This window comes from Microbulbifer regidiadema (SeqCode) (genome assembly GCF_052466995.1).
This window is the reverse complement of sequence record NZ_CP174297.1, coordinates 922,742-980,412: the sequence shown is the minus strand read 5'-3', so window position 1 is coordinate 980,412 and position 57,671 is coordinate 922,742. Positions and strand designations below refer to the sequence as shown.

Here is a 57,671-nt window from a genome sequence, read left to right as displayed (position 1 = left end):
ATAATCCAGAGAGTTCAAAATGTTCTCGGCCGGGTAATCTGGACGATGTCAGGGCTTCGAGATAAATACGACCAAAACCTGTCCCTGCAACGACAACCCGCTTGCGGTTATCAACTCCCATTTGACTCTCCTCGGTTTTCAGCCATGGACACGGCCCATTTCTCTAATTGGTCCTTATCTATTTGCGCCTCAAGAGTCAAAGGCAATTTGTCCAAAACTTCGATATAGATTTCTGACTTAAAGTGATCGAGATATTCGGCCAGGCAATCTGCTGACAGTCGCATTTGATGTTGCTTGGCTCTACAGGCAAAGAAGCGGTGCCCCTGTCTGGACAAAGGGTGTTCGGAGGCAGGCAAATCCATGACCAGCTGTAAGCCGGCGGCATCCATGGCGTTGTGCCACTGGGAAAGTGACAGGAAGGTTGCACCGGTATCTGTGCGCTCATCGACGGCATCCACCAACATAAACGCCTGTGATGCCATCACCCAAAACTCCTCACTGGTTGGCTCCGTCATAATGAACCAGCCACCAGGGCGCAATAACTCGGCTGCCCTGCGCAATGATGCATCTGTGTCGCGGGCGGCGTTAAAAACACCGCCGGCAATAATTACATCGAAGCTATTGGGGGAAAATCCCTGGCTGCGCGGTGAACGATCAATATCAAACAATCCACGGTGCAACCAGGGGCGCTGCTCCTGATCCCCATGTTTTGCGAAAAAGCTATCGAGAAAAGCCGCAGAGATATCCGTAAACTGGTATTCAAAGTTGATATGGCCACTGACACCATCCAACACTGGCAGTAGAGCCTGGGTAGTCGACCCAGTGCCAGCACCAACTTCCAATATTTTCAGAGTCTGTTGCTGCCCTTCCCAGTTATTTAAGATGGACTTCAATAAAGCTCTTACTGAATGCTGCTGGTACCTGGCCGCTATACCCTCCCGATAAAGTGCACTAGCCAGCTCAGTGCTTCCACGAGGAAACAACAGATGCACAGCCTGAACCTTACCCCGAATCAGATCCGGTAATTGTTCCGCGTTAGCGCGGGCGTAATCAATCGTTTTACTGGCTCCAGACAGCATCCGCCATTCCTGTTCCAGCCGAGTCCATGCCATAGCCAGGGCAGCATCACTGTAGCTGTCTGGATCTACCTCAAGCAACCAATACTCGCCATCAGTACTTAGTAACTGCTGCTCCTGCAAAACCCTGATCCAGCGCTTGATCAAAGCTCGGTGCTGCTGAGCCACCGGAGGGGCTTCAAGTATTTCCGCTAAGCTGTGTACTGAATGTCGATCGCAAAACAATCCCAGGTGGCTGAAAGCATTCAGCATGGATAGCAAAGCAGTAGCGTTAAGTTGTTCCGTAACCTTTACCGCATGTTCCAAATCAATATGGGCAAATTCCGCATCCAGCTCGGTATTAATTCGCTCGAACAACCCCGCCATATCAAGGTTACTGGCCTCTGCCTGCATTTTGGGCTGCGCAAAGACCGCCCAGCGATTCTCTCCAGCAAGGGGGATTGTCACGGAGCTGGCAACCGCAGGGTGTTTCGCCACACTTTCGACAAGAGTCGCAAGCTTTTGGGTCTGGGCTTGCTGGACCTTTGCAACGGGTTCTATACCTTTATCGGTACGGACCCAACCGGAAATATCGTTTGCCAATAAGCGTTGAATATCCCGCAACAACGATTGTGATAGCAAGACATCGGTTTCATACAATAGGCATTGCAGGCTTTTGAGATTGGTCAGGGCCAATGCCGGGTGTGCGACCAAGCCTTTTAGCAAAGTTGCCGTCAATACCACGCCGGAAAACCCTGAGCGCTCCAGAGCAACCAGCGCTTTAGCTGGGTTGATAGCGGGGTCCTGCAATCGCACAGGCAGCCCACAACTCCATGCTGCGAAAATACCAAAGCGAGCAAATTCATTGAGCGGAGAAAATACGGCGACCTTTCCCTGAATAGGCCCCAGAGCTTCTTGCTGCGCTTTGATTAAGGTAAGGTTTGTCTCCACGGGGATGTTTTCTGCCAGCAATACCGAAAACTCACCTCGATAGCCTTCTAGCCCATTCGGGATTTGTACCTCTAAGGTCAAGCAATCCTTCTCTGGGTTCGCCTCAGACACAAGTTCAAACCCGATGCCCAGCCTTAGTGCCACCAGGTGCATCAGCAGAGGCAATCCATTCCCAGAATTTTCAGCTTGCCAGAGTAGTGTTTGGCCTCGCTGTGAGCCCTGTTCTGCAAGCTGCTCACTGAGCTTTGCAACCACGGAACCAGTCCAAGACAGCACCTGACTGCCACTCCAGTCATTGCCATCAAGTGATAATGCCGGATCTTCACCCAACTGTTCCAAACCACTTAAAATATTTGCTGCTATTGCTTCTATTTTCATCACAGTCCCTTAAACAGCCCTTGCAACAAATAAGGTTTGGCCCGCTACTGATAGCGGCGATGTCGAGGGTGCCAGGAAATACTTAATCTCAAAGCCAGCGCTAACCAGCTCTTCCTGCCAGGCTGCGCTATCAATAAATACCTGATCCGAGCCCCCTCGCCGATCTTCACTGCCCAAAAGAGTCCCGGATTCAGCAGGGGAAAGCAGAAACTGCATTGCCGTTAACATGGCGTGGTTATCCCGAGTGGATTCGCTAAACAATAGCCAGCCACCAGGGACAAGCGACCTGCGAATACGCTGTAGCGTTTGGCCAATATGAGCAGCATTGTGCAAAACATTGCCAGCCACAACGACATCGGTACTTGCCGGCGCAATTGACTGTGCAGAAAAATCGACATTGATATCGAGCAGGCTGCAACGCAAACCGATGTGATTGCGAAATTTTTTCTGTGCCGCAGTGGTAAATACCGGTGATACGTCGGTAAAGCGATAATTAACCGGCCTGCCGGCTAAAGTATCTAAAATTGCCGATGTGGTTAGGCCAGCACCTCCCCCCAATTCAAGCACCCTGAGCATAGGCCCTGGCTTGACGGCCTGTTTTACGATGTACGCTGCGGCATAATTGAGATATGTCGTAAACCAGTTGTTCTGGTAAGCGGCCAGTGCCGTTAGTATTTCTCCATTCCCGAACAGCAGTTGATTAATGGAAACTTGATCCCGCACCAGTTCAGACAAATGCCTCAGGAGCTTTTGGTGTGACTCGGCCATTTCCGGTGGAAATCCCAACGCACCGTAGGCCTCCGGTAATTTATCTGCTCCGACTGCACTCTCAGGAATTTGCTCCCAGGAGTAGTTGCCATTACTGAGCTTCAAAAACTCTCGTTCAACCAAGGCCACCAGCCAGCGGCGAACCAGCCAATGGTGTCGGCAGGCGGTACCTAGTGTATTAATAATTTCCTCACTGCCGCGCCCAACACTCTCTGGAGTCAGCGCTCCGCTGGAGGAAAATAACTCCATAATCGCCCGCAGGCTGATAAACTCAAGCCTCTGCATTGCAGCCGGCAGTTTTGCCAAACCACTGTCTGTAGCAAGCTCAGCGGGTAAAGCTGCCAGCCCAGCCTTATGGGCGGCATCGGCGGGTGGAGGTGTTAGGTTTTTCAAATGGCTCCCTCCTCAAGGCACACCATATCTTCAATACTTGTTTCCAGGGTGGTTAAAAAACTCAATGCCCCAATCTTCGACATACGCTCCATCGCTAATGCCGGCGGCAATACTTGGGCGCAGTAGTGACAACCCGCTGGGATTTCATCGCGAAGTACAGCCATAGTGGTGACTGCGGCTACCGCTGCTGTTAGATCTGCATTGCCAGTGCCCCGCAACGCGGCTGTGCGAGTGCGCTCTTGCTCGTTGTATTTACCGGTAAGTTGCAAAAGCATCAGCACATAGGGATCGCGCCCCGCCAGATCCAATTCGCTGGCCCGACACAGGGCTGCACGCGCTTCGGTGCGGCTCAAACCATGGGCAGTATTAAAGGCGGATAAAATATAAGAGCCGCTAACCGCGTTATACCAATCGCCTTCAGAGAGGGATAAGTCCCGGGCCAAACGCTCGCTTTCACTGTTTAAATAGGGGAGAACAGTGGCTGTGTCTGGAAAAAACGGCAGTTCCACATCGGAGCGGCGCTTCAGCACACCATTCACCCTGCAACCTTTACGCCAAGCCGCTAAAGGCTTGCTGTGCTGTTCGTTGGCGCCTTGTAAATAATCATCGGCAGCGACATCGGTAAACCGATCGCGCAGACCGAAATAACTGGTCAGGCTCTCTACCTGCGAAAACTCCTGCTCTGCCAGCCAGCGTGGTAACAAGCTACTAAGCCCCGGCTGTAATCCAGCAGATAAGACTGCGATCAATCCACTGCTCTGGTAATAGGATGAATCGAGTTGCTTATAGAGAGCTTCATCGCCAGCAACATCGATATAGGTTGCCCCCACTTGTGCCGCAGCCTTGGCAACCCTGTCGCCAATTAAATGTGAAGGTCCTGCGCAATTAATCAGAACTTTACAACCGGACACAAACTTATCCAGTGAGCCTGTATCCAGGTAGTCCACCGCCTGATAGGAAATAACTGAATTACTGGATAGCGGCTGTTTATGTGCATTGCGACCACCGATACGCAAAGGGCCCACTTCCAGGGAATGTAAATAACCGGTAACGGCTGCGCCCACATCGCCGTAGCCACCTAAAATCGCAATTGTCACAAGCTCACCTCCGTATCGGTCTCAACCAGTTGCCAGCCAGTTGCACGGCTGCGCTGGTGCCAAAAATGTGCGTAACGGCGCTGCTGGGATAACAACTCCCGGTGATTTCCAATCTCGGCCACAGTACCTGCATCAAGTACGATAATTTGGTCTGCATTCATCACGGTGGACAATTGATGGGCGATCACAATAAGAGTGGAACCCTGTTGTAACTGCCTCAGGGAGCTGTTCAGGTATTTTTCATTGCGCGGGTCCAGTGCCGCTGTCGCTTCATCCAGCACAACGATCGGTGCGGCTTTTAATAGGGCGCGGGCAATGGAAACCCGCTGGCGTTCGCCGCCGGAAAGTGCAGCACCTCCCTCACCCACCTGGGTCTGCCACCCCTGCGGCAAGCGCTCGATAATCTCATCCACTCCAGCCAGTTTCGCCACACGTTCCAGCTCTTCCTGACTGGCTTCGGGACAGCTCAAGCGAATATTCGCTTCCAGGGTGTCGCTGAACAGGTACACGTCCTGCATAACGATAGAAATCTGCTGCATCAGGTCTTCTGTGCGCAGTTGCCGCACATCCACCCCGCCCACTTTTACCTGGCCCTGATCGGTATCAAAAAAACGCAGCAACAAACGGGTGATGGTGGTTTTACCCGAGCCTGATGCACCGACTATCGCTGTGGTGGTACCCGGAGAAACCCTAAAGGAAAGATCCTTCAATACCGGTTGCCCCGACTCGTAGCTGAAACTCACGTTTGAAAATTCAACCCATCCAATCTGCTCGGTAAATGGCTGAGATTTGGATGGCTGAGGTAGCGGCTGCTCAAAAAGAATAGCGGCCAGTCTGCGTAAATCATTACCGGCCATACGCAGCAGACCACTGCGCCCGGCGAGTTCCGCCAGAGGACCGGTAAATCGGGCCGCTAAAGCTAGCAAAGCCACCAGCTCAACGGGGAGAAGTTGTTGATTGAGTGTGAGCCAAATGCCCACTGCAATAATAGCGGCAAAGGCGAGCTGTACCATAAAGCCACCGGCAAACAAACGGGGGAAGGTCTGCCGCAACATGGAACCCGCCGCCCTGTTTTGCTCGGCAATCGCCTCTTCCAGTGGAGGGTAACCACTGATATTTTTGCCAAATGACCTGAGTACCGCTTGATTGCGGGCAAACTCCACTACCCGACTACTGGCGCGGGCACCGGCAGCATCCACTTCCGTTTCCATGGCGCCTATCCACCGGGCGGACCAGCGATGGCCGATATAAATCAGGGGCACAAACAACAAAGCGGTCAGCCCCAAGCGCCAGTCAAACCACAACATCGCCACCCCCACGGTAAGCGGAGTGACAACGCCGCTGACAACAGGGGGTAGCAAATGTGCAAATATATTGGTCACCATCAAGGTGCCCCCAGTTGCACTGCGGGATACACGACCGACTCTTTCGGAGTTAAACCAACCCAGAGGAAGTTGAGAGAGGTGTTCACCCAAGCGATTATGTAGGGTTTTCAATATCAGAATGGCCAGTGCCGCCCCTTTAACGGTTTGCTGGTAGCGGGCAATACAGGCAATTGCGACGACCGAGAACAGAGCAATTAGCCAGAACCCAACCGCCTCCATCTCAGAGGCCAACAGTGCACTGAGCAGAGGCACCAGAAGTGTCACCGCGACTCCCTGCAAAACCCCATAGGCGAGAAGCCATACAGCATAAATACCAACTTCACGGCGATGCGCAGGCCCAAGAATAGCAAGCAAACTGCGAATCATGATGAGACCCCGCTAATAACCTGAGCCCCAACATTAATTACTTTTTCGTTTTGTTCAGCACTGTTGTACAAACGCCATAATTCAGCGTAGTGCTTGCCCTCTGCCAACAGTTGTCGATGAGTTCCGCATTCAACCAGGCGGCCATTGTCCAGAACCGCAATCTGGTCAACGCCGGCGATGGTGTGCAGCTTATGAGCAATCACCAGCACAGTACGATTGCGCACCAAACAAGATAATGCCTGTTGAATCTGGGCTTCAGATTCCGGATCGGCGTGAGCTGTGGCCTCATCCAAAATCAACACAGGGGCATCTGCTAAAAGCGTGCGCGCGATACTTAAACGCTGTGCTTCTCCACCAGAAAAAAAAGCATCCTTGCCAATAACCGCCTGGTATCCTTGGGGGAAACTTAAAATGTGTTCATGGATGCAGGCACTGCGCGCTGCATCTACCAGCTCCTGGTCACTGGCATCCGGGCGCCCAAGGCGTAGGTTATCTGCCACAGTACCGGCCAACAGCTGGGTCTCCTGAAGTACAAAGCCCACATGTCGATATAAATTGTCTGGGGCGATATCACGGATATCGACATCTCCCAGGAGCACAGCACCTTGGGTCACGTCATAAAATCGGGGCACCAGCTTGGCCAGGGTGGATTTACCGGCACCGGAACTCCCCACCAAAGCTGTGATCGAGCCGGGCCGGCAACGCAAAGTAATATCGCTTAATACCTGCCGATCCCGGGTATAGGCAAAACTGACCCGCTTAAAGAGCAGCCCTGTATCTTTGGGCTCTTTGGGTTCCGAGGTAATAGCCAGGGGTGCAACCTTCAGTAATTGATCTATTCTGGCTGCGGCGGCTTTGGCTTTTTGCTGGGCGGTCAGCCCTTGGCTCAAGGTGAGAATGGTCTGGGGAATCATCACCGCGACCAGCGTTGTTGCGAGAATATCAATCGGCTGAATGCCCGTATTCACTACCAACCAGGCGCCCCCTGACAAGCTTACCAACATAATAACCGGCACCGACAGGGCCAGAGAAGTTGCGGCTTCCAAACGGATAAGCGGTGTAACCCAGCCAGTGTAACGGCGACTAAAATCCTCAACGGCTTGTTGGTAATTCCCGTGGGCGCGACCGGTTTGCGAGAAAACCTTGACCACCGCAATACCGTGGACAAATTCAACAATTGCAGCACTGACCCGACCAAAGTCCTTATCCAGCTGCTGCATTTTTTCCCCGAAACCACGCATCATCCAGGCGTAGGACACCAGGTAAATTGGCAAGGTAACTACTGCTAACAGGGCCAAACGCCAGTCGAGCCAGAACAAATAGCCCAAGCCCGCCAGCGGCAGTGCAAACGCAGCGGCCAACTCCACCTGATGGTGCGCAACCATATGGTGGAGATCATCGAGATCGTCTTGCACTGCCTTACGGATCGCACCGGAGGTGTGCTCGTTGTACCACCCCAGGGGCACCTGTCCCAATTTCCGCACCAGGGCCCGTCGCAGTTCCGCCTGCATACGCTGGTCCGCAATATGGGTTAACCACAAACCGATCACGGTGCAGATCCAACCCATCGCCAGCCCGACAACTATCGCGAAGACAACGGGAATAATCGCCTCGGCGATACCAGTGATATCGGGCGCCAGGAACCGGCGAGCCAGCTCAACAATACCGATAAAAGGAATCAGTGAAGTGAGCGCACCGCAGGCACCGAGCGCCACCCCCAGCCATACGAGGCCACGAAATGGACGCATCAGTTCCCGCAGGTTTGGCTTTGGCAAGTTGAACTTTGGCGAAATGTGCTCAGCCATCTATTTGCCCGCTTTACCGCGCTGTAAGGATTTTGCCAAGTGCTCAACGACAGAGGCAACCTGCGGCGGCTCCATCACGCTGAAGTGATTGCCCGGCACATCAATTAATTCAAAATCACCCAGACAAACATCCTGCCAATAAGGCGCAGCCATATGGCCTACGCCGGCGGTGACACCGAAGGATTGCTCTTCCTGGCAGCGCAAGTAGGTCATATTCCCAATATAGGGAGGCAGATCAAAACAGGCAGCGCGCATACTGTGTCGGCACACCCGGAAAAGCCCCGGTATCATCGCAGCTTCAACCGGCACACCCGCCTGGGCAGAGGCCATCTCGGTATAACCGGCCAGGCGCTGTTCCTGGGTGAGTTGAGAGCGTTGCCGCACGGCTTCCGCTACCGCTTTAAGCCCGGTATCACCGTCGAGTTCTGCCATCGCACCGGCGGGAACACGACCGTTGTGTTTCTGCATTAAGGTCTCGATCGCGCGGGAAATATCCTCGCTCTCGATATGCTCACCAAATACCGCTTTTACCGGGTCGAGATTCAGGTTGGGGGCAAAAATCGCTTCGAAAGCCAGCTCTTCATCGGTATCGACAAACATTGGGATACTGTCTATCAGGCTCAGGTCAATCACATCGATGCCGCGCTCCAGCAATCTCCGCGAAACTTCTGTGGCCAGCAGGCCGCCCAGGCAGTAGCCAATTAACTGGCAACGCTGGTAGCCCTCGTCGATGATTCTTTGGGCGTAATCATCGGCGGTGCGCTCGATTAACTCTTTGGCATCAATGGACAGATACGTTTCTGTATTGGCAACAGCAATTCCAATGACCGGGCCCAGATCTTGAGCCGCAAGCGCTTTACCCAGGTGCTGGAAATAATCCAGGGTACCCAGGGCCGCATGGAACATAATCCGCACCGGCGCCTCTTCTTTGGATGCCCCTTTACCCTCGCCTATATGACTGAAAGGAACCATCAAGGAGTTGCTGCCCTCGCGGGTAGTTGCCACCAGGTTGTCGCTATCCGTGTCTGCCTGCTCATCTGCAACGGCACCCGGCTCAACTCTCAGTGCTCTGGCCAATGCCGCAACCGTTGGTCCATTGAGCATGTGGCGCAACAAGGCGTCGTAAGTGAAAGGTTTCGCTTCCGGAATTTCTTCCAGCAATCGCCCTGCAACCCGCGCCATAATCAGCGAATCACCACCGAGATCAAAAAAGCTATCCTGGCGTCCGACATTATCGAGACTCAACGCATTCGCCCAGAGTTTGCACAGAGCGGTTTCCAGTGGGTCCATTTGCTCTGAGTTCCCAGCCTCTTGCATATCACCCGTCACTGGGCGCCAACCAGCCAGCTTTTTGCGATCGATCTTGCCATTGGCGGTGAGCGGTAGCTGGTCGAGAACTTGCAAATGTGCGGGCACCATATGTGCGGGCAACCGATTCGCTAAAAAGTCCCGCAGTGTCCTGGCACTCAAATCCTGTCTGTCAGTTTTCATCTGCGCGGCCAGTAGATTCATGCCGAAGGCAGACAAAGGATGGTCATCTTCAGGCAGGGAAAGAATCTGTCCGGCGCCATTGGCTTTCAACAGCGACTGCCATTTCCCGATAGAAAGGAACTTGGTCGCACCACAAGCGCGATCATCACCCGCCGGGTCCATCATAAAGCCCTGGGTAAGTAAGATATGGGCGTGATCCACCGTTGGCTCAGTCAGGATTAACCACCCTCCAGGTGCCAGTAACTCCACAACACTGGCAATAGCCGCCTCTGGATCTCGGGTACTGTTGAGCATACCTGCACATAAAATGACATCTGCGCTATTAGGAGCCAAACCCTGGGCGCGATAGTCGGTATTAAGATCCATTAATCCAAAGCGCACCCAAGGCCACTCTTTAAATTGGCGGCGAGCCTCAGTCAGGAAAAATGCGGTCATGTCAGTGAATAGATAATCGACGTCATATCCATCCAACATAGGAATAACAGAAGCGCTGGTAGCCCCTGTGCCCGCACCCAGCTCAAGAACCCTTAACCCTCTATCGCTCTGGGCGGCAATGCGGTTAATCAATGCGGCAACGGCGGCATTGTTATAGCGAGCGATAAGATCATCCCGATAGAGGGACAAAGCCACCTGCTGGTCACCTTGGGGGAACAACAATTCAAACGGATTTTGTTGATTCGCTAATAACTGCGGTAATAATTCGACATGATCCCGGTGATATTGCAGGAACTCCCGATTACAAAATCCGTATTCAATCCCCTGCTCAACTCGCTTCCAGGCGGCATCAACAATGGAAGCATCGATTTGTTGAGCAAGCGTATATTGTCCACTTGAGCTGCTGAAACTGAGCAGCTTTGCGTTAACGAGAAGGTCCAACCAACGACGCACTAACCAGTGATGCTTTTCATGTACTTTAGCTAGGAAGAGAACTTCTTCTGCACTATATCCCTGCTCACAATTTGTAAATGCCTCTAATTCCACCAGACCGTGAAGCATCGATAACAGCGATGCATTTTCAAGTGCCTGCACATAATCGCCGACACTAACCGCTTCTGGCTCACCAGCCTGATAGTGCGCAAACTGACGTACTGAATTCACCAGCTCGGGATCAATAGTCGCCGGTTCTGCATCATCTAAGCGACGGCTTTCCACAAAACCTAACAGATTTAAATCCGCTCGCGAGTCTCCCTCTTTCTTTTCAATTACCGTCGCCGCTGTTGACACTGCGGGGTGGGCCAGCAATGCAGACTCCACTTCTCCCAGCTCAATACGGTGTCCGCGAATTTTTACCTGTCCGTCTTCACGGCCCAGGAATTCGAGTTCACCACCGGGTAAATAGCGGCCCAAGTCACCAGTGCGGTAAAGGCGCTGGCCATCCGTCGGGTGATAGAAGAATTTCTGTTCAGAGAGGGCCGCATCACCGAGGTAACCATCAGCCAACCCCAGGCCAGTAATCATCAGCTCGCCCGCCACCCACACAGGGGCATCGCGCAACTGGCTATCCAGCACCCGGAAGCCCTGGTTCGTCAGCGGCACGCCATAGGGAATACTGCTCCAGGCGGGATCGACTCGATCAATACGGTGGTAGTTGGACCAGATTGCAGCTTCTGTAGCCCCACCCATGCCGATCAGGTCCAGTGCTGGCACATGGCGCCTGATATGTTCCGGTAAAGTAACCGGAATCCAATCTCCCGATAGCATTGCCAATCGCCATTCGGACAGCGGCCGAGGCTCTGTATCCAGATAGGTGGCCAGCATTTGCAACTGCGCGGGGACAGAGTTCCACAATGTCACCCGGTGCTCATCCATGACCTCCGCCCAATGTGAAGGGTCTGCGCCGCGGGCCGGATCGGGCAACACCAAAATCGCACCGGCTGCCAAGGGGCCAAAAATATCGTAGACCGACAAATCAAAACTGAGTTGGGCCAAACCCAAAATACGATCGCCCGGGCCCACTTCGAAGCGGCGATTAATATCCAGCACAGTATTTAAAGCGGCCCGATGATTAATCATCACACCCTTGGGGTCGCCGGTAGAGCCGGAGGTGTAGATAACATAAGCCAGCTGCTCCGGGTCGCCATTACTGGCTACCGGGATCTCGGTCTCAGGTGCCAGGGTATCTACACTGATCACCTGTACTTCTGATGGCCACTTAATTTGGCTGGCGAGGTCGCTGAGTGTCAGGACGTATTCCGCCTCTGCACTAAGCAACAATTTATTGAGGCGTATTTCCGGTTGTGCCGCGTCCAGTGGCAAATAGATACCACCAGCCAGGAGCACACCGAGGGTCGCCGCTATTTGCTCTCGCCCTTTCGGCATTGCAATGGCTATGCGGCCCCCCAGTTGGAAGCCTTCTTTGCTCAGCGATTTGGCGATACCCGCTGCTTTTTTCGCCAGGTCGCCATAACTGACACTGCCATTGCTATCAATAATGGCAGTAGCTTCCGGCGTCGCCGCTGCCTGGGCAAAAACGCCTTGGTGCAATAACGCTGACGGAACAGGCCCATCGGTCTGATTAACCTGATGTCTCTCCTGTTGCTGCCACTCGGGTAAAGAAACCGGAGACTGGCCAAGCCATTGCCCGTCGCCGCCAGCGGCGAGCTCATTCAACAAGCCGGTAAAGGCCGCGAACATATCCTCTACCAGGCCCGATGGGAAAACGCCCTGGCGCACGTCCCAGTTGATTTCCAGGCCTTCGGCATCATCCCTTACCTGGCAATCCAGGGTGACTTGCGGTGTCTGGGTAATTCCCCTGCCGGACTTTCTACCGCTAGCGGGTTTTTCGCTATCTCCCAGGCCAATAGCACTGGTAAATACCACCGGCATCAATGCGGCCTCGGGTCCTCGCGCACGGGACATTTCTCGCAGTACTTCCACGCCGGAGAACAAGCGGTGATCAATATCATTGAACAGCTGCTCGCCGATGCTGGCCGCCCAATCGCGAAAGGTTTTTCCATTGGAATCACTAATCGCCAACACACTGACCGAAGTAAAGTCACCGATCAGCTGGTTAACCTGAGGATGTAAGGGCAGCCGATTCAATAAGGTAAGACTTAGGCTAAAGCGTGGCTGGCGGCTCCACCGTTGCAATACCGCTCCATAGGCAGCCAACACGGCAACCGACGCGGTCAAGCCGGCAGTTCCTGCTCGCTGCTTCAGTGTCTGCCAGTGCGCCGTGTCCAAGCGGTAGTGATGGCGATTAAAACGTACAGATTCAGTCTCGGAAGCAGGCGGTAAAACCGGTAACTCAGGTGCGGGTGGCAATTGCTCCAGGCGATCCAACCAATAGCGACGATCATTTTGGTAGCTCTGGCTGTCCAATAGACTTCGTTCGGCCAGGAGATAATCGCGAAAATCAATCTCCAGTGGCGGCAGGGCTGCACCGGGGTGAGACAGTAGAAGGTCGAGTTCATTAAATAAAATGCCCGCACTGGCCCAGTCCGCAATCAGTGCATCCATAGAAAAATGCACTATATGGCCCTTATCTGTACGACTATGGCGCAGCTCGAACATGGGCCAGTCACCAACGGGGTAGTTGCGGTGGCCCAGTTCATCTCTCACCGATTCCAAGGCAAGCTCCAGGGCGTCCTTGTCCAAACCGGTGAGGTCCTGGCTTTTCATTTCGTAGTGCGGCACTTGGGGGAGAACCCGCTGGTATCCCTCCTGCTCGATAACCGCCCGCAACATCGGGTGACGTTCAATAAGTTGGTTCCAGGCTTCCTGCAAACCTTTTGGATTTAATCCCGGGTACTCCAGCTCCAGGTAACCATGACAAGCAACGCCGCCGTAGCCAAATGCATTTTGTCGACCCAACAGGTAGGCAGTCTGCACATCGCTTAAAGGGAAAGGTTCATGCCGATTATCTTTATCGGCCTCAACCACCACTCCCATGTCCTGGTCGTTGCCAGCGGCTGTTTGAGCAGCGCTCAGTATTTCGATAATTTGTAACTTGTGTTCCCGCAGCCTCTGCTTGTGCTGCTCCGACAGCAGGCCTTTGGCCGCGCGAAAGCGCAGTTGTTCAGACTCGGTCCAGAGTTCCACCCCAAGCCCTTGTAATTCGTCGATCAGTTCCATAGCCGTCATGGGGTTAAAACTCCGTCCAATCGCTGAAAAATAAAATTGCCAACAAGCTCATATCACGCCCTCTTCCACCGTATCGGGATCAACATCCACTAGCGGTTCCATTGCACTTAGGGCACCGGCAACATCTGCCAGTCTTGGAGAGGCAAATAAACGTCTGAGGGGAAGCAGCAAACGGTGTTGCTGTTTTAGGCGGTCGATAAAGCGGGTTGCCAATAAACTATCGCCACCCAATTCAAAGAAATTTTGATCGCGGTTTATTACGGGCAGGCTAAGAAGCTCCTGCCAAATCTGGGCTACCAGACGCTCGTTATCCGTCACCAGTTCAGCCGCTTTTTCCTGTTGCGGTTTTTCCACTGCATGCACGAGCTTTAATACTGAAGCCCGATCCAATTTGCCGTTTGCACTCAAGGGCATTTCCGGCAAAATCACAATGAAATCCGGGACCATATAAGACGGCAGGTGGTGGCGAAGGTACTCGCGCAAGTCATCAGTACTAAAAGTTGAAGGACATTCGGGTGCGAGCACAACGGCAGCGACCAGCTGTTGTTCTTCTGTGGTTAGCACCAGGGCGCGCTGCACAAACATCTGACGATTAAATACGGTTTCGATTTCACCCAGCTCTATGCGATGGCCACGGACCTTTACCTGGCTATCGGCGCGCCCCAAAAATTCCAGGCATCCATTCGGCCAGTAGCGTCCAAGATCCCCTGTGCGATACCAGCGCTCACCATCGACCCTAACAAAGCGCGCCTCGGTCAATTCGGGAGCCGCGCGATAGCCCATGGCGACACCATCACCACCGATCCACAGCTCTCCCGTTGTCCAGTCAGGGCAGTCGCGGCCCTGGGCATCCATCACCCTGAATTTCTGGTTGGCCAGGGGGTATCCGTATGGGATCGAGTGCCAGCTTGGGTCGACTTCTACAACTTCAAAACTGTTAGACCAAATAGAAGCTTCAGTGGCGCCACCCAGTGCGATAAAACGGCATTCGGGCTGTACTTGTTTTAAGCGCTGGGGTAAATCCAGGCCAATCCAATCGCCGGAATTTAATACCAAACGCAATTTGCCAGGCGGTGTACCGGCACCGACAGTGAGTAACATATCCAGTAGCGCCGGTACCGTATTCCAGATGGTGATGCCGTAGTGACATACCCGTTGATGCCAGCACTCGGCATCCCGCCGCTCCTCTTCATCAATCAATACCAGCGCACCACCGACCGATAGCAGTCCAAAAATATCGTAAACAGAGAGGTCAAAATCCAGAGCTGAAACAGCGAGTACGCGATCAGTTGCCGTAACAGAAAAGCGCCCGTTGATATCCTCTATGGTATTCCAGGCGGCACCGTGACTGATTTCAACACCCTTGGGTTCACCTGTGGAGCCGGAAGTAAAAATGATATAGGCCAGTTGCTCAGATTCAGTGGTAATCGGCTCATCAATAGGGGCGAATTGTTCAGCCTGTTGAATTGCACTTTGGTCGAGTACCACTTTTACACCCGCACGGCGTAACATTGACTCACGCCTGGCCTGCGGTTGATCGATACCGACAGGCAAATAAGCAGCTCCCGCTGCGAGTACCCCCAAAACAGCGGCAATCTGGTCGGGTCCTTTCGGCAGGTTAACGGCCACCACCTCGGCAGATGAAACCTGACTTTCCAATAACCAGGCAGCGATACGCAAAGCACGCTCTGCCAGAACACCATAACTCAGGGAATTATCGTCTCCCCAATATAAGGCGATATTGTCGGGATTCGCTTTTGCCTGCTGGAAAAATCGCTGCGACAAATTATCCGTTGAATCAATTGCGATACGCTTTTCAAGCTGGGTTCTCAGTTCCCGTTGAGCACTGGGTAATAAATCAGGCGGTGTGGAATCCCATTCAGCGTCACCCGCCCATTGGAGCAAGCCGATATAGGCCTGGAACATTTCCGCGCACATCCCCTCAGGGAAAAGCGCTTCGACCACATCCCAATTTAAGAAAACGCCTCCCTCGACTTCAACCACCTGGTGATCCAACCAGACTTGCGGCGTTTGTGTCAGGGCCCAGATGGGGTCCCGCAGAGGCCCATTTTCCGGTGCCGCTGTGCCACCGGGAATACCCAGTGCACTGGTGAAGACCACGGGCATTGTGGCTTCTGCGTCGCTCTGCCGGCGGGCTAATTCCCGCATCAGGCTAACACTGGAAATATCGCGATGTTCCAGGGCCGCGCCAACTTCCCCTTGTATTTTTTTCGCTCGCACCAACCAGCTGTCACCGGCCTCAGGTCGGTACCCCACCAGGGTCAGAGAGGTGAAATCTCCCATCACCCGATAGATATCCGGGTGAACTTCACGGCGATCAAACAGGGTAAGGTTCAAGCTCAGGTCAGGGCGACTGCTCCAGCGGCTCAGCACCTCGGCAAAAGCGGTTAGAAGCAGACTTGATGGCGTGATTCCCTGTTCAGCCGCGCGCGCAACCAGGTTTTGCCAGGTCCGCTTATCAATATGCTGTTGATGGCGCACAAAGTGCGGGCGCTCAATGGATGCCGGCTCCCGCACAATGGGCAGCTGGGGCGCGGGAGGCAACCCCGATAATTTGTGCTGCCAAAATGTTTTTGCGGCAGCCAGGGGACCTTCGGCAAGATCACTATCAAATACGGCGGTAGTTTGCGGCAATACATTGCGCACATAGTCGCGGAAAGAGAGTTCGATAGAAGGTAGATGAGTTTCAGGGCTCTGATAGAGGATATTTAACTCTCGGTAAAACAGCAGAATACTGAAAGCGTCGAGAATTAAATTATCCAACCCGATAGCCAATCGGGTATTGCGCTCACAGCGCACTGCACGGACATCAAACAGTGGCCAGCGGCTGGGCTCAAACACCTGCTCCGCGCACTCCTGCCGCAGTTGCGCAAAAGCAGAAGTTGGATCGCGGTCTACGTCTGTAACATCAATGGAAAATCTCGGCACATCGGCAAGGATGCGCTGTCGACCTTCGCTGTCGAATACAGCCCGCAGCATTTCATGGCGGGCAATCATGGCGTTTAGCGCAGATTCCAAGCGCTCCAGATCGAGATCAACAACGTCATATTCACGATAAAAGTGACAACCGATACCACCCAAAACAAATTCCGGGTCCCTTCCCAGCCAATAGGCCCGTTGAACATCGGTGGGTTCAAAAGACGCGTACCGATTGGCCTTATCCGATTGCCACGGTATAGCAACAATTTCGGTAGTGCCTTTGTTTTGCTGTGGGTCTTCAGTTGAATCTTGAGCTAATGTCGCAGCAAAGGCGGCCAGGCTTGGCTGGCTAAACAATTCCGACAGTGTGACACCTTCAAAGCCAGACTCGCGCAGATCTCGCACAACACGGGTTGCTAACAGGGAGTCTCCACCGAGTGCGAAGAAGTTGTCGTCCCGCGCTATATCAGTAACATCAAGGAATTTGCACCAGGCGGCAGCCACCTGCTGCTCTAATTTGCCTTGCGGCGGGTTCTGTTTTGCCTGATGCTGCGCCAGGGATTCATCGGCAAACTGTTGCAAACTACCGCGATCAATTTTGCCATTGGCGGTAAGGGGGATCTCAGTGAGACAGCAAAGCTCACTGGGCAGCATGGCGCTGGTCAATCGCTGGGTCAGGAATTCCCGCAGATCGCTCAAGGGTTGCTGCAATTGCTGCAAATCAACAAAGCTTTTTTCTGAAGCAGTATTGATTTGCGCCATTTTGGGCTCTGGAACTACAACCGCAACCACACCCCGCTGGGTCAGCAGAGCGACCGCTTGCGCAATCGCATTGTGCGCAGTCAGCGCGGCTTCAATCTCGCCAAGTTCGATACGATGTCCACGCACTTTGATCTGGTTATCGGCACGGCCCAAAAATTCCAGGCAACCACTTGGCCAATAGCGGCCCAGATCTCCGGTGCGATACCAGCGTTCGCCTCCGTCTGTTACAAAACGTGCTGCGGTGATTTCAGCAGCACCTCGGTACCCAAGGGCAACGCCCGCACCACCGATCCACAACTCTCCTGTCACCCAGTCAGGGCAATTGCGCCCCTGGGCATCCACCACTCTGAATTGCTGGTTGGCTAAGGGGTAACCATAGGGAATCGATCTCCAAGAGGGATCGACTTGTGTTACTTCAAAATTGTTCGACCAGATAGAAGCTTCAGTGGCGCCGCCTAAAGCGATAAAGCGGCAATCCGGATTTACACGTTTTAACCTTTCCGGCAGGTCCAGGCTGATCCAGTCTCCGGAATTTAATACCAAGCGCAGCTCGCCCGCTGGGGTATCACCACCGGTGGTCAGCAGCATATCCAAAAGCGCCGGCACTGTATTCCAAACAGTAACGCCATACTGGCACACCAGCTGGTGCCAGCGTTCAGCATCCCGCCGGGATTCCTCTTCAACCAATACCAGCGCACCGCCTGCGGACAGTAGTCCAAAAATATCGTAAACGGAAAGATCGAAATCCAAGGCCGATACGGCGAGTACGCGATCATTTTCATCAACAACAAAGCGCTCGTTAATGTCCGCTATGGTGTTCCAGGCACTCTCGTGGCTAATTTCAACCCCCTTGGGCTCACCGGTAGAGCCAGAGGTAAAAATGGTATAAGCGAGATCTTTTGCCTCTCCCACAACAGGCTTGGATAAAGGCGCGACACCGGAGAGCACAGACAAGTTATCTATAACCAGTTTGGCACCGGCAAGCTTGAGCACACGCTCTCTGCGCAGCGGTGGCTGGTCTATTCCCAGCGGCAGGTAAGCCGCTCCAGCGGCCATTACCCCAAGAACAGTAATAATCTGCTCCGCGCCTTTGGGTAATAAAATCCCGACCATATCACCGGGCTCAACCCCCTGAAGTTGCAGGTACGCCGCCATTGTCAAGGCGCGGTGGGCCAAGTCTCCATAGCTAACTTGCTCATCATTCCAATACAAAGCCACGGCTTCCGGGCGGCTCTCAGCATTGCTAAAAAACTGCTCGTGTAATTGCTGAGACTGAATTTTTTTAGCCGTGGAATTTACCCGCTGGCGCTGCTGCTTTTGCTCAGCTGGCAGTAGCGAAGGTATTGGCTGGCCCCAGAATTGCAGGTTGTCGATCAGGCGCTCCAGGAGCTGCGTAAAAGCTGCAAACATGCCATCCAGGACACCGGGCGCAAAAGCGGCTTCCCGCGCATCCCAATTCACGGACAGGCCGCCTTTTAGCTCCATAACCTGTACGTCCAGCCACACCTGTGGCCCTTGGGAGATAATCCAACTGACATCTCCAAAGGCGCTGCGAACTGATTCGCCAAATAACTCTCCCAACCCAAGTGCACTGGTGAAAACGACCGGAGCAAACACCGTTTGCCCCTGGTGTCTGCTGAGATCACGCAGTACCTCTACGCCGGAGTAGCTGCCGTGCGCCACATCTTGCCGGAAGTTCTGTTGTAAACGCTGTGCACGCTCGGCAAAGGTTCCGCTTATACTGCCCTGCCAGGAGAGTAAGATCGAAGAAGTAAAATCTCCCACCAGTGAATTGACATCCTGGTGTAGAGATTCCCGATCGAACAGGGGGAGATTCAGCAGGAAGTCTGACTCTTCGCTATAGACCGTAAGCACTTCGGCAAGCGCAGCCGCCAGGGTCATGGGCAAGGTAATACTGTGATGGCTTGCAAAATCCGCTAACTGATTTTTCTTGTCAGCGCACAAACTATAGTGACGGCGAACAACTCGGCGAGCATCTTTAGGCTCAGCGCCTATTGCAGTGGGCAACTGAGGGGCACCGGGCAAATCTGCCAGGCGAGCCTGCCAGTGTGCTTTAGCCTGTTGCCTTGTAGCTTGCCACTCTTTCTTTGAGTGCAGAGCAGTGCGGTCAGCTTGGTAGCGCGGGTAACTGTAATTAAGCGGTGCCGGAGGCTGCTCTGATTCAAGATAGAGTTGAGCCAAGTCATCCAACAATACGCGCAGACTAAAAGCGTCTGCCGCTACCATATCCAGATTGATGTGCAGGCGGGTGCCACCAAGCTTTAACTCTGTGGGTAGCAGAGAAAGCTGAACATCAAAAACCTCGCCCTGCGATATATTCAATTGCCGATGGGATAGCTGCTCCCTAACAGCTATAAGACTCTGCTCAGCTTCTACGGCAGTCTGATGCCTGAAATCGTGAAGCTTTAAACCAGGCCAGCTCACTTCAGCGGGAATCTGCTGTCTACCATCATCGCGGATTTGAACACGCAGCATCCCATGGCGTTTGAGCAGGGAGCGTACGGCCCCGTCCAATCGCTCAGGTACTACATCCTGACCGTCAAACTCATGATAAAAGTGTGCGGCAACACCCCCCAAATATTGATTGGGATCACGTCCTATCCAGTATGCATGCTGCATTGGTGCCAGATCAAAGGGAGTGGCTTCGTCAACAGCGCCCGGCACAGATAAATGTTCACAGGTACTTTCTTCAGTTCCAGTAGCCAACTGAGGTAGAGAAAGCCAGGCTTCCAATTGAGGCACTGCAATAAGATCAGCAAATTTCACTTTGATCTTTTTCTGTCTTAGTTGACCAGCTATCTTCATGATTTGTACTGAGTTTAGCCCCAGCCCAATTAAGTCAGCCTGCGGATTAATGTCACTGATATCGGCATCAATCGCCTGACAAACTAAATCCTTTAACAAACTGGCCGGACTGATTGGCTCTGATTTATTCTGCGGCTTCGGCGACAAGAGATACGCTCCTTATTGCGTCTTGGATAACACGCATTTTGATGCAACTTTCACGATATTCATGGGTAGGTAGGGAAGCCTCAACCAAGCCGCAACCGGCAAATAGTGTCACCTGGCCCGGAGTAAAAAGCGCAGAGCGCAGTGCAACAGCAAACTCCCCTTCCCCCTCGGCATTGAGCCAACCAACAGGTCCGGCATACCAACCGCGATCCAGGCCTTCATTTTCACGGATATACTTCAGTGCTTTTTTCCTCGGCAGGCCTCCCACCGCAGCACTTGGGTGTAAATCCGATAAGATATCCAATAGATTTACGCCATCTTTCACCAAGCCTTCTAGCGGCGTAAGCAAATGCTGAATTTGCTTTAACTTACAGAGTTGGGGTGGCTCTGCTTCCGCTAGGTTGTGGCAGTATTTGCGCAAAATAGAAAGGAGGTGTTGGACAACCAGGTCGTGTTCAAATCGGTCCTTATCGCTGTCAAGCAGAGATATCCCCAATTTATAATCAGTTGCCGGGTCTTTTCCCCGAGGTGCGCTACCGGCCAAAGCCACTGTGCTAATACGCCCGTCTTTACCAGCCGCTAAGCGCTCAGGCGAAGCCCCAAGAAAGCAACTTTTTCCGCGGGAAAAGGCAAATAAATAGGCATCGGGGTAAGATTCTTGCAAATATCCGAGAATACTTCCGGGGCAACAATCTACGGCCAGAGACTCCGACCGGGCGAGGACTAATTTTTGAAACTCGTTGCGCTTGATTGACTCAACTACATCAGACACACGCTGCTGCCAAGCCATTTGGTCTGCATAATTTTGGCTAAAGTCAGATTCCACCAACAGTAAACTGTCATTCGCAGAGAGGTTGGAGCTACGGGATAAAATACGCTGCCACCGCGCTTTCACCCGCTTCGCAATATAGTTGCAGTCAGTTTGACCGGTAACAATAAAATTCATTACCAGATAACTGCGATCTCCTTCACAGTAAAGAACCAATTCGGGTAGCGTAAGTACCCCTGAGGGGAAGTCCTGCCACAGCGATGAGGGAGCTTTTTGGCAATCAAAAGCAAATCCGCCGCATAAAACCGGCCGATGCCCCCCACTTATCACAGCGGAGGCCAGTAATTTTTGCCAATTGGCTTGGATTTCAGACCAAGGCTCCCCAGGAGCACAATTAAACTCTCGGGCAGAACCAAAGCTTGCAGAAAAATCATCACCACAAGGGGCACCCCACAGAGAGGCGATTCGTTCATGCCGATAGTTGGCGGCGAACAAACTAATTGGGTTACGCCTATGACACGGAAATGAGAATGACGCCAAAACCTCTGACTGCCCTTGGCTTAGCCTGGACTTGGCTTCCTGCAAACAGGCTTCCAGGCCGGTGTACTTAGAGCGACCTTTCATGCATCGCCCTCAATGGGCAAACCGCGCTCGGTGCGCCAATGCAGTACTTGCTGCTTGATAAACCACTGGATGATGTCAGTAAAAAGGCTCTCTATGTAATCTGCGGGTAGCTGCTCCTCCTCAGCCCAGCGGCGGCGGTCTACCAACATCGCTACAACTCGATCTGGAGCGGGGATACTGGTTTCATCCGGCTTAAACTGGGCTGCGGACAGGACATAATCCATACGCTGCTGCAACAACCTGATGATCTCGCGATCAATAGAATCAATACCTTGGCGGATCTCACCCAGGTTTTCACACTCCACTGGCAGCTTCGTCGCTTGCATAGAAACTCCATCACCTAAGCAGTTCGTCTTTCCATCAATGAGGAAACGTTATAACATATCATTTTGAAAATCAACGGAATGTTTCTTTTGGATTTGAACTTCATCTTGAAGAAACCTGCTGTTTGCTACAAAGATGAAATAATTCGAAGATCAGAAAAGTAAAAACTTAAATGAGGCAAGGCAAAGGTTTGCAAGCTGCGAGCTGAAGGAGAATAGGCCTCTAAGGTGCTCTATTCTCCCATCAATTGATTTCGATAATGTTGCGGGAGAGAGAAACTAAAGCGGATAAGCCAAGTGGAGCTTCTGAACAATATGAGCAACCACTAAATCAGGGCAATCTGATAGATAAAAGTGGTTACCTGAGTATTCTTTCAGGTGAAATTCACTATTGGTCCATTGCTGCCAGCCTTGAGCGTCATCGGTACTCAATTCAGGATCATCCCGCCCCACCAGCGCGGTGATCGGGCAATTTAAAGGTTGAACCGAAGACACCTTACTGGTTTCGATCAAGTGGTAGTCCTGACGTATGGCGGGAAGCAACAGGGCTCTCAGCTCGGGAATCTCCAATAATTCAGGAGCAGTACCGCCAAGCTTAACGAGCTGTCGGCACAGAGACTCGTCATCCAGTTTATGTACGCTCCCACCTCTTTGAAACTGTGGGGCTTCACGAGCAGAGACGAATATATGTTCAGGACCAGACAGGTTTTCACTACACAAGAAGAGAGCTAATTCATGTGCAACTGTCGCCCCCATACTGTGACCAAATACAGCCCAGGGTTTATCGAGGATAGGTTTGACAGCCCGACTCAATAAAGCAATTAAAGTTTGCATATCTGCGGGCATGACTTCATTACAGCGCTGCTCCCTGCCCGGCAAGCACACGAGAACCAATTCTATGGAATCAGGCAATAATTTCACCCAGGGCCGGTAAAGCGATGCCGTACCACCCGCGTGAGGCAAACACAAAAGTCGGATGGCCGCACTAGGTTTAGGGTCGGGAATTTGTAGCCAAGCACCGGACATAAATTAATCTCAATCGGAAATTTAATGCCGTGAATACTAACTGTTAATTCTTAATTTAGAAATCTAAACAGGTTCACCGGATGCACACACCAGCTCCCATTTAAAATTTTAGGAAACCAGTATGGAAGAAAATTTACTAAACGGTTACATACCCCACCGTGAAGAGCTAGAGCTTTTCTACCAGCAACAAGGGACTTGGGATAACCGACCTATTTGGGAGCTGATTACACGCAATGCGAAAAACTCCCCCAATCGCTGCGCAGTTCGGGATCAAGTAGGCCAATTAACTTACGTTGAACTGGTTAATGAGGCCGACAGCATTGCCGCAGGCTTGGTGGAACAAGGCTACAAAGCTGGGGAGCGAGCAATACTCCAGTGGAGCAACCAAGTCAGTTTTATTACAACCCTACTCGGTTTATTTCGAGCGGGACTGGTTCCTGTATTAGCTTTACCTGCACATCGCCAAAATGAAATATGTCATTTTGCACAGGTCTCAGATGCCAGTATCTACATCACTTCAGGGACTGAAGGAGATGAAAATCGTCACTGCATGATAGAGCAAGTTGCCTCGCAATCTACAAGCCTGCGAGGCATATATAGTGCCGATGTACAGGATTCGTTTCCCCCGCTACCCAGAGGAGAGAGCCAAGACTTCACTCCAGCCTTCGCAGACCCGAACACTCCGGCTCTATTTCTCGTTTCAGGTGGCACTACGGGGCTGCCAAAACTTATTCCACGCACCCACAACGACTATCGCTACAATATCGCCTGCGCTGCGGCTGCATGCCATCTAGGCAAAGATGACATTTACCTGGCGGTACTCCCCGCCGCCCATAATTTTCCATTGGGCTGCCCCGGCATCCTGGGTACGCTATCTGTGGGTGGACAGGTAATATTCACCCAAGATGCAAGCCCAGACTATAGCTTCGAGCTGATAGAGCGCTTCGGCGTAACCGCCACAGCCCTAGTTCCGGCACTGGCTCAGGTCTGGACTGCTGCGACAGAATGGGAAGATGCCGATTTAAGCTCCCTCCGCTTGTTGCAAGTTGGTGGCTCAAAGCTGAGCCAAACTGATGCCAAAGCTGCAATAAATGCACTTCCCGGTGCGCTACAGCAAGTGTTCGGTATGGCCGAAGGATTGATCTGCTGCACCCGACACGAAGATAGTGCCGAGGTTATCACTGAGACTCAAGGCCGTCCTATGAGCCCTCTCGATGAGTTGCGAGTGGTCGATGATTGCGGACAAGAAGTGAAAACCGGGGAGGAGGGAGAGCTTCTCACTCGTGGCCCCTATACATTGCGAGGCTATTACCGAGCGGATCAACATAATCGCCGTGCTTTTACTCCCGATGGCTTCTATCGCAGCGGAGATCGTGTACGCATTCTCGACAACGGTAATATTGTAGTTACCGGGCGACTCAAAGATGTTGTGAACCGGGGTGGAGAAACTTTTGCATGTGATGAAATTGAAGAGCATCTACTTGCCCACCCCAGTATCCAACAAGCAGCTGTTATTCCTCTGCCTGATAAAGAGCTGGGAGAGCAAGTTGGAGCCGCTATCGTATGTGCAGATAAAGCGCCCTCTCTACAGATATTGCGTGATTTCTTGAGTGAAAGAGGCTTGGCCACCTTTAAACTACCAGAGCAACTTAAAGTGCTATCCCACCTACCACTTACCGCCGTAGGTAAAGTGGACAAAAGGAAACTGAAGTCAGTAGCTAAGAGCCACTGAACAATTCCGTAAATCCGCAGGGCGGGCCTTGAGAGCCACAGCTGTTGCCGTACACAAGCTAAACTGCTCGCCCACGAGGGAGAGGATTAAAAGCCACTCCCTCGTGGACGCAATCTTAAAGTTAGAAAGTGTAAGAAACCCCTGCCTGCCAAATATCCAAGTTTTTCATATCGAATTCGACGTGCTCATAATCGTTCACATCGTAATCACCCAACTTACCAATATTGTGCAACATATATTCGGCGCTCATTCGCAGAGAGTCAGTAAGGTTATAGCGAACACCTGCACCCACATGGAGGTAGCTCTTACTGAACTTCTTCGACCCCTGGTAGTGCCCACCTCCGTATAATTCATTCATGGTATACGACCAATCCAACTGCCCGAAGCTATACCCCCCCAGTAAATACATACAGGCCCGGTCACAATGTCTGGACAGCTCTAAAACTCCAGTAATAGAGAACACATCTAAATCATACTTTTGGTTGATATTGTATCTCTCTACAATTGTCACTACATCAGTGACTGCATCAATATCAAAGGTGTCTATTGAGTGGGGTTCTTCTGAGCTGGTGGTGCCATAGCTGATACGAAGCTCAAGAGGATAATTATCAAAGTCAGCTCCAATAGCAAAGCTGCTCCAAAGCTCGCTGTCAGAACTAGAAAGTTCGTAGTAGCTAAATCCGTAAAGGTTACCGTCTTCTGCTATAGCGGTTCCCCGATAATCCTGATTCACTTCGAGCTTGTTGTAGCCCGCATTCAAAGAGACAAAAGGGTGAAAACTTAACGAGCTATTTTCATAACTATAGCCGGCAGCAGTAGCTTGTACGGAAATAAGGCTGGCGCCGAGAATTGCGGCAAACTGAAAACGCATAATATCCTCCTTGTGATTACTACGCTTTTTGGGGATAGAGGCTCCCTAGATTGCAGATAGGCAACAAGTGATTTTCCATACTGCGCCTCAGTCGATGATTGGCTCAGAAATCCTATTCTGCCACCTACAGAACGCCCCAACATTCTGCGCCAACGATACGCAAAAACCGATTCTGTGACAACGTTAACACTTTAGTGCCAACTTTAAGTAGATTTAGACCTACCTGCTTGGTACTTTTTTACTAGGAAAAATATTAGCAAAATTCCTTAAATGTGCGTCGTATTTGTGCCGATAGCACCTTCCCCTGGGGCCCTGTTACTACAATTGCGAGAGCCGCACTCGCTCAGAAAAGGACTTTGCTCTCTCAGGATGATCTGAGCGCCTTAATTAGTCCGCCGTTTGGCTTTGCCCAAAATAAGCGAACTTCATGCATCAACAAGGCTCCTTAGGTAACGACTGATGAATAATAGTAAAACCCGCAAGCTAACATCGCCGACAGTGTCCGATGGCCCTATGTGGGACCGCTTGATGGGAAACTATAATTTTGCCTGTGTAATGGTTTCAGCACAGCTGGACATCACCGGACTTATTGATCAGGGCTATGACACCTGCGAATCACTCAGCCAAAAGTTACAACTCAGCAACAAAGGGATGGAATTCTATCTCTTGGTCATGAACCATCTAGGCTATATCCATCTTGATAACCGGAAGTTAAAAAACACAGAGCTGAGTCACTGCTACCTTGCAAAAGGCAGCGACTACTACTGGGGAGAAGTGTTGCTCGACCCCTTCCATATTTATAACGTCAACCACCTGGATAAAAAGCTACTTGGTAGCTTAAAGCGGGAATATGAGCTGGAGTGCAAAGGCCGCTCAGTAACCGATATGTGGCAAAACAACGATATGGACTTAGAATCTGCGGCCGCCTTTACCCATCTAATGCACTCTCAAGGGTTTGCCTCTGCGGTTGCGGCGGTCTCTAGTGGGGTTTTTGAAGAGGTTCAATGCATGCTGGATGCCGGCGGTGGCTCGGGGACAATTGCCCTAGCGTTTAGTGATGCCTACCCCAAGCGCAAGGCCATACTATTTGACTTGGCGCCCGTGTGTAGGGTAGCTGACGAGCATGTGCAGAGTTTTGGTCAAAAAGAGCAGGTTCAAGTCGTCGCTGGGGACTTCTTCACTGGTCCGTGGCCAGAAGGTTGTGACGGAATTTGCCTGAGCAATGTTTTGCATGATTGGCACCCGGCCACCTGCCAACGGCTAATCGACAAAACCTTTGCGCTCTTGCCAAGTGGGGGGCAGCTCTTTATTCACGATATGCTCCGCGATGAAGCCCACCTGACCCCGAGTTTGTTTTGTTTCCATCTATTTATGAATCATGGCTCCCAGCTCTACTCTAGAGATGAGCTGTATAAAATGCTGGATAAAGCCGGATTTATAGAGCCTCAGTGCGGGCAGGCTCTCGGTTATTTCTTTGTGGTATCTGCAAGAAAGCCATAAACAGCGAAGCTGCTACTTCGCTGGCCACCCTCTCCTCTCTCGATACCTCTGTAATCTGCGTATAGCTGGCGATCAAATTATGATCATTCCTTGAAATGCTGGAGAGCAGCAGAAATAGGCGCTACTCTCCAGTGGGCTCAGCAATTAGAGCCGGGATGGATGACTCCCCGGGTCACCCTCTATATGGGGTTTGTCATCGTGGGAGACTCTGTGTTCGCCCTGAACGGGAATCTCCCAATCCCCCTCTTTCGTCCAGGGGTCATCCACTGGAAATTCTTCAATATAAATTTCTTTCTGTTCGTAGCTCGGCTGGTAGCGCAAATCATAGTGCGCAGCTTTTACAATCGATATACATAGCAGCAGAGCGACAATCAGTAGTGGAACTCCACCGATAACGCTGGCGGTTTGCAGTGTCTCCAGCCCTCCCAGGAACAGCAGTGCTATCGGCATCACTGAAAGCGCAAATGCCCAAAACAGCCGATTCCAGCGTGCGGGCTCTTCATCGACTTCTTTTTGTACAACAGCAGCCAGTATGTATGAGATGGAGTCGAATGTGGTGGCAGTAAAGATCAAGGCGAGCACCGTATACACCAGGATCACCAGCTTACTGCCAGGGAGCGTCTTGAGCGTGGCAAAAATTGCGGCGGTAGCACCCTGCTCATTCAGTACTTGTACCAGGTCCAGCTCTCCAGAAAACTGTAGATAGACGCCGTAATTGCCGAGCACCATAAAGAACAAAAAACAACCGAGAGTGCCGTAGAAGATGGAGCCGACCACCATGGTCTTGATAGTTCGGCCGCGAGAGATACGCGCAATAAATAAGCCGACGCTGGGAGCAAAAACCAACCACCAGGCCCAATAGAAGATGGTCCAGTCTTGCGGGAAATGGGTCTTCGGGAACTGCTCAAACTCTGCAAACGGCTCTGTCCAGGCGGCCATATGGAAGATGTTATCCAGTACGCGGCCCAAGGCATCTAAGCCTGTATTCAGCATAAACAAAGTGGGGCCGGCGAGGAAAACGAACAGAAGGAGCAAAATGGACAGCGACATATTCAGATTGGACAGTGCGCGGATGCCTTTCTTTAGGCCAACAAAAGCACTATAGCCAAAGATCGCGGTGCATATCATTAGCACCACAACCTGAGTCGCCAGCCCCGTAGGCACACCCATCAACTCATGAGCCCCCTGAGTGATCAGTGGCGCAGCAATCCCTAAAGTCGTAGCGCCGCCACCCAACATACCAAAGATAAACAGCACATCGATTAACTTGCCGAGCCCACCCTGAGCGCGCTGCTCTCCCAGAACAGGCATCAGTGCCTCGCTGATTTTCAGCACACTGTGGTTTCGAACATAATAGAAGTAGGCAATAGGCAGGGCGGGTATCAGATAGATAGACCAAGCCAGTGGCCCCCAGTGAAATATGCCGTAGGCTACCGCCCAGCGCGCCGCCTCAGGGGTGCCGCCCTCAACCTGAAAAGGTGGGGTCTGGTAGTAGTAGATCCACTCGACCATGGACCAGTAGAGAATCGATGCGCCGATGCCAGCACAAAAAAGCATGGAGGCCCAGGATAGCGTGGAAAACTCAGGGTTTTCCTCCGGTGTCCCCAGCTTGATCTGGCCAATATCACTAAATACGATATAGACCATAAAAAGAATCGCCCCAACACCGAGGGCCAGATAGAAAACGCCCAGCTTGTCGGTAACAAAACTCTTGGCAGCTAAAACCCAGGCGGCCCCCACTTCGGGGAACAGTACCAAGGGTATTGTCACCGCCAGTAGTAGCGCCAATGAACCAAAAAAAGTGGGCTTATCGATGATCTCTCTGAATTGACTAGACAACACTTGCCTCCCAAATGCCTTGTAAACCGCGGCAAATAAAAGCAAGGGGGACTTTATATAAGGAGCTTTGTTATGCGGTATTAGTGATAGAGCTTATATAAGGATAGATAGAGTTGAGAAGCCTTGGCTCAATTCCTTGATGCCCCCAGCCTAGAGGGCATCAATCAGGTTGCAGCCCAACCACAACTTAGAGCGTGGACCGTCTGGGGTTTGGGCTATAGCGGCAACTTGCACAGCCTCGCAGTTGCGGCTACGCCTAACCCCCACAGCTTTCAAGGCCTGTAGGGCTATTGCGGAATTAATCCCGGGTCTCTCAACTACTGCTAAATTTGCTTTTACTTACTTTCATAGTATCAGCTAGCCAAAGTATTTCAATTTGACAGAGATCACAGTTACGTACACCAACCAACGGTGATCGAGTGGCGCCCGCTCTCGCCAAACTCAGATTACCGCTTGCTTAAAGCGCTCTCCAGCTGAGCAAACTGCCCTTGAAGCATCGCTTTCTCCTGTAGAACGATACGGTTTTCATCCGATAGGCGCTCTACTTGATTCTTTGCTGATACCAGCTCCGATTCCAGCTTCTCAAGGGCCTGCTGCTGGAGCTGAACCTCTTTGGCACTTGCCGAGCCATCACTCTGAAGGCGGGCAAGCTCCCTTAGCAGCTTATCAAGCTCTACGCGCTGAGTTTCAGACTGTTTCGACTGCTCTTCAGTTTGCTGTTTGTAGCTGGCCGCCTCAGCCTGCGCGGCGCCTATACTCTCACGCAACTCCTGCTTCTCGCGGTTGAGTTCTACAACCAGGGCCTGGCCCTGCTTATACAATAACCCCTGCTCAGAGAATTTTTGCTCGGCCAGTCCCAGCTGCTCAGTCAGCGTAGCCACCTGCCCTTTAAGCTGCTCGCTAGAGGCCCGATATTGGTCTCGCTCATGCTGACGATCGGTAGCGGTGCGTTGCTGGAAGTGCTCGAAATGCTCGCGTATATCGCGATTCTCCCCCTTCATCTCCTCAATTGAAGCCTTTTGCTCTTCAATTCGGGCCCCAGCCTGCTCCAGCTGGAATCCATTCTTTTCCAAGTCCGACTGAGCCTCGTCCAGCGCAATCTTGAGGCGACGCTTCTCACTTTCTGAAGCGGATAGCTTTTGCTCCAGCTCTCGAATCAACGCTGTCTGCTTACTGTTAGTCTCTTGCGCTGCGCTCAGACTCTTATTGAGCTCCTCCTCCCGAGCCTCAAACTCCTGTTGAACCTGCTCAACCCGCTGATCTGCATCGCCCTGTATACGCTGGTGGAGCCCCTTCAATGCTTCCACCAAATCCTTGGGTAAGCCGCTGATATCGGTGCTGTTGGAAGCCTCATTCTTCCAGCGTTTTAGGAGTGGTGCGATCGTACTTTTACTTCCCGTCCCCAAGTGGGCGCGCACCTTATCAACCGTGGGTTCCTCCCCCCGGGCCTTAATCGCCTTTGCCGCCTCAAAGATATCCAGATACGTGACTCCTGTGCGCGCCATTTAGTGCTTCCTCAGATTATTTTGTACCAAATTACGTATTACGTAATAATACATAATATTGAAAAATAAACCAATCCTTGAATTAACCTGCATAACCTTCGATAATGATTCTTATCGCAGGTTATATACACAAGAAAAGCCGCATTTAGCGTACCTTCAGTACAAATAGCGGTTTCTGGACGACACGGAACTCATGAGAAAACAGCCCTCAAACCCAACCCCAACACAGTCCCAGCCCCTACCCAGCAGTACACTCAATGGCGCCGGGTCACTGCTGAGTGAAGATGACATCCAGAAATACCTGCGCGCGGCCACCTCAGACAGCACCCGCAAGGCCTACCGGTCTGCCATCCGCCAGTTTGAGAAGTGGGGGGGGAGATTGCCCACCGACAGTCACTCATTGGTGAGTTACCTACTGGCCCGGGCCGAGCAGCTGAATCCCCGCACCCTGGATCTACACCTAACCGCTATAGGCCAGTGGCACCAATATCAGGGCATCCCCAATCCGGTAGCTGAACCGCTGGTGCAAAAGACCATGCGCGGTATTCGCCGCACCCATGGCAAACCCAAACAAAAGGCCAAGGCCTTGAGTCTCGAGCACATTGCGACGCTCACCCGCCAACTGCGCTCCCAGGCGGACTCAAAAAAGAAGGCGCGAGATCTGGCGCTAGTATTGGTAGGCTTCTTTGGCGCCTTTCGGCGCAGCGAGTTGGTGGCGATCCAGGTAGAAGACCTGATTTGGGAGGAGGAAGGCTTGATTATCCGCCTCCCCAAATCAAAAACAGATCAAAGCGGCGAGGGAATGATGCGCGCCCTCCCCTTCGGCGCCGCTGAAATCTGCCCCGCACGGGCGCTAAAATCCTGGCTGGAAGTAAGCGGCACTACAGCTGGGCCGGTATTTCGTGCAGTTAACCGCTGGGATACCGTTCAGGCCCGACAGCTGAATCCAACGGCAGTCAATGATCTACTCAAGAGTCTTGGCAATGCCTGCGGTTTCGACTTTGTTGCCGAGCTTAGCAGTCACAGCTTCCGCCGAGGCTTATCCACCTCTGCGGCGCGGGAGAAGGTCGGCTTTGAGCTGATCAAGAAGCAAGGTGGCTGGAAAAGTGATGCCACGGTGTGGGAGTACATTGAAGAGGGGCAGCAATTTACAGATAACGCCTCTGCTATCTTGATGAAAAAGATGGCCGAGCTACTCTAAACCGGCTGAGCGGGCGGCTGTTGCGGGGCTTGAGCCTACTGCGCCCGGCAACTCAACTGCTACTGTTGATTTCCTTGAGCATAATTCCGAGTCGTTTCCGGCAGCTACTACGCCAGACTGCGAAGCGGCCAAACTCCAGCAACTGGATTTTATTTGTATTGGGTTTCAAGCCAAATTTTTCAGGCGTTAGGATAGTGCCTTCTGAAAGTGTTGAGCATCCGAGCTGTACTGGAAGCCCATCACGCTGTTATCCACATAGCGAACTGTGTAGCAGGCGTCGGTCAGAAATATGGTGCACGAGAAAGTGTAATAGCCAACCGTGGTCGATAGCGTCAAAGAACTGGCTTATATCTGTACCCAGTTCACAGAACTTTGCTCAATAGCTGCCACGATGGCGCCAATCGCGCAATGCTGACTGCGGCTCGACGCACTGGGTATCCCTATGATCGGAAGCGCCCCACGAAAAGAGCGGCTATTGCCGAGCGGCGCCGACAACATCTCACCAAAAAGGGGATCAATCGCACTAGGTGGACCCCTTATCACTAATCAAAATGTCGACAAAGCCACTCATAGCCAAAGGACTAAAAAGTCTCTTCTTGTTTGCGGTCTGCCCCGAGAGCCAGGCCAATCAAAGTACTGAATATCAACTGTAAGGGCGCGTCAGAATATCAATTTAATACCCTGGAGCGCTTACCCATATAATGACGATGTTTATTCCTCCAGAGGAATAAATCCAAGTATTGCAGTTCACACCTTCCCAAAATATGCGGTCTTATTTAACTCAGGAATAGCAATATGGAAATTGAAAGCACAAGCAGTGAAGGCGCTTTAGAGCCCGAAACCCCAGCCCCGGGGCCTGTTAGCGGGAAGTACTCTCCGGATAATCCGCCCAAAGGCTGGACATATGTCAATTACAAAAATATACCCGGTGGCGGATTTCAGTGCCCAAACTGCAATGCGGTTGAAGATGGGGCTGATGTAGACGGGCACAATTGCTAACTGCTCCCCCGCCAAACCTGGAAGGGCAAAACTGAGTGTTTTGCCCTTTCGCAAACTTTGAATCAAAAGTGTTTATTGCTCCAATTTCACTCGATAACTGTGACCATTTTTGCCCCTATTAGTCATTTCAGAGTGAGCGGCCAGGGGTACTGAAAAACAAGGGTAGGCACCTGGCGCAATGCTGGATATCCCCCTGAATCGTATTCAGCAGCTCTTTCTTAACCTGAGAGCTGCATCACCTCGACACCTGTGCCAATCCGTAGGTATGGCCTCAGAAGATTGTCGTACCGGGGGTCAAATCTCCCGGGGCTAGGGCGCCGATAAAACCATCCTAACAAGATACCCAAATCATATGAGAAGCGCCTAAAAAAATAGCATTTTTATTAGGTTTATTTGTATCTTCTTAAAGATATTTACAAGCCTGGGCCCATAGGGATACATTGCCCGTCTTCTTGATTTTCGTCAACCCTGCCACCCACCCCTCACATACCCGGCTCTTTCCTGAGGCTTCCGGGGGGAACCTGTTTTGTGTGGTGGCACTACTACTTTTGCGAGGTCCCTACCCCGAATGAAGCCAGAGTTCTTGGAGCATATCCTGGATAGCAAGCTGTTTATCACTGTATGCCTTATCAGTGCCGTTATGTTGTTGCGCGGCCTGCTCACACTGGCGATTGCGCGCAGTCGCTGGCAGAAGGCGGATAAGCGCCGCCGTATCAATACCGTACATAATATTGGCAATCTCTTGCTGGTTGTCGGTCTGATGGTGATCTGGATAAGTGAACTCAGGGAGTTTGCTTTATCCATTGCCGCTTTTTCTGTAGCGATTGTTCTGGCCTTGAGAGAGGGGGTGCAGTGCCTCGTTGGTGGCTTATACCAGGCAAATATGCGCTCGTTTACTGTGGGAGACTGGATTAAAGTCGGCAATCAATTTGGTGAAGTCACCGATAGTGACTGGTTGAGCACTACCCTTTTGGAGATCGATCCGCACGGTTTGGGCAATGGCTATACAGGAACAACTCTGTACATCCCTAACAATGCCTTCTTTACCCAACCGGTAAAGAACCTGAACTTTATGCGTCGGTATATCGAGCACACATTCTCGATTACCCGGGAGAGCAAGGGCGTAAACCCTTTTGAAGCCAAGCAGTTTATTTCTGAGCGACTCAAGGAGCACTGTGAATCCTTCCGGGAAGTGGCCGAGCGCTACTGTAACTTGATCGAGAATCGTATGGGGGTTGAACTATCTGGCCCAGATGCCAAGGTCTGCATCACGACGAACGAGTTCGGCCATGATGTAATTACCGTAACCGTTTTCTGCCCCCGGGAGGAAGCCACTCATATAGAGCAACTGGTGACTGAAGACTTCTATAATTTTTGGTTTAAGAAGACCAACACCTCGCACTCTTAGGATGCGAGATCACCCATAATACTCCCCTTTAGAGTGGTTGCCATAAGATGGTGACCACTACGGCTCCCGCTCAATATAAGGGGGCACCTCTCTCAGGCCAGAGCTAAGACTCTATATTGTTGTACCCGACTAGCGTCTATTCAGCAAACACAAACTTGTCTTTTTGCAATACCCGCTCACCGTCAAAGCGGTAAGCTACAAGCTTGCCGTTTCCCGCCACCGAGTAATCGAGGCAAGCCACATTGTCAGTCAAGGGGGCAGGCTCGCCGCTCAACCAATAGTGACCGATAAAACAAGGTTTATTCGTTTTCGAGTAGTGAGGAATACCAAAAGATAGCGGTAATCTAGCGGCTGAGCCAATATCAACCCCCAGTGGCAGCGCAATCTCACCGAGCGTTTTTGCACAAGAGCTCCACCATTGAACGCGAACCGCAGAGCGGCAATTGCCATCCTTGTCGAGAAAGCTTACACCCTGAGGCAACTCAATTTCACACCCCTTGAGCAAGGTTTCTACCGCTTTAAAGGCATCACTGCCCGGGGAGCTGGCCTCCAACAAAAGCTCGGGGGTTAGCTTGCCCCTATCAGTTCTCGATGCCAAAAAGTTAACGCTCTCCTTATCCCAACAAGCGTGTACTACTCGCAGTGGTCCCAGGTCAAGCCATAGAGGCAATGACCTAAAGAAGTTTAGGACCTGGGATTTCTCAGGGTTGCTACTGGGGTACTCATTTAGAAAAGCCTGGTGCTGCTTGGTGTTTTTATCTGTATGCGGACGCAGGGGCTTGCCATTGACTTCGGTGTGATAAGCCAGGGCATTAAATTCGTGATTGCCCATAACCGCCAGCCCATGGCCATTCTCGACCGTGCTCATAACTATCTTCAGGAGCTTGCGGTGCTCTACCAGGTGTTCACCGCGATCGATAAAATCTCCAAGAAAGATGACCTTCCGCGTTGGGTGCGCATAGCCGCTGCCGGTGTCCCGATAACCCAGAACTTCGAGCAGCTCAATCAATGCGCTGGCGTGGCCATGAATATCGCCAATGATGTCGTACTTGCTGTGCTCCATGCCGATCCTACCTCCTAAAGCTATACTCAAACCCTGTACATGTATTGCCCCCAGGGTTAATCTGTTCAATTTATCAGCAATACAGGGATCTGCACAGGATTGGAGGGGGGTTAGGTGGCTTATGCCACCCTTACCCCCTGCAAACTAGAGCCTCTGCACTGGTGAAGGAGCTCTTTTATAGTTCGCCTGACGTGTTTCAGAAAAGGAAGATCAGCAGCCGAGGCCGCTAGCGATCAAGTGTCACTAGCGGTTATTCTACTCTGGGCCTTAACTCTCCCCATCGACCCGGAAGTTGGCCACATCCCAGGCTCGCTCACGGATAACCCGGGCATTGTCCTCTAAATAGGTGGTACCTGTCGGATCGCCATCTATTGTGATATCCGGATTGGACCACTGCTGAATCCTCGGCCCACCTCGGTTTGAGGGGCAGTTGTAGGCCATCACGGTTCTCCAGGTTGAAGCGGTGGTATTACAGTAACCGTGGCCATATCGAAAAGGGGTCGTACTTGAGTCACTGTAGATAATATGGCGGGCTCCCAGTAAATGACCGATTTCATGGGCAAAGCTGAAATACCCTGTTGCGCACCCTTCCCTAGCAAAAGCCAGTGCTGTTGATTCGGATGCATAGATAGCCTTAGCCAAGCCACAAGACCCACTGTATAACTCATTACCCGTTAAAACCATCATTACATCAGCACTATATAAATCTCTCAATTCGTGCAGTTCTTGAGTTTCTGGGTATTCACTGTTGGAAAAATACTCCCGATCGGTATAGAAACTGCCACTTTCGGTATAACTGGTTTTATAAGCGTGGACAATTTCAACCGAAGTATCGATATCGCTATTGACAAAAGAAACGTTGGTTTCCTCTTCCAATAGATCCATATAGGCCGAAACGTCTCCGGCATCAGTTTCAAAGGCTTCAGTGTAAGTGACAATAACGGTAATTTTCCCACCAGAATCTGACACTGCATCCATAGAATTAGTGTCGAGCATCCTTGCATTGAGAGTGGAGCCAACGTCTTCAAAATAACCGTCATCATGATCGATAAGAGAGCTGCTGGGAACTTCGCTAATTGTTACTTCACCATGCCCGGCGGGCCTGACCTTATAGAGCCTCCCCTCGGATTGAATGGAACCAACGATCTTCCCGTTGTTTTCTGCCAAAGTAACAAAGCTATTGCCGTCTTCGGAGAACGCGGACAATGAAGTTTCGTTCTGCCTTGAGCGAATATTTTGCAGGATAAACTTTTGTTTTTTACCTTGCCCTGGGACCTCAAGGGTGCTCCCCGGCTCCAATCTAAGGATTTCTCGGTTAAATTTTCTTTTGAGTACTCGTGAAGCTAAAAGCTTTTTAGTTTCAACCTTGGCGGGCTCAAAGAAGATTGCATGGGATTCTTCTTTGGAGGAGGCGTTTAACGCAGTAAACAATAAAACAAAAGGCACCAATAACTTAAAACTTTTCACAGACACACTCCCTATATCTGTATTTGAGAATATCAACCTATAAAAGAAGCACCCAAGCTGGAAATACACCGTTTAGCAAAGCCTGCAAAAGACCAAGCCGGTATATTTATTGAGATCTAAAGTGCGGGGAGTACTCTATAGGATTTCTGGCAGAAAAACCATTCAGACGCCAAGCAATGATTTTTAGTCATACTTTTTTGGCAAAGACAGATGTTACAAGGTGCATACACAGCCATTTAGTTCGATCTTGAATATTGTACTCAACTTTTTTTGGCCACCTAACTCTGAGCACTCCATAGTCCTGCTTGCACAAACGCCGCCATCGTGCCGCCCTATTACTTATCTATGCAGAGCAATATCCCCCATTTTGGCTAGATTATTTATCTGAATAATACAATCGGTGTGACAGCACGGCCAAATCAGAGAGCTGCAAGAGTGGCTCCACTCATCACTATGGAAATCATTATGGAAAAAGTGGCACTGGTAACAGGCGCCTCCCGTGGTATTGGGTCGGCAATTGCCTCTCGACTGGCAGAGGACGGGTTCGCCGTTATGGTCAACTTTGTGAGCAATGTTGCAGCTGCGGAGAATTTGGTAAAGAAAATTGAAGCCAAAGGTGGTAAGGCGGTTACCGCCCAGGCTGATGTTAGCGATCAACAAGCAGTTTTACGCCTGTTCAACTCGGCAGAAGCCGCCTTTGGCGGCATCCATACCGTAATCAATAACGCGGGCATAGCCAAGCTGGCCCCATTGGCGGAGAGTGAAGAAGCTGACTTTGACCTCCAGGTTGCCGTAAATCTAAAAGGAGTCTTCAATGTTATGCGCGAAGCCGCTAAACGACTTCGCCAGGGTGGCCGCATCATCAACCTGTCTTCAAGTATCGTCGGTCTATGCCTGCCAAATTACAGCGTATATGCGGCGACCAAGGCAGCCGTAGAAGTTATGACCCGGGTAGTCTCCAAGGAAATGCGGGGACGGGATATCACTGTGAATGCCGTTGCCCCTGGGGCCACCGTTACAGAGCTATTTCTGTCTGGAAAGACGGAAGAAATGCTGGACAATTTTGCCAAGATGTCGCCACTTGAGCGACTGGGCACCCCTGAAGATATTGCGAATACCATTGCTTTTTTAGCCAGTGAGCAAGGAGGCTGGATCAATGGACAAGTGATACGTGCCAACGGTGGCGTTGTCTGAGGGTCTTTAAAGCTCATCCTGTAAAAGCTTTAGGGGCTTCCCGGCTTTTACAATAGGCACTGGTGAGGCGTCTTCAGTGCCTATAAATGAGGAATCAAGTCACAGCTGATATGATTTGGCCGGCCTCAATCCACACCGCAGATATCCAAGATTTTGCGCATTAGATCATTGTTCCGATTACTTAACATACGCGATACGGTATAGTGATTTTTATCTTTTAACAGTAGATATTCGTATGGGCTATTCGCTTCCTGCAGTTTCCCAGCGTATCTTTTTGATTGATCTATGAATTCTTCTGTCTCATCTTCACCTACAGCAACAATCGCTTTTGGGAAACACTGAATGTTACCAAAGATTGGGCTCAAGCTAGCAACATCATCTTCTGACAAATGCAGAGATTCATTTAAGAAAGATAGCCTCATTTTAGTCAGGTCATAAAGGCCGCTCAGCATAATGGCGCCGTTAATTGATTGTCGAATCTCAGGTGCCCATTCAAACGTCAAAATCTTAGCGACTAGAAATGCTCCAACAGAGTGGCCGCAAATAACTATATTATTGGGATTGCCATTCCAGCGATCGATATTCTCATATATCCATAAGAATGCCTTTATATTCTGCTCAATAATATCTTTAACACTGACCGCAGGCGCCAAATCATAGTTGACCAAAGCCACCGCGCATCCCGCCTCGACAAAAGGCTTCGCAATATAACTGTATTGTTTTTTGTCCAGCGCTCTAAAATATCCACCGTGAATAAAAACAAATACCGGTGCATCCCGGTGCTGGGCGGGAAATATATCTAATTTTTCACCTGGACTATTGCCGTAGCTAACATCTATCGATCTATCCAGGGTCTTCCTAGCAATATAGCTTTGCAATTCATTAACGAGTATATGGACTCTGCCAAGAGGGTGTCGCTTACGCAGATTAAACTGATCATCGTATTCTTTCATTTAAAGTACATCTTAATCCTGAAGCGTTTGAGGACTAACCACTTAACGCCGTGCCTATTGTTGGGTAGGGTCAAATCCTTCGAACAGCTACCATCTCAAATAGAAAAACAAGTTTCAATCACTATCTCTTGAGAGAGATATAGGGTCTGTATTTCTACGTATAGCGCCGATCTAAAAACGTTGCTCCAGTCGGCCAAGGTATTGCTAACTTAAGGCCCCCCTGAAGAAGCCAGCCCCTGCAAACGCTCTCGAATAATGTCCGCCAATCGCTGCACACCGGGGCCGGTATCGTCCCGATTGGGGAAAATCAGGTACATAGGAACCTCTCTTTTGCTCCCCCCTTGCAGCGATAGTGGCTTTAAGCTTCCCTCGGACAGCTCCCTGAGGATTTTGTCTTCCGGTAACCATGAAAAACCGTAGCCTTTGCAAGCCGCTTCGATCAAGGAAGACATACTGCTTAGTGTCCAGCGCTTGGCCACTTCAACCGTGAGAGTTTTACTGCCACTCTGGGGGTTGCTATCCCGAACCACCAAGTGCCGGTGATTGCGGAGATCATTCATTGCCAGCGGGCGATCCAGGCTATGCAGGGGATGGCTCGGGTGGGCCACTGGGACTAGGCGAGCGGGGGCCGGTAGTAGCTCACCATTATAGCCCAGGGGGATTCTGGGGCTGATTGCAAAATCAACCTGCCCTTCATTTAAAGCCTCTAAAGTTCCACTGATGACCATTTCATGAACATCAACACGAGTCTGGGGACTCTCCTCGCCAAAAAGAGCCAGGCAATCCAGCAGCAGCCACATTGGAAAAAGCACTTCTACTGAAATTGCAATCTGGGACTCCCACCCAGCAGATACCCGGCTGGCGGCCTGCTCTAGTGCGGAGGCATCTTCCAGCAACTGCTTTGCGTGGCGGTAGAGCATCTCTCCTGCTACCGTCAGAACTGCCTTTCGCCCACGAATGGTGAAAACCGCTACCGCCAATAGGGACTCTAATTTCTGTACCGAATAGCTGACAGAAGACTGGCTCTTGTGCAGAAGCTCAGCCGCTTGGGCATACCCTCCTCCTTTAACTACCGCTATTAGACAGCGCCACTGTTCTAGCGTGATCTTTGGGTTTGAGAGTTGTGATAACTGTTGATTCATAATCGAATTTTTCGATGGATATAAGCAATTTATTCTAATTTTCAATCAGCTTAATGAATGTTTCAATAACTTTATACGAAGTTAGTTGTGAGGAAGTCATCGTGGCAAAGGTACTCTACATCCAGTCCAGTCTCTTTCAAGAGAACGGCCAGTCATCCCAGCTTGCAGACAGTTTTATCGCAAGCTGGAAGGCCAAGAATCCAGAAGATGAGATTATCTATCGCGATTTGGTGGCTGAACCAGTACCGCATCTCAGCCTGGAGCACTTTCAAGCTCACAATACATCTATCGAGAATCGCTCAGAAAAACAGCAGGAGATTGCTGAACTTTCAGATCAGCTGATTGAAGAGATCTTTTCGGCAGACCTGCTTGTATTGGGCGTCCCCATGTATAACTTCAATATTCCCTCTAATTTACACTCCTACTTTGATTATATTGCGCGTGCTGGGGTGACATTCCGATATACCGAGAGTGGCCCCCTAGGCCTGCTAAAAGATAAGAGGGCCGTTGCCTTTATTTCACGGGCTGGTGTCTACGGCGATGAGCACTCTCAGAGCAACTACCTCCGGCAGTTCCTGGGGTTTATTGGTATTACCGATGTCGAGCTTGTCTATGCGGAGGGCTTGGCGAAAGGAGAGGAGGTAAAAGAAAAGGCTCTGGCTGCGGCGAGAAAACGCATTGCTGAGCTTGTGTGAAGCGTGGCTTGGGGGGGCAGCTCCTCCCCCTTCTACTGCATCCAATCTTACTCCGCTCTCTTCCCGCTTCAGCTCCTTTATCCAGCGTCAATTCCACCAGAGAGCCACTTATTGTCGATGACGGCTTCCATCGCGAATTACCATATGATTCATCATTTTTCACGCTTGAGTGTGAACCAAGACTGGAACGTATGACGGTACATCCAGAGCATGTAGGGGGTTGACACGTGAAGGCAAAACCGGGGTCGGGTGTGGCAGCGCAATCGCCAGCTTATATGGTTTGGATACGAGAAACGCAGTGTGTCTGACTGAAGGATTTCAATGTCATCCATATCTCCCCAAAGTCCGATTTCTACTGTCTTGGCACTATCCAGCACGGTGGTTGGAGACAGAAAATAAATCACGGCGCTTTCATCAAGGGAAGAGAAATCATGAAGGATCACAAGATAATGCTCGCCGAAGCTATATTGGGCCCGCAGACTCGTGGCAGGCACTGAGAAAACAGCCCCGTTGGCAAGGTTGCGCAATTGAGATGGTTTATCAAATTGCGCTTCTAGAGAAAATTGGTTCGTCGGGATCAAAGTGGAGGTTGACAATGGCCTACTCCGCTGCAGACTGCCTGTTTTGCGATGCTGACGTCTTTATCATTGTAAGATGTTTTTCCGGCCTAATCTGCCATTGTTGGCTGAACGTGTTAGTTGCTGTGTTTTCATGCCATAGTAACGAACTCAAAGAATGATTTCAGCAGACTTTACTCAATCAACTTCTATCTTCATACCCAGCATACGCCTGAGTACTGTGTCTTTATCAAAAAAGTGGTGTTTGATTGCAGCCGAGATATGAATAGCAATAAGCGCAACGAATAAATATGATGTTATTTTATGCGTCAGCCATGCAATATCCCCCAGATTTTTGAGCTCAGGCTCTGCACCTGTAATAAAAAGATATCCAAAGACCTTAATATCGTGGCCACCAGCGTATGAAGACAGAATGCCGCTGACAGGCATGACAATGGACGCAATGATCAATAGGCCCTGAACTGATCGCATCAGGTAAAACTGCCAGGCAGGTTGAGGTTTTAAGTATTCCAGCCACCCGTTGGCCCATCGCCAGATCAAACGAATCAAGGCCAAGAACAGGAGGATCACACCAAAAGACTTATGCACCTGTATCAGTTTGAACGTCTCCGGGCCATCCGGCAGGCTTGCGATGTAGTAGCCAAAACTCAGCATCCCGATGATATAAATTGCAATGAACCAGTGTAATAACAGTGTCCAAGGAGAGAGCTTGTTTCTTGTATCCATTGTCATCCTTTCAAACGGGCTATTCTTATTAACCACACTCTTTTTAGTATGGCTTGGAGGGGGTGTCAAAACACGATTCAAGCGTTCAAATAGAAAAATGGCAGCTATAACAATGCGCCTAATAGATTCTTGGGGGGCGCTCATCAGCGACTTAACCTGCGCTATACGCCAAAATGCGTTTGTAGCAGAAGCTTATCTGAATTTTCAATTGCCCCCGCCTTAAGCCGGTCGATAATCACTCAGAAAGCAGCAGGAAATTGCTGAATTTTCAAATCGGCTGATTGAGGAAATCTTTTTGCAGGACCTGCTTGTATTGCGTGTGCTGGGATGACATTCCGATATACCGAGAGCGGCCCTGTGGCCTGCTAAAGAACAAGAGAGCCCTTGCCTTTATTGCACGGAGTGGTGTCTACGGCGATAAGCATTCTTAAAGTAATTATCTCCGGCAGTTCCTGACGATTATTGTCGAGTTTGTCTATGCGGAGGGCCTAGCGAAGGGAAAGGCTCTGGCTGTGGCGAGAAAACGCATAACTGAACTTATATGAAACCTGGCTTGGGGGGCAATTTCTCCCCCCCTTCTACCTCAAGTAGAGCATATGGGCCCTTGGGTTTTACAGACCGCTACAGTATCAAAGTTGAATTGAATAAGGCGATCTCAATGTTTCACCAGCCTGATCCATCAGCCTCAGTCCAGTCTGATCCATCAGTCTCATCCCAAGATCTGGTCAACTCTACCGGATCTCTTTCTTTCTCAATAGTGCCAGCTATCACCTTGCCCTCCGCCTTCATTTTGGTGTAACTAGATAACTCTTCTAGCGCACCCACCCCAGTATTAGCGCCTTCGTGCCCTACAGTACCGGTTATAACTTGGCTGCCCTCTTCTATTTTACAAAGCTCCAAGTTGTCTATGAAATCCCACAGAGGGGATTTTCTAAGCTTTAAAGCTTTTTCACTGGCATCAGGATTGTAACCAGGAGGAGTAAATTGTTCCCCCTTATAAGTAATATGGAGGAAGTGCTTATCTGACAGGCTGGTAAAAAGCTCTGAACACCCATTATCCCCACTATAAATTCCGTACCAGACCTTCCCTTTAATACTATGTTTTTGAAGTATGTCTCTCGAGTCCCCCCACCCCCCAAGCCAATCAAATAGATAATTCTTAAACTGGGAATCATCTAAGAGGTCGAGATTTTTGTAGCCACGTGGCTGAGCGACGTCTATACAAAAGGAAGCAGCTCCTGCCTTTAATACATGGTTCGACGCCAGTTCCACATAGAGATCTACCGAGACCGAATGCAACTCCCCCCAATCAAGAATCTTCTCACGAAGCCGATCATCCATACTATTCCTTTCGGTTTTCCGACTAGGTGCTCCAGAATATGATAGGCGCCAGCTACCCAAATCGTAATAATGCTGCGGCGCACGATTAAATGGCATCCAATAAATGTCATCAACCTGCTCGATAATAGGACGACTTAAGTCCTGCCTATCTGCGGCATTTGGACACTCCGCATTTTCTTTCCACGAATTGGTGATCTCTCGCTCTATTGTACCAGTTATAACTTGACTACCTTCCTCAACTTTGGAAAGTTTCAAATTTTTCATAAAGTCCCAAATAGGGGATCTGGCGACTTTTTTAGATTTGTTAGTATGGCGATTATTCCACCCATCTATATAGAACTGATCATCCCTGTAGGTGATATTAAGGAAATGTTTAGTGGATAAACAGGTATAAAGATAAGTATTTCCGCACTCCTCATGCCCAATTTTGTACCAAGTCCTCCCGTCGATATTGAAGCTATGAATATCAACACCTTTCGAGTGGGGAATAAGCGCATCAAGTATAAAGTGCTTGAATGGGTCGTTATTAGGAAGATTATAAACGTTAAACATAGCTGGATCCCGTAGTTGAATCACTTGTATATCAAAGAAAACGGTCCCAACAATAAAAGTACAATCCGCCCCAAATTCGGCACTGCAGCGAGCCATAATCGGATGAAGCTTGAACCATATGTATGAGTCTTCAGAACCCCAATAGGACTCCACACCATCAAACTTTGGGTAGCTTTTATCCTCTTGAATAGGCGTAGTATATGAGGCATAGCTAACGCCCTCTTGAACTTGCAGACTCCTCTTTCCAGAGAATGAGAGGCTCCAGCCACCCAGATCGTAGTAGTGTACGGGCTCTCTATCAAAAGGTGGCCAATGGATATCGCCAAGCTGTAATATAATTGGAAAATTTAAGTCTAGCGAATCTACACTATCTACACCCTCTGACCACTCTTCTTCAGCCCTCACCATCCTTCTCTGTTTTGTGATGTATTCATCTATACTATATATATCATCTGACTCCTCCTTTATGGTGTGTGAATCTTCACCGATTCGGGAAAGGGTCAAATCTTCCATAAAATCCCACAAGGGGTGCTTACTTACTTGCAGAGCTTTTTCACTGGGCATATGGTGTGGTGGCCAGAATTGGTTAACTATATATGCAACATGAAGAAGATGCTTGTCTGATAAGGGCGTGTATAGGTTAAAACAGCAATTTAAGTTTCGATTCCCGTCAACAATTTCATACCAGCTCCGCCCATTGATTTCGTGCTCTTGGATTTCATTCAAGCTGGTCGCACTAAAGTAGCCCTTATACCCCGTATTCAGCAATAAGTCTCGTTTATCACTATGCTGCTTGAAAATAAATAGTTTTAGCTGGCTATGATCAGAAATATCGAGCACTCCAGATTTATTCGGCTCTCGTATTTGGATTACTCGAACATCCAGAGCAATAGTCCCTAACGTCCAAGTATCATTCCACTCCTCTTCCAAGCTACAAACCGCCGCCAGAGGCTCAAACTTAAACCAAATATAGGGGCTCTCAGCACTCCATTGAGCCCCCTCATCATTGAACTTTGAATAACTTTCCTCACTGTGAATAGGCGTAAAATATGAGGCATATAGGGAATTCTCACCAGGTTGCGCCCTTGACTCGCCATAAAATGACAGGTGCCAGTCGCCTAAGTTGTACCTATATTTCCGAGAGTAACAAAATGGACGCCAATATATATTATCTACCTGCTCAATAATTGGATAGCTTAAGTCCAAGGAATTCACATCAGGCATAGTCAGCTCCATCCACCTTTAAATTTATTTAGCCCATTTACACAAGCACAGTTATTATCACTATTCCACATGGACCTGCATTAAGTTTTATTAGTCAACAGTATTTTTATTGAGAAAAATCACTAAACGGCCAGTGACGTTATCTACTTAAGCGGGTCAGTAGTCATCAGCCCCCTAGGGTATCGACTCTATTACAGGGAAATTTTTCTTCACTCTGGACAGCTCCAGGTTATCCATAAAATCCCTCAACGGGGATTTGCTGATTTGTAAAGCTTTTTTGCTGGGAACATGGTAGGGCGGCCAGAACTGGCTTGGTTCATAGGTAATATGCAAAAGGTGACTGTCTGACAAATGGGTATATAGATTAAAGTGCCAATTTGAATTTCTATACCCATCAACAAGCTCATACCAGCTCCTTCCCTTAATTTTATATTCTTGGATTTCATCCTGGCTCCATGCGGTAAAGTAATCCTGACACCCCTTTTCCAATAGCGCATCTCGGTTGTCATTATGCTTTTTAAAGATAAACTGTTTCAATTGATTATGGTCAGAAAGATTGAAAAGCCTAGACTGATATGGCTCTCCCACCTGAATTAATCGAATATCAAAGGAAGCAGTCCCGACAATTAAGGAATCCGCCAATCCTACTTTCACACTACAGATCGTTGACAGCGGGTATAAGCCAAACGAAATATACCCCCTCCCTTTCCTCCACCGAGGATGAATTTCACGAGACGGAATTTCATGCTGAGGCTTAATTTTATTACGCCCTAAATAACTATAGTCTTCATCGATAAGAGTAGCAGCTAGCGTATATTCACTACTATTGAACTCTTTTTGCCGCTTCTGCCCCAAGAATGAGAGGCTCCAGCCACCCAGATAATATTGAAATGATGATGCCTTATGAAATGGGAGCCAATACATATCATCAATTTGCTCGATGATAGGATGATCTAAGTCTAGTGAATTTATATTGGCCATAATTATCTCTTGCCACTATTGGAGTTATCGTGATGATCTCGACTGCATGGCAGCACTTGCCTGTAGAACTGAGCCTCTTAATGATTTGCCTCTGAACAACTCAGTGAGACCCGCAGAGGTATTACGGGGTTGGTTCAGAGGCTCCTTAACTAAAATAGGTTAAAGCACCTATTTAAAAGCTGATTACCACCCCTCGCTGCTCCAGGCGTTCCAGGCACATTCATCTTCCTCTGAACTATCATTTTCTCGCCTCAAGGTACCGGTGATCACTTCGCTTCCCTCCTCCATTTTAGAAAGCTCTAAATTATCCATAAAATCCCATAAAGGGGACTTGCTGACCTGTAGGGCTTTTTTACTGGGAGTGTGGTGTGGAGGCCAAAACTCACTGGGCTTGTAGGCAACACACAGGAGATGCTTGTCAGACAAGGGGGTGTATAGGTTAAAGCACCAGTTTAAGGCTCGACTTCCATCAATAAGCTCATACCAACACCTTCCCTTAATCTCATACTCCTGGATTTCATCGGGGTTCCAGGCACTAAAGCAATCTTCATGCCCCGACTTCAAAGAACGATCTAGGCGGTCTTTATGAGCTTTAAAGATGAACTGCTTTAACTGGTTGCCGTCAGAGAGGTCAAAAACCCCTGACTTGCTTGGTTCCCTTACCTGAAACACTCTTATATCAAAGGCGGCACTCCCGACAATCCAGACCTCATCCAGCCCCACCTCAACCTTACAGCCTGTGCGAATAGGGTGAAATTCAAACCAGATATAGGGACTTTCACTATCCTCAAGCGGTTCTTCACCATAGAATTTTGGATAACTATCCTCACTGTCTATAGGCGTAATATATGAGGCATAATCATCTAGACCATACGTTTTCGGCAGCAACTCGCCGCTCAATGACAGGTGCCAGAGGCCCAGATCGTAGTGATGTACTGGCGCCATATTAAAAGGCAACCAGTACATATCCTCAAGCTGCTCGATAAGGGGACGGCTTGTATCCACTGAATCTATATGAGCCATAGCTACCTCCCCGCCCACTCATTAAAGCTGATTACCACCCCTCGCTGCTCCAGGCGTCCCAGCCAGATTCATCTTCCTCTGAACTATCATTTTCTCGCCTCAAGGTACCGGTGATCACTTCGCTTCCCTCCTCCATTTTAGAAAGCTCTAAATTATCCAAAAAGTCCCATAAAGGGGACTTGCTGACCTGTAGGGCTTTTTTACTGGGAGTGTGGTGTGGAGGCCAGAACTGGCTTGGTTCGTAGGCAATACGCAGGAGATGCTTGTCAGACAAGGGGGTGTATAGGTTAAAGCACCAGTTTAAGGTTCGATCTCCATCAATAAGCTCATACCAAATTCTGTCTTTAATTTTATATTCTTGAATTTCATCAGGGGTCCAAGCGCTAAATTTATCCTTCTTTCCGCGCGCTAACCGCCTGTCTAATAAATCCTTGTGCCTTTTAAAGATAAACTGCTTTAACTGATTGCCGTCAGAGACGTCAAAGATTTCAAATTTAGCCGGCTCCTGTATTTGGATCACCCTTACTGCAAAGACCGCACTCCCGATAACCCAGGTCTCATCTGGCCCCACATCCACACGAAAATCAGTGCGAATAGGTTTAAAATCAAACCAGATATAGGCACTTTCACTATCCCAGCGCGGCATTTGGCCACAGAATCTAGGATAGCTATTTTCATTATCAATAGGTGTGATATATGGAGCATAGTCTATATCATTGCCCCAAGGCGTCGGTGCCTCTAGCTCACCAGTCAATGACAGGTGCCAGAGGCCCAGGTCGTAGTGATGCACTGGCGCCATATTAAAAGGCAACCAATCCATATCCTCAAGCTGCTCGATAAGGGGGCGATTTGTATCTACTGAATCTATATGGGCCATAATTATCCTCCGATCCGCTTACCAGCCCCAGCCCTCAGCCTCGCCCCAGCCATTCGGCACCTCTGACTTATCCTCCCGGCGGTTTTCCTTCTCCACTTTGGAAGGTTCTAAATTATCCAGAAAATCCCATAAAGGGGACTTACTGACCTGCAAGGCTTTTTCACTAGGGGTATGATAAGGAGGCCAAAACTGCCTAGGTTCGTATGCAATATGCAGGAGATGCTTGTCGGATAAGTGGGTATATAGGTTGAAGCACCAGTTTAAGGCACGATTTCCATCAATAAGTTCATACCAACGCCTCCCCTTAATCTCATACTCCTGAATTTCGTCGGGGTTCCAGGCGCTAAAGCGATCTTCATGCCCCAACTCCAGAAAGCGGTCTAAAGAATCTTTGTGCTTCCTAAAGATAAACTGCTTTAACTGGTTGCCGTCAGAGAGATCAAAAACTTCAGATTTGCCTGGCTCCCGAACCTGAATCACTCTTATCTTAAAGAATGCAGCCCCGACACCCCAGACTTCATCCGGCCCCATTTCGACTCTACAATCGGCTACAATAGGGTGAAATTCAAGCCAGATGCAGGGGCTTTCACTGTCCCCAAGCGGCTCTTCACCATAGAGCTGTTGATAATTGTCAATATCCCAAAGCGGTCCTCCATGATAGCGATGCATGACATGTGAAACATAGTCACCACTATCCTCCCAAAGCATTAGTGTCGCCAGCTCGCCAGTCATTGATAGGTGCCAGGGACCCAAGTCATAGTGATGCACTGGCGCCGTATTAAAAGGCAACCAGTAAATATCCTCAAGCTGCTCGATAAGGGGGCGATTTGTATCTACTGAATCTATATAGGCCATAATTACTTCTTCGCCTCCGAACTCTATCCATCATCGAAACCTTGAAGCTCATCTGCAACCTACTTTGCAGCGTCTATATTTAGTAACGACCTAAAAAATATTTAAGAAGATAATATCATAAATGGTGGAGAACCCACCGACTTAAACCTTTCTCTAAAGTAACCCTGCGTGATTTACCTCACAAAAAAACAGCTCTATTAAATAATATTTAAACCCCCATCTTTTGTTGGGATCAGCGTCCCATAACTTAAAGTGTATTTCTGAGGGTTTAGTATCCAACCTCGCACCTTCGCCCCCAAGAAGTCTACCTCAACAACTTGCCAATTAAGATAAAACTGAATGAAGAAAGCGGAACTGGAACAGCTCCATTAATTTATACGGGAAGGTGCAAAAATATATAGCAATAAGCCTCGGAATAACCATTCAATACCGGAGCCCCTGGCACCACCTCAAAGGTACCAATTTACACAGCTTTCATATCAGGTATCTGTGCTCCACTCAATTTTTCTTGACAGTAAAACCCAGCCCCAATTGACTGAAAGCAAAGAGGTTAGCCGTATAGTCTCAGGCAGCCTTCGATTAAAAGAGCTTGCGACTAGCGGATATCCAAAAAGTAAAAAGCCAGGCCGGTGTGCCCGGCCTGGCTTTATTTACTGCTCTACTGAGGAGGAAGGTATTAAAGCGCTTCAGCTGTCTCCGCTTGCGCGCTTTTTGCCGAGGGCCCACCGCTTTCAACAAGCTCCGCATCCTGCTTGCGTACCTTCTTAGCAAACAATCGCTGTACCACTACAAAGAACAGCGGGATAAAGAAAATCCCCAACAGAGTGCCGACGACCATACCGCCTAATACACCAGTACCAATAGCGCGCTGGGCACCGGAACCAGCACCAGTTGCTATAGCCAAAGGCAACACCCCCAGACCGAAAGCGAGGGATGTCATCAGGATGGGGCGCAGCCTATCGCGCACAGCGCGCATTGTGGCTTGCACCAGCTCCATGCCTTCTTCAAGATTCTGCTTGGCGAACTCCACAATCAAAATGGCATTTTTACTGGTTAGCCCCACCGTTGTCAGCATCGCCACCTGGAAATAAATATCGCGCTCCATCCCTCGCAAGCTATTGGCCAGTACCGCACCGAGAATACCCAAAGGTGCCATCAACAGTACCGCTGTCGGCACTGTCCAGCTTTCATACAACGCGGCCAGACATAAGAACACGATTAAAAGAGACAGGGTGTATAGCAAGGGCGTTTGGGCTCCGGCTGAGCGCTCCTGGTAAGAGAGACCGCTCCACTCCATACCAACACCGGCAGGCAACTGGGCCACCAAGCGCTCCACCTCTTCCATTGCCTCACCAGAGCTGACTCCCGGTGCAGCCTGCCCGTTAACCTGCATGGAGGGAACTCCGTTGTAGCGCTCCAGGCGGGGGGAGCCGTACTCCCATGCGAAGCTGGCAAAGGAGGACAACGGCACCATATCGCCCTTATCATTGCGCACCGACCACCGCTGAAAGTCCTCTGGAACCATCCGGTAAGGAGCGTCGGCCTGCATGTATACCCGCTTTACCCGGCCGCGATCGATAAAGTCATCAATATAGGAACCACCCCACGCCGTGCTCAGGGTACTGTTGATATCGTCAATAGACAGACCGAGGGCTGCGGCCTTTGCATTGTCAATTTTTACGCGAAATTGCGGGGTATCCTCCTGGCCATTGGGGCGAACATTGAGCAAAAGCTCACTCTGCCCCGCCATCCCCAGGAACTGATTTCTGGCTGCGGTTAGGACTTCATGGCCCAAGTTGCCATTGTCTTGAAGGTAGAAGTTAAAACCACCGGATGAGCCCAGTTCAGGCAGTGGTGGCGGCGCAAAGGCGAAAGCCATGGCATCTTTAATTTGCATCAAGGCTCCCATTGCCCGCATGGCAACGGATCCGGCACTCTGGGATTCCTCTTCCCGCTGAGACCAGTCTTCCAGGTTTACAAAAGCAATACCGGTATTCTGTCCGCTACCGGCAAAGCTGAAGCCCTGCACGGCAAATACCGACTTTACCGTGCCCTGTTCATTGTTCAGGAATTGATCTTCCACTTTGCGGATGGATTCCATAGTGCGCTCTTGGGTTGCTCCCACGGGGGCTTGCACCATGGAGAACAGCACGCCCTGATCTTCGTCCGGCAGGAAAGAGCTCGGCAGGCGCAGAAACAGGAAGGCCATCACGGCGGAAAGTGCGATAAACAACAGCATAAAGCGGCCACTGCGGCTCAAAATTCCCTGCACACTACCCTGGTAGCGCTGACTGCCCCGCTCAAAGCTTCGGTTGAACCAACCAAAGAAGCCTTTCTCCGCGTGGTTCTCTCCTTTGGCAATGGGCTTTAGCAGTGTCGCACAGAGCGCCGGTGTCAGGATAATGGCCACCAGTACCGATAGCGCCATGGCCGCAACAATGGTTACGGAAAACTGACGGTAGATCACACCGGTGGCACCGTCCATAAATGCCATAGGCACAAACACTGCCGATAACACTACACCAATCCCGATTAGGGCCGCTGTAATCTGATGCATGGATTTTTGAGTGGCCTCTCTCGGCGACAGTCCCTCTTCCCGCATCACGCGCTCAACGTTTTCCACTACCACAATGGCATCATCGACAAGGAGGCCGATCGCCAGCACCATGGCAAACATCGTGAGCATATTGATGGAGAACCCCAGCGAGGCGAGCACGGCAAAAGTGCCCATCAGCACCACCGGTACGGCAATAGTCGGTATCAACGTGGCGCGGAAGTTCTGAAGGAACAGGTACATCACCAGGAATACCAGGACAATCGCTTCGACCAAGGTGGTGATAACACCTTTAATCGAAACCTCGACAAAGGGGGTCGTATCGAATGGCACTACCGAAGTCAGGCCCCGGGGAAAGTAGGTCTCCAGTTCTTTCAGCTTGGCCTTCACTCCCTCAGCCGTCTCCAGGGCATTGGCCCCGGTTGCTAAGTTAATCGCGATACCTGTAGCCGGTTGGCGGTTGTAGCGGGAGATAAACTCGTAGTTCTCCGCCCCCAGTTCAACGCGGGCAATATCGCCGAGGCGCAAAAGGGAGCCGTCATCATTGGCGCGGACGACAATATCCCTAAACTGCTCTGGGGTTTGCAAGCGCCCCTGGGAGGTAATCGATGCATTCAACTGCTGCCCTGGAATCGCCGGTGCGGCACCGAGGCTTCCCACCGTCACTTGGGCATTTTGGGCCTGCACTACAGCGGCCACATCGCCCGGGGTAAGAGCGTAAGTGGTGAGTTTGTTAGGGTCGAGCCAAATCCGCATCGCGTACTTGGAGCCGAACACCTGTACGTTGCCCACGCCGGGCACCCGACTGATGGGATCCACAATGGCCGAGTTGATATAATCGGCAATGTCATTGCGGTTCATGCTACCGTCTTCAGAAACAAAGCCGGCAACCATCAGGAAACCACCCCGGGACTTACTGACACTGACCCCCTGTAGCTGAACCTCCTGGGGTAACAGTGGCATCGCCAGCTGCACTTTGTTTTGCACTTGAACCTGGGCTGTATCCGGGTCAGTACCGTTCTCGAAAGTCAGGGAGATGGAAACACCACCATTGGACTGGCTGGTGGCGGACATATAAAGAAGGCCGTCGAGGCCTTTCATATTGCGCTCAAGAATTTGAGTCACCGAATCCTCAACCACCTTGGCCGAGGCGCCCGGATAATTGGCCTCAATATTGACCGAGGGCGGGGCAATATTGGGATAGCGCTCCACTGCCAGATCACCGATGGACAGTACGCCTGCCAGCATCGTGATAATTGCCAGAACCCAGGCAAAGATGGGCCGATTGATAAAAAAGCTCGCCATAACCCCTACCCTCAGGAACCCTGTTCAGCGGGCTCTGCGCCAGCTTGTTGATCGCTTTCAGCCGCTGGCGGTTGCTCGTCTGCACGCTCACTGGCCTGCACCGGGGCCCCCGGGCGAATTTTTTGCAAACCGGCGATCACTACCCGGTCTCCGGCTTCAAGCCCCCCTTCCACCAGCCAGCGGTTGCCCACTGTGCGGCTGACTCGTACGGAACGCTGGGCAACGACACTCTCTGCGTTAACCACCATGGCAGAAGTATTGCCCTTGGGGTCCCGCGCGATCCCCTGCTGGGGCACCAAAATGGCATTTTTACGGACGCCGCTGCCGACAATGGCGCGCACATACATACCCGGTAACAGCATGGTATCCGGGTTGGGCACAACTACTCGCAGCAGCACACTGCCAGTGGAGGGGTCTACGCTAGCTTCGGCAAACTCCAGTCTGCCCGGGTGCTCATATTCACTGCCATCCTCCAGCAGAATGGTCACCGGCAGGTGAGTCGCATCTGCCAGGGTGCCGGCCTGGAGAGCGCGGCGCAGGCTGACAAGCTCTGCTGCCGACTGGGTGACCTCGATATAGATAGGATCGAGCTGCTGCACAGTCGCCAAAGTCCCGGCCTGATTGGCCGTTACCAAAGCGCCCTGAGTGACGGTGGATTTACCGATACGACCGCTAATCGGAGAGGTGACCTGGGCGTACTCCAATTGGATTTCCGCTCGCTGCAACGCCGCCCGAGCGCTGGCTACGGAGGCTCGGGCCTCCTGTAGATCCGCTTCCGCAGCATCGTTTTCCTGTTTGCTGACCGCGCCGTTATTCACCAGGTTGGCGGTGCGCTCGGCCTTTAACCGTGCGATATTCATAGCCGCTTTGGCACCTTGCAGGCTCGCTTTGGCACTATCAACATCAGCGCGGTAAAGGGCGTCATCCAGTTGGTAAAGCGGCTGGTTTGCACCAACTTGACCGCCTTCACTGAACAATTGGCGCTTGATGATACCGCTAACTTGCGGGCGCACTTCGGCTACCTTAAACGGCGCGGTGCGCCCGGGCAGCTCTCTGGTCAGGGTGACTGATTCAGGCTGAAGTGTGACCACCGTCACTTGGGGAGCCATGCCCGGTGGCGCCGAAGCCTCCTCACTACATCCCGCCAGCAATGCGGCAGCGACCAAAAAACTGGTGAGGACTCGGGCTTTTAACATGACTACCTCGAAAATGACTACACAGGCAAAAGACTGGCAGATGATGGAATTTTTAAGTGACAGGAAAATCTAAACAAAGAGGCGTGGCATTTTATGGGCTCGCAGGAGGCGGGATCAACTGTTCATAATCGTGCAATTTTCATCTAACATGCACTTTCACCCTGTATATTCAAGGATTTGCACATAAACTCCCTTTGCCAGCTTGCGGTTAGACGCTGCAGAAATGAGTCAGAGCGAAACTAATAATTGATTAAAGAAGCTGCTGTTCCCCTATGACCAAACGCAGAAATGAGCAAATTTCAACCACTCGTGAGCGTATATTGAACGCTGCACTCAGTGTGTTTCATGAATATGGCGTGTGCCGCCCATCCCTTTCCGAAGTCGCAAAACTGGCCGGGGTCAGTGACGGGGCTGTGACCGACCACTTCCGCAGCAAAACCGGTTTGCTCCTCGCACTGACAGAACGCATGGTGCTGCCCGGTGAGCAACTTTGCAATAATGCCGGCGATCAGCTCACCATCAACCCACTTGGGACACTGCGGACGCGCTGGGTATGGCTATTCCAGGAAATTGCCTGTAACCCGGAGTGGCAGCAGGTACTAGAAATTATCTTCCATCCCTGTGAAGAACAAATTACCGAGAGCAGTGAAACTCATCGGCGCATGAAGCAGGGGCGCACTCGCGGGCTCGAACGGATGGGCCAACTGATCGCCCTCGCGGTCACCGAGCAGCAGCTGCCTGAGGACCTGGATGTAGATCTCGCCCTACAGATGTTACACGGGGGCCTGTTCGGGGTAATTGAAACCTGGCTGTTATCCTCAAGAATTGAGGATATCGGTGAATTGGGTGAGCACTATATCGACGCTCTAATTGATATGATCCGCTTCTCCCCCACTATGCGCCAGGGGCGAGAACATATACGAGTCCTTCACTAACCGGACTCGCCGCTTTTGGGGCCGCAACCCATTTCCCGACAAAACACCTCCCAGGGGGACCAGGGCAAGTCGCAACTCTGCCACTTGTTCTGGACCGCCGGGCCGCTCTCCCCCTCCAGCTTCAACGCTCGCATTACCGAATCCTGAGTGCTGAGAGGCTGTATCCGCGCCCTCACCCACTGGCCGGCCTCTTGCGCAGCACCGATAGCAAGTCCCCAGTGATTGGGCCAGATACAGAGAAAATTACTGATATCAAAACTGTGTAAATGGTATGGGCGCGGGTAGCTCAGTTGAACCAGAGCTTCACCATTCGGCCCCGGCGCATCTGTTTTCCAGCCTGCGTAAACACTCCAGTGGCAACTGGCAGCCCAGTCCTCAAAACCGGTCATGCAGTTTGCCAACCGCGCCAAAGTGTCGCGAATAAGACCTCTCTCTACCGGCGGGGGCACCCTCATATCAATTACACCGGGGCGAAACCTGGGCTGTTGCGGGTTTAAGGTGAGTATCCAAAGCCCCTCCCCCGTTTCCAGCGGGTGGTAGGCCACAACCAGGTCCATCAGGAATGCCGAAACTGGAGGCACACTGGTCCCCTTTGCCAGCAGCATATGCAGGGGGCGAACAATTTGAGCATCCTGCACAATTTGATCGGGCACCCCCAGCCCCTCCAGTATTGCGGCATTACCCGCTCCACAGGCTGAAAGCACTAGCTGGGGCTTTATCCGGTGAGAGGTGCCTCCGATATCCGCAGAGACCTCTGTGATCTCCCCCTCCTCTTTATTGATTCTGCGAACATATCCCTTCGCGATCTGCTCATTTACCGGGGCACTAAAACGCCGATAGGCTTCAGCACCATCAAACATAAGGTCATCGTCAAACCGAAAGCACTGATGGGATGGCAGGCTAGTTGTAATCAGTGGAGCGGGTATTGGCACCTCCTCGACAGAGATGCCCGCCGCAGCCCAATTGGGTTGTACAACGTCCAAAAACTCCCTGGGAAGCGCGGCGTAGAAGTCCGTCACACGACTATTAACACCATCACTCTCCAATTGTGCGCGCCAGGATTGTGCTGCCTGCCGGTAAGCCTTTGCCGCACTTGGGTGTGCGGCATTCCAACCGGACGAAAAGTAACCATGGAAATGTAATGACTCGGCGTCGTCCAACCCCTGATCTATCGCGACCACAGAAAACTCTGTCGATAGCTCGCGCAATAGTGAGACCGACTGAATGCCACCACCCAGCACCAGAATGTCTACCTCTACCGCTTTAGTCATATCCTGCCCCGGAGCAAAAATTGAACTATCACCACTTAAGCAAAGGCTACCATCCTGTCAACTTCTCAGGTTCCGGTTCACTTTGAAGTTCAGCTCAGGCACGAAATTGGGCAACTCATTTGCGGCACGGTTGAGCTACACCCCGCAACCAGATGATGCTCGAACTCACGGAGATCAGGCACAGAGATAACCCCCACTCGTGCAAGTCCAAAGGCGGCAACTATCCTGACACAGGGGCTGGGTTATAAATTACTTTAACAAATAAAAAATACTTAGATATCAATGAGTTGCGAGATATACATAATGCAATTTATTAAATAAGTAGTAGCTTCAGTCTGTTGCGGTGGAAGATGTATGCAGATCAATACTGGGCGTAGCTGCCGTTCCACTTAATAGAGCACCCTATACTTGCCTGTTGCTTTCTCGGACCCTGTCCGGTCTCTGCAATCTCCCTCATTGCGTTGACGAGTTCCCTGGTACGCCCAATAGGGCTGCCCATATCTGCATCATCAATTCGACCGCGATACTGAAGCTCGCCGTTTTTGTTGAGTCCAAAGAAATCCGGTGTGCATACCGCCTTGTAGGCCCGCCCTACAGACTGATCCTCATCGACCAGATAGGGGAAAGTAAATCCATGATCACGGGCAAATTTCGCCATATAAGGAGGACTATCGATCTTATAGTCTCTATAGTCATTCGACATAACGGCCAAAACATTAATGCCTTCCCGTTGCAAATCCCGAGCATCCTCTGCAAGACGGTCAGCTATCGCTTGAACGTAAGGACAGTGATTGCAAATAAATGCGATCAAGAGCCCTTTATCTCCCAGGTGATCTGACATCCGATAGCGCTTACCGCCAGGATCTTTCAAAGTGAAGTCGGGCGCCTTCCAACCGAAGTCGCACAGCGGGGTGTCAAGTAACATTACCAAGTCCTCTCTTCAATTTAGATATCGATCTCAAGTACAGCTTTGGCAAAGGGGCCGTAAATCTTCGCAACGCCTTTCGCCATATCGTCCAGGTAAACAGAGAAGTCACCGGTTTTGAGCGCTTTCAAAATACCATCAAGCGGGACTCACCCATGCCTGCTGCATCAGCCATATCTGTCTTGATTGGTCCGGCAATAACACTGATGACTTGAGCCCCCTGCTCGGACTAAGGTTTGACTGCGCCCAGAAAGTTTCCCTCATAGGCCTGTGTGAAGGCTCTATAAGCCCCTCCCATACCGGCACTCGATCACAGCCCCTTGTGACCTCAAAAGCTACAAAAGTCACAAAATGGTTCTGACCATCAGGTCAAAATGCTCGCATTTAACGTTTTTTTACCTTCAAGGTGACACAACTACAGTGATGGCCATGCATAGTAAAGTTGTAAAAACCAGAAAAAACCCCTAAGAAACAGGCCAGGAAGAAAAGATATTTTGCTAAATCCCAGTAATAAGGGAAAGGTTCATCTCTGATTAGATGTATTTCATGCCCTTTGGAGCTTTCAGCCTT

The 57,671-nt window shown here is 50.7% G+C and carries 37 protein-coding genes (1 of these 37 cut by a window edge); 8 read left to right on the top strand and 29 right to left on the bottom strand.

Features of this window, described 5'->3' with window-relative positions; all coding sequences use genetic code 11:
- The 11 genes from ACJJIK_RS04065 to ACJJIK_RS04015 form a co-directional block, all read right to left on the bottom strand.
- Window positions 1–121: the start of a Gfo/Idh/MocA family oxidoreductase gene (locus tag ACJJIK_RS04065; protein ID WP_444931037.1), read on the bottom strand. 986 nt of this gene lie to the left of the window's left edge; the window shows 121 of its 1,107 coding nt (coding positions 1–121); the start codon lies at window positions 119–121; its stop codon lies beyond the left edge, outside the window.
- Window positions 111–2,384 (bottom strand): class I SAM-dependent methyltransferase, encoded by a 2,274-nt coding sequence (locus ACJJIK_RS04060; RefSeq protein ID WP_444931038.1) that lies wholly within the window; start codon window positions 2,382–2,384, stop codon window positions 111–113. Before ACJJIK_RS04060 ends, ACJJIK_RS04065 begins: the two co-directional genes overlap by 11 nt.
- Window positions 2,385–2,393: 9 nt before the next feature.
- Window positions 2,394–3,545 carry a class I SAM-dependent methyltransferase gene (locus ACJJIK_RS04055; RefSeq protein WP_444931039.1) on the bottom strand — a complete coding sequence of 384 codons (1,152 nt, stop codon included), beginning with the start codon at window positions 3,543–3,545 and terminating at the stop codon, window positions 2,394–2,396.
- The gene (locus ACJJIK_RS04050; protein WP_444944299.1) at window positions 3,542–4,642 is read right to left on the bottom strand and encodes a saccharopine dehydrogenase NADP-binding domain-containing protein; all 1,101 of its coding nucleotides are present in this window, start codon (window positions 4,640–4,642) and stop codon (window positions 3,542–3,544) included. The genes ACJJIK_RS04055 and ACJJIK_RS04050 overlap by 4 nt, the downstream gene beginning before the upstream one ends.
- Window positions 4,639–6,393, bottom strand: a complete 1,755-nt coding sequence (locus ACJJIK_RS04045; RefSeq protein ID WP_444944298.1) for an ABC transporter ATP-binding protein — start codon at window positions 6,391–6,393, stop codon at window positions 4,639–4,641. The genes ACJJIK_RS04050 and ACJJIK_RS04045 overlap by 4 nt, the downstream gene beginning before the upstream one ends.
- Window positions 6,390–8,198, bottom strand: a complete 1,809-nt coding sequence (locus tag ACJJIK_RS04040; protein ID WP_444944297.1) for an ABC transporter ATP-binding protein — start codon at window positions 8,196–8,198, stop codon at window positions 6,390–6,392. Before ACJJIK_RS04040 ends, ACJJIK_RS04045 begins: the two co-directional genes overlap by 4 nt.
- Window positions 8,199–13,772 (bottom strand): amino acid adenylation domain-containing protein, encoded by a 5,574-nt coding sequence (locus ACJJIK_RS04035; RefSeq protein ID WP_444944296.1) that lies wholly within the window; start codon window positions 13,770–13,772, stop codon window positions 8,199–8,201.
- A 48-nt stretch (window positions 13,773–13,820) separates the two neighbouring features.
- Complete coding sequence (locus ACJJIK_RS04030; RefSeq protein ID WP_444945035.1) at window positions 13,821–20,399, bottom strand: amino acid adenylation domain-containing protein; 6,579 nt, start codon at window positions 20,397–20,399, stop codon at window positions 13,821–13,823.
- Window positions 20,400–20,424: 25 nt separating this feature from the next.
- Window positions 20,425–21,840 carry an isochorismate synthase gene (locus ACJJIK_RS04025; protein WP_444944295.1) on the bottom strand — a complete coding sequence of 472 codons (1,416 nt, stop codon included), beginning with the start codon at window positions 21,838–21,840 and terminating at the stop codon, window positions 20,425–20,427.
- Window positions 21,837–22,166, bottom strand: coding sequence for an isochorismate lyase (locus ACJJIK_RS04020; protein ID WP_444931046.1), 330 nt, complete (start codon window positions 22,164–22,166; stop codon window positions 21,837–21,839). Before ACJJIK_RS04020 ends, ACJJIK_RS04025 begins: the two co-directional genes overlap by 4 nt.
- Window positions 22,167–22,442: 276 nt before the next feature.
- The gene (locus ACJJIK_RS04015; protein WP_444944294.1) at window positions 22,443–23,189 is read right to left on the bottom strand and encodes a thioesterase II family protein; all 747 of its coding nucleotides are present in this window, start codon (window positions 23,187–23,189) and stop codon (window positions 22,443–22,445) included.
- Between the two features lie 121 nt (window positions 23,190–23,310).
- On the opposite strand from ACJJIK_RS04015, the gene ACJJIK_RS04010 reads away from it, so the two are divergent.
- Window positions 23,311–24,921 carry a (2,3-dihydroxybenzoyl)adenylate synthase gene (locus tag ACJJIK_RS04010; protein WP_444931048.1) on the top strand — a complete coding sequence of 537 codons (1,611 nt, stop codon included), beginning with the start codon at window positions 23,311–23,313 and terminating at the stop codon, window positions 24,919–24,921.
- A gap of 121 nt (window positions 24,922–25,042) precedes the next feature.
- On the opposite strand, the gene ACJJIK_RS04005 is transcribed toward ACJJIK_RS04010, so the two are convergent.
- Window positions 25,043–25,792, bottom strand: a complete 750-nt coding sequence (locus ACJJIK_RS04005) for an outer membrane protein (RefSeq protein WP_444944293.1) — start codon at window positions 25,790–25,792, stop codon at window positions 25,043–25,045.
- Window positions 25,793–26,251: 459 nt separating this feature from the next.
- On the opposite strand from ACJJIK_RS04005, the gene ACJJIK_RS04000 reads away from it, so the two are divergent.
- Window positions 26,252–27,292, top strand: coding sequence for a methyltransferase (locus ACJJIK_RS04000; protein WP_444944292.1), 1,041 nt, complete (start codon window positions 26,252–26,254; stop codon window positions 27,290–27,292).
- Window positions 27,293–27,436: 144 nt separating this feature from the next.
- Here ACJJIK_RS04000 and ACJJIK_RS03995 read toward each other — a convergent pair whose 3' ends face one another.
- Window positions 27,437–29,134, bottom strand: a complete 1,698-nt coding sequence (locus ACJJIK_RS03995) for a BCCT family transporter (RefSeq protein ID WP_444944291.1) — start codon at window positions 29,132–29,134, stop codon at window positions 27,437–27,439.
- Window positions 29,135–29,577: 443 nt separating this feature from the next.
- A complete protein-coding gene (locus tag ACJJIK_RS03990) occupies window positions 29,578–30,636 on the bottom strand; it encodes a DNA-binding protein (RefSeq protein ID WP_444944290.1) in 1,059 nt (352 codons plus the stop codon).
- A gap of 193 nt (window positions 30,637–30,829) precedes the next feature.
- Between ACJJIK_RS03990 and ACJJIK_RS03985 the strand changes: the two genes are divergently transcribed.
- The 3 genes from ACJJIK_RS03985 to ACJJIK_RS03975 all read left to right on the top strand — a co-directional run bounded on the left by ACJJIK_RS03985 (window position 30,830) and on the right by ACJJIK_RS03975 (window position 34,244).
- Entirely contained in the window at window positions 30,830–31,837 is a 1,008-nt protein-coding gene (locus ACJJIK_RS03985; protein ID WP_444944289.1) for a tyrosine-type recombinase/integrase, read from the top strand.
- 795 nt (window positions 31,838–32,632) lie between these two features.
- Entirely contained in the window at window positions 32,633–32,836 is a 204-nt protein-coding gene (locus ACJJIK_RS03980) for a hypothetical protein (RefSeq protein ID WP_444931054.1), read from the top strand.
- Between the two features lie 568 nt (window positions 32,837–33,404).
- On the top strand, window positions 33,405–34,244 hold the full coding sequence (locus ACJJIK_RS03975; protein WP_444944288.1) for a mechanosensitive ion channel family protein: 840 nt from the start codon (window positions 33,405–33,407) through the stop codon (window positions 34,242–34,244).
- Window positions 34,245–34,380: 136 nt separating this feature from the next.
- Here ACJJIK_RS03975 and ACJJIK_RS03970 read toward each other — a convergent pair whose 3' ends face one another.
- Both ACJJIK_RS03970 and ACJJIK_RS03965 read right to left on the bottom strand, forming a co-directional pair.
- Window positions 34,381–35,307, bottom strand: a complete 927-nt coding sequence (locus ACJJIK_RS03970) for a metallophosphoesterase (protein ID WP_444944287.1) — start codon at window positions 35,305–35,307, stop codon at window positions 34,381–34,383.
- A 267-nt stretch (window positions 35,308–35,574) separates the two neighbouring features.
- Window positions 35,575–36,774, bottom strand: a complete 1,200-nt coding sequence (locus ACJJIK_RS03965; protein ID WP_444944286.1) for a M12 family metallo-peptidase — start codon at window positions 36,772–36,774, stop codon at window positions 35,575–35,577.
- A 465-nt stretch (window positions 36,775–37,239) separates the two neighbouring features.
- On the opposite strand from ACJJIK_RS03965, the gene ACJJIK_RS03960 reads away from it, so the two are divergent.
- The gene (locus ACJJIK_RS03960; RefSeq protein ID WP_444944285.1) at window positions 37,240–37,968 is read left to right on the top strand and encodes an SDR family oxidoreductase; all 729 of its coding nucleotides are present in this window, start codon (window positions 37,240–37,242) and stop codon (window positions 37,966–37,968) included.
- 125 nt (window positions 37,969–38,093) lie between these two features.
- Here ACJJIK_RS03960 and ACJJIK_RS03955 read toward each other — a convergent pair whose 3' ends face one another.
- On the bottom strand, window positions 38,094–38,921 hold the full coding sequence (locus ACJJIK_RS03955; protein ID WP_444944284.1) for an alpha/beta hydrolase: 828 nt from the start codon (window positions 38,919–38,921) through the stop codon (window positions 38,094–38,096).
- 209 nt (window positions 38,922–39,130) lie between these two features.
- The gene (locus ACJJIK_RS03950; protein ID WP_444944283.1) at window positions 39,131–40,063 is read right to left on the bottom strand and encodes a LysR family transcriptional regulator; all 933 of its coding nucleotides are present in this window, start codon (window positions 40,061–40,063) and stop codon (window positions 39,131–39,133) included.
- A gap of 101 nt (window positions 40,064–40,164) precedes the next feature.
- Between ACJJIK_RS03950 and ACJJIK_RS03945 the strand changes: the two genes are divergently transcribed.
- Window positions 40,165–40,758, top strand: coding sequence for an FMN-dependent NADH-azoreductase (locus ACJJIK_RS03945; protein WP_444944282.1), 594 nt, complete (start codon window positions 40,165–40,167; stop codon window positions 40,756–40,758).
- 152 nt (window positions 40,759–40,910) lie between these two features.
- Here ACJJIK_RS03945 and ACJJIK_RS03940 read toward each other — a convergent pair whose 3' ends face one another.
- From ACJJIK_RS03940 to ACJJIK_RS03900, 9 genes are all read right to left on the bottom strand, one after another.
- Window positions 40,911–41,354 (bottom strand): hypothetical protein, encoded by a 444-nt coding sequence (locus ACJJIK_RS03940; RefSeq protein ID WP_444944281.1) that lies wholly within the window; start codon window positions 41,352–41,354, stop codon window positions 40,911–40,913.
- A 159-nt stretch (window positions 41,355–41,513) separates the two neighbouring features.
- Window positions 41,514–42,062, bottom strand: a complete 549-nt coding sequence (locus ACJJIK_RS03935) for a cytochrome b (RefSeq protein WP_444931063.1) — start codon at window positions 42,060–42,062, stop codon at window positions 41,514–41,516.
- Window positions 42,063–42,725: 663 nt separating this feature from the next.
- Entirely contained in the window at window positions 42,726–45,179 is a 2,454-nt protein-coding gene (locus ACJJIK_RS03930; RefSeq protein ID WP_444944280.1) for a hypothetical protein, read from the bottom strand.
- Window positions 45,180–45,353: 174 nt separating this feature from the next.
- Complete coding sequence (locus ACJJIK_RS03925) at window positions 45,354–46,160, bottom strand: hypothetical protein (protein WP_444944279.1); 807 nt, start codon at window positions 46,158–46,160, stop codon at window positions 45,354–45,356.
- A 183-nt stretch (window positions 46,161–46,343) separates the two neighbouring features.
- On the bottom strand, window positions 46,344–47,183 hold the full coding sequence (locus ACJJIK_RS03920) for a hypothetical protein (RefSeq protein WP_444944278.1): 840 nt from the start codon (window positions 47,181–47,183) through the stop codon (window positions 46,344–46,346).
- A 31-nt stretch (window positions 47,184–47,214) separates the two neighbouring features.
- Complete coding sequence (locus tag ACJJIK_RS03915) at window positions 47,215–48,060, bottom strand: hypothetical protein (protein WP_444944277.1); 846 nt, start codon at window positions 48,058–48,060, stop codon at window positions 47,215–47,217.
- An 18-nt stretch (window positions 48,061–48,078) separates the two neighbouring features.
- Entirely contained in the window at window positions 48,079–48,915 is an 837-nt protein-coding gene (locus tag ACJJIK_RS03910; protein ID WP_444944276.1) for a hypothetical protein, read from the bottom strand.
- Window positions 48,916–49,591: 676 nt separating this feature from the next.
- A complete protein-coding gene (locus ACJJIK_RS03905) occupies window positions 49,592–52,774 on the bottom strand; it encodes an efflux RND transporter permease subunit (RefSeq protein WP_444944275.1) in 3,183 nt (1,060 codons plus the stop codon).
- Between the two features lie 11 nt (window positions 52,775–52,785).
- Complete coding sequence (locus tag ACJJIK_RS03900; protein WP_444944274.1) at window positions 52,786–53,970, bottom strand: efflux RND transporter periplasmic adaptor subunit; 1,185 nt, start codon at window positions 53,968–53,970, stop codon at window positions 52,786–52,788.
- 272 nt (window positions 53,971–54,242) lie between these two features.
- Here ACJJIK_RS03900 and ACJJIK_RS03895 point away from each other — a divergent pair, with 272 nt between their 5' ends.
- The gene (locus ACJJIK_RS03895) at window positions 54,243–54,905 is read left to right on the top strand and encodes a TetR family transcriptional regulator (protein WP_444944273.1); all 663 of its coding nucleotides are present in this window, start codon (window positions 54,243–54,245) and stop codon (window positions 54,903–54,905) included.
- Here the strand turns inward: ACJJIK_RS03895 and ACJJIK_RS03890 are convergent.
- Together ACJJIK_RS03890 and ACJJIK_RS03885 are read right to left on the bottom strand one after the other, a co-directional pair.
- Complete coding sequence (locus tag ACJJIK_RS03890; protein WP_444944272.1) at window positions 54,902–56,176, bottom strand: hypothetical protein; 1,275 nt, start codon at window positions 56,174–56,176, stop codon at window positions 54,902–54,904. The two genes, ACJJIK_RS03895 and ACJJIK_RS03890, sit on opposite strands and share 4 nt — an antisense overlap.
- Before the next feature lie 361 nt (window positions 56,177–56,537).
- Window positions 56,538–57,101, bottom strand: coding sequence for a thioredoxin family protein (locus tag ACJJIK_RS03885; RefSeq protein ID WP_444944271.1), 564 nt, complete (start codon window positions 57,099–57,101; stop codon window positions 56,538–56,540).
- Window positions 57,102–57,671 lie beyond the last annotated feature (570 nt).

Bases quoted from the DNA above. Each gene is read 5' to 3' on its own strand.
- ACJJIK_RS04060 (WP_444931038.1), bottom strand. From the start codon at position 2,384: ATGAAAATAGAAGCAATAGCAGCAAATATTTTAAGTGGTTTGGAACAG.
- ACJJIK_RS04045 (WP_444944298.1), bottom strand. From the start codon at position 6,393: ATGATTCGCAGTTTGCTTGCTATTCTTGGGCCTGCGCATCGCCGTGAA.
- ACJJIK_RS04040 (WP_444944297.1), bottom strand. From the start codon at position 8,198: ATGGCTGAGCACATTTCGCCAAAGTTCAACTTGCCAAAGCCAAACCTG.
- ACJJIK_RS04035 (WP_444944296.1), bottom strand. From the start codon at position 13,772: ATGACGGCTATGGAACTGATCGACGAATTACAAGGGCTTGGGGTGGAA.
- ACJJIK_RS04025 (WP_444944295.1), bottom strand. From the start codon at position 21,840: ATGAAAGGTCGCTCTAAGTACACCGGCCTGGAAGCCTGTTTGCAGGAA.
- ACJJIK_RS04020 (WP_444931046.1), bottom strand. From the start codon at position 22,166: ATGCAAGCGACGAAGCTGCCAGTGGAGTGTGAAAACCTGGGTGAGATC.
- ACJJIK_RS04015 (WP_444944294.1), bottom strand. From the start codon at position 23,189: ATGTCCGGTGCTTGGCTACAAATTCCCGACCCTAAACCTAGTGCGGCC.
- ACJJIK_RS04010 (WP_444931048.1), top strand. From the start codon at position 23,311: ATGGAAGAAAATTTACTAAACGGTTACATACCCCACCGTGAAGAGCTA.
- ACJJIK_RS04005 (WP_444944293.1), bottom strand. From the start codon at position 25,792: ATGCGTTTTCAGTTTGCCGCAATTCTCGGCGCCAGCCTTATTTCCGTA.
- ACJJIK_RS04000 (WP_444944292.1), top strand. From the start codon at position 26,252: ATGAATAATAGTAAAACCCGCAAGCTAACATCGCCGACAGTGTCCGAT.
- ACJJIK_RS03990 (WP_444944290.1), bottom strand. From the start codon at position 30,636: ATGGCGCGCACAGGAGTCACGTATCTGGATATCTTTGAGGCGGCAAAG.
- ACJJIK_RS03985 (WP_444944289.1), top strand. From the start codon at position 30,830: ATGAGAAAACAGCCCTCAAACCCAACCCCAACACAGTCCCAGCCCCTA.
- ACJJIK_RS03980 (WP_444931054.1), top strand. From the start codon at position 32,633: ATGGAAATTGAAAGCACAAGCAGTGAAGGCGCTTTAGAGCCCGAAACC.
- ACJJIK_RS03975 (WP_444944288.1), top strand. From the start codon at position 33,405: ATGAAGCCAGAGTTCTTGGAGCATATCCTGGATAGCAAGCTGTTTATC.
- ACJJIK_RS03970 (WP_444944287.1), bottom strand. From the start codon at position 35,307: ATGGAGCACAGCAAGTACGACATCATTGGCGATATTCATGGCCACGCC.
- ACJJIK_RS03960 (WP_444944285.1), top strand. From the start codon at position 37,240: ATGGAAAAAGTGGCACTGGTAACAGGCGCCTCCCGTGGTATTGGGTCG.
- ACJJIK_RS03955 (WP_444944284.1), bottom strand. From the start codon at position 38,921: ATGAAAGAATACGATGATCAGTTTAATCTGCGTAAGCGACACCCTCTT.
- ACJJIK_RS03950 (WP_444944283.1), bottom strand. From the start codon at position 40,063: ATGAATCAACAGTTATCACAACTCTCAAACCCAAAGATCACGCTAGAA.
- ACJJIK_RS03935 (WP_444931063.1), bottom strand. From the start codon at position 42,062: ATGGATACAAGAAACAAGCTCTCTCCTTGGACACTGTTATTACACTGG.
- ACJJIK_RS03930 (WP_444944280.1), bottom strand. From the start codon at position 45,179: ATGCCTGATGTGAATTCCTTGGACTTAAGCTATCCAATTATTGAGCAG.
- ACJJIK_RS03925 (WP_444944279.1), bottom strand. From the start codon at position 46,160: ATGGCCAATATAAATTCACTAGACTTAGATCATCCTATCATCGAGCAA.
- ACJJIK_RS03920 (WP_444944278.1), bottom strand. From the start codon at position 47,183: ATGGCTCATATAGATTCAGTGGATACAAGCCGTCCCCTTATCGAGCAG.
- ACJJIK_RS03915 (WP_444944277.1), bottom strand. From the start codon at position 48,060: ATGGCCCATATAGATTCAGTAGATACAAATCGCCCCCTTATCGAGCAG.
- ACJJIK_RS03910 (WP_444944276.1), bottom strand. From the start codon at position 48,915: ATGGCCTATATAGATTCAGTAGATACAAATCGCCCCCTTATCGAGCAG.
- ACJJIK_RS03905 (WP_444944275.1), bottom strand. From the start codon at position 52,774: ATGGCGAGCTTTTTTATCAATCGGCCCATCTTTGCCTGGGTTCTGGCA.
- ACJJIK_RS03900 (WP_444944274.1), bottom strand. From the start codon at position 53,970: ATGTTAAAAGCCCGAGTCCTCACCAGTTTTTTGGTCGCTGCCGCATTG.
- ACJJIK_RS03895 (WP_444944273.1), top strand. From the start codon at position 54,243: ATGACCAAACGCAGAAATGAGCAAATTTCAACCACTCGTGAGCGTATA.
- ACJJIK_RS03890 (WP_444944272.1), bottom strand. From the start codon at position 56,176: ATGACTAAAGCGGTAGAGGTAGACATTCTGGTGCTGGGTGGTGGCATT.
- ACJJIK_RS03885 (WP_444944271.1), bottom strand. From the start codon at position 57,101: ATGTTACTTGACACCCCGCTGTGCGACTTCGGTTGGAAGGCGCCCGAC.